29 protein-coding genes are annotated in these 44838 nt (G+C 56.4%); 18 read left to right on the top strand and 11 right to left on the bottom strand.

What is annotated here, in order from left to right; all coding sequences use genetic code 11:
- Nucleotides 1–11: 11 nt before the first annotated feature.
- The 7 genes from NB063_RS20245 to NB063_RS20215 all read right to left on the bottom strand — a co-directional run bounded on the left by NB063_RS20245 (nucleotide 12) and on the right by NB063_RS20215 (nucleotide 9164).
- Nucleotides 12–1019 (bottom strand): tetratricopeptide repeat protein, encoded by a 1008-nt coding sequence (locus NB063_RS20245; protein WP_250930587.1) that lies wholly within the window; start codon nucleotides 1017–1019, stop codon nucleotides 12–14.
- Nucleotides 1020–1098: 79 nt separating this feature from the next.
- Nucleotides 1099–1500, bottom strand: coding sequence for a cupin domain-containing protein (locus NB063_RS20240; protein WP_250930586.1), 402 nt, complete (start codon nucleotides 1498–1500; stop codon nucleotides 1099–1101).
- Nucleotides 1501–1660: 160 nt separating this feature from the next.
- Nucleotides 1661–3115 (bottom strand): glucose-6-phosphate dehydrogenase, encoded by a 1455-nt coding sequence (gene zwf, locus NB063_RS20235; RefSeq protein ID WP_250930585.1) that lies wholly within the window; start codon nucleotides 3113–3115, stop codon nucleotides 1661–1663.
- Between the two features lie 141 nt (nucleotides 3116–3256).
- Nucleotides 3257–3850 (bottom strand): flavin reductase family protein, encoded by a 594-nt coding sequence (locus tag NB063_RS20230; RefSeq protein WP_250930584.1) that lies wholly within the window; start codon nucleotides 3848–3850, stop codon nucleotides 3257–3259.
- 103 nt (nucleotides 3851–3953) lie between these two features.
- Entirely contained in the window at nucleotides 3954–5432 is a 1479-nt protein-coding gene (locus tag NB063_RS20225) for a DUF1552 domain-containing protein (protein WP_250930583.1), read from the bottom strand.
- Nucleotides 5429–8014, bottom strand: coding sequence for a DUF1592 domain-containing protein (locus NB063_RS20220; RefSeq protein WP_250930582.1), 2586 nt, complete (start codon nucleotides 8012–8014; stop codon nucleotides 5429–5431). The genes NB063_RS20225 and NB063_RS20220 overlap by 4 nt, the downstream gene beginning before the upstream one ends.
- Before the next feature lie 346 nt (nucleotides 8015–8360).
- Nucleotides 8361–9164 carry a methylamine utilization protein gene (locus NB063_RS20215; RefSeq protein WP_250930581.1) on the bottom strand — a complete coding sequence of 268 codons (804 nt, stop codon included), beginning with the start codon at nucleotides 9162–9164 and terminating at the stop codon, nucleotides 8361–8363.
- A gap of 380 nt (nucleotides 9165–9544) precedes the next feature.
- Here NB063_RS20215 and NB063_RS20210 point away from each other — a divergent pair, with 380 nt between their 5' ends.
- From NB063_RS20210 to NB063_RS20185, 6 genes are all read left to right on the top strand, one after another.
- A complete protein-coding gene (locus NB063_RS20210) occupies nucleotides 9545–9775 on the top strand; it encodes an FmdB family zinc ribbon protein (protein WP_250930580.1) in 231 nt (76 codons plus the stop codon).
- 168 nt (nucleotides 9776–9943) lie between these two features.
- Nucleotides 9944–11890 carry a BBP7 family outer membrane beta-barrel protein gene (locus NB063_RS20205; protein WP_250930579.1) on the top strand — a complete coding sequence of 649 codons (1947 nt, stop codon included), beginning with the start codon at nucleotides 9944–9946 and terminating at the stop codon, nucleotides 11888–11890.
- Between the two features lie 443 nt (nucleotides 11891–12333).
- On the top strand, nucleotides 12334–13362 hold the full coding sequence (locus NB063_RS20200; RefSeq protein ID WP_250930578.1) for an NAD-dependent epimerase/dehydratase family protein: 1029 nt from the start codon (nucleotides 12334–12336) through the stop codon (nucleotides 13360–13362).
- Between the two features lie 8 nt (nucleotides 13363–13370).
- Nucleotides 13371–14051, top strand: coding sequence for a class I SAM-dependent methyltransferase (locus NB063_RS20195; protein WP_250930577.1), 681 nt, complete (start codon nucleotides 13371–13373; stop codon nucleotides 14049–14051).
- A gap of 95 nt (nucleotides 14052–14146) precedes the next feature.
- On the top strand, nucleotides 14147–15646 hold the full coding sequence (locus NB063_RS20190) for a glycosyl hydrolase family 28 protein (RefSeq protein ID WP_250930576.1): 1500 nt from the start codon (nucleotides 14147–14149) through the stop codon (nucleotides 15644–15646).
- Between the two features lie 215 nt (nucleotides 15647–15861).
- Nucleotides 15862–17220, top strand: coding sequence for a sulfatase (locus NB063_RS20185; protein WP_250930575.1), 1359 nt, complete (start codon nucleotides 15862–15864; stop codon nucleotides 17218–17220).
- Between the two features lie 161 nt (nucleotides 17221–17381).
- On the opposite strand, the gene NB063_RS20180 is transcribed toward NB063_RS20185, so the two are convergent.
- Nucleotides 17382–18332 carry a CHAD domain-containing protein gene (locus tag NB063_RS20180; RefSeq protein WP_250930574.1) on the bottom strand — a complete coding sequence of 317 codons (951 nt, stop codon included), beginning with the start codon at nucleotides 18330–18332 and terminating at the stop codon, nucleotides 17382–17384.
- A 1137-nt stretch (nucleotides 18333–19469) separates the two neighbouring features.
- Here NB063_RS20180 and NB063_RS20175 point away from each other — a divergent pair.
- From NB063_RS20175 to NB063_RS20165, 3 genes are all read left to right on the top strand, one after another.
- Entirely contained in the window at nucleotides 19470–20282 is an 813-nt protein-coding gene (locus NB063_RS20175; RefSeq protein WP_250930573.1) for an HpcH/HpaI aldolase family protein, read from the top strand.
- Between the two features lie 159 nt (nucleotides 20283–20441).
- The gene (locus NB063_RS20170; RefSeq protein WP_250930572.1) at nucleotides 20442–21614 is read left to right on the top strand and encodes a sialidase family protein; all 1173 of its coding nucleotides are present in this window, start codon (nucleotides 20442–20444) and stop codon (nucleotides 21612–21614) included.
- Between the two features lie 189 nt (nucleotides 21615–21803).
- Complete coding sequence (locus NB063_RS20165) at nucleotides 21804–22289, top strand: hypothetical protein (protein WP_250930571.1); 486 nt, start codon at nucleotides 21804–21806, stop codon at nucleotides 22287–22289.
- A 15-nt stretch (nucleotides 22290–22304) separates the two neighbouring features.
- On the opposite strand, the gene NB063_RS20160 is transcribed toward NB063_RS20165, so the two are convergent.
- The gene (locus NB063_RS20160) at nucleotides 22305–23735 is read right to left on the bottom strand and encodes a hypothetical protein (RefSeq protein ID WP_250930570.1); all 1431 of its coding nucleotides are present in this window, start codon (nucleotides 23733–23735) and stop codon (nucleotides 22305–22307) included.
- A 282-nt stretch (nucleotides 23736–24017) separates the two neighbouring features.
- Here NB063_RS20160 and NB063_RS20155 point away from each other — a divergent pair, with 282 nt between their 5' ends.
- Nucleotides 24018–24605 (top strand): peroxiredoxin family protein, encoded by a 588-nt coding sequence (locus tag NB063_RS20155; RefSeq protein ID WP_250930569.1) that lies wholly within the window; start codon nucleotides 24018–24020, stop codon nucleotides 24603–24605.
- A 31-nt stretch (nucleotides 24606–24636) separates the two neighbouring features.
- On the opposite strand, the gene NB063_RS20150 is transcribed toward NB063_RS20155, so the two are convergent.
- Together NB063_RS20150 and NB063_RS20145 are read right to left on the bottom strand one after the other, a co-directional pair.
- A complete protein-coding gene (locus tag NB063_RS20150) occupies nucleotides 24637–28071 on the bottom strand; it encodes a caspase family protein (protein WP_250930568.1) in 3435 nt (1144 codons plus the stop codon).
- A complete protein-coding gene (locus NB063_RS20145) occupies nucleotides 28068–28658 on the bottom strand; it encodes a class I SAM-dependent methyltransferase (protein ID WP_250930567.1) in 591 nt (196 codons plus the stop codon). The genes NB063_RS20150 and NB063_RS20145 overlap by 4 nt, the downstream gene beginning before the upstream one ends.
- 381 nt (nucleotides 28659–29039) lie before the next feature.
- Between NB063_RS20145 and NB063_RS20140 the strand changes: the two genes are divergently transcribed.
- From NB063_RS20140 to NB063_RS20105, 8 genes are all read left to right on the top strand, one after another.
- A complete protein-coding gene (locus NB063_RS20140) occupies nucleotides 29040–30530 on the top strand; it encodes a TolC family protein (RefSeq protein WP_250930566.1) in 1491 nt (496 codons plus the stop codon).
- A gap of 130 nt (nucleotides 30531–30660) precedes the next feature.
- A complete protein-coding gene (locus tag NB063_RS20135) occupies nucleotides 30661–31974 on the top strand; it encodes an efflux RND transporter periplasmic adaptor subunit (RefSeq protein WP_250930565.1) in 1314 nt (437 codons plus the stop codon).
- The gene (locus tag NB063_RS20130; protein WP_250930564.1) at nucleotides 31971–35090 is read left to right on the top strand and encodes an efflux RND transporter permease subunit; all 3120 of its coding nucleotides are present in this window, start codon (nucleotides 31971–31973) and stop codon (nucleotides 35088–35090) included. The genes NB063_RS20135 and NB063_RS20130 overlap by 4 nt, the downstream gene beginning before the upstream one ends.
- A gap of 608 nt (nucleotides 35091–35698) precedes the next feature.
- Nucleotides 35699–36109 carry a hypothetical protein gene (locus NB063_RS20125; protein WP_250930563.1) on the top strand — a complete coding sequence of 137 codons (411 nt, stop codon included), beginning with the start codon at nucleotides 35699–35701 and terminating at the stop codon, nucleotides 36107–36109.
- A gap of 309 nt (nucleotides 36110–36418) precedes the next feature.
- Nucleotides 36419–36925, top strand: a complete 507-nt coding sequence (locus NB063_RS20120; RefSeq protein WP_250930562.1) for an AAA family ATPase — start codon at nucleotides 36419–36421, stop codon at nucleotides 36923–36925.
- Between the two features lie 590 nt (nucleotides 36926–37515).
- Complete coding sequence (locus NB063_RS20115) at nucleotides 37516–39075, top strand: glycerophosphodiester phosphodiesterase (protein WP_250930561.1); 1560 nt, start codon at nucleotides 37516–37518, stop codon at nucleotides 39073–39075.
- Between the two features lie 260 nt (nucleotides 39076–39335).
- Nucleotides 39336–42314: an exo-alpha-sialidase gene (locus tag NB063_RS20110; protein ID WP_250930560.1), complete on the top strand. Its 2979-nt coding sequence runs from the start codon at nucleotides 39336–39338 to the stop codon at nucleotides 42312–42314.
- Nucleotides 42315–43263: 949 nt separating this feature from the next.
- A complete protein-coding gene (locus NB063_RS20105; RefSeq protein ID WP_250930559.1) occupies nucleotides 43264–44568 on the top strand; it encodes a DUF1559 domain-containing protein in 1305 nt (434 codons plus the stop codon).
- Nucleotides 44569–44838: the final 270 nt, after the last annotated feature.

Below are 44838 nucleotides of genomic sequence, written 5' to 3'. Positions count from 1 at the left end.
ACGCTCAACGCTCAACGCTCGACGCTCGACGCTCGACGCTCGACGCTCGACGCTGGTACGGGGAGGCGGAAGGGGATTTTGTTTTCGTATTGGTGGATGCGGTTTTGGCGGTTTGGTTTCTCTTCCTCGGGTGCTAGGTCCAATGCCTGTTTGGCGTACTTGATTGCGGTTTCAAAGTTGCCTGCCTCTGCATAGCCTGTCGCCAAAACGCTGACGGCCCGCCAATCTTGCCAGCGTGATCGGACGCACATCTTCGTGGCGTTCTCAATGGCTTTGTCCGCGTCACGGAAAGCTGCGTCGGGGCATCCCGCTTGCAATAACGCGAGCGCCGTTCCGGCCTCGGTCACGGATGAGTTCAAGTCGTAGGCGAGCAAGTAATCGTCGATGGCCAGTTGCCATTGTCCGAGTTGCTCGTGAACGCGACCGCGGCAATACGCAGTGAAGTAGTGGTCGGTGAGATGACAGTGAACCTGGTTCAAATCTTGAAACGCTTTCTCGGGAGCAAGCTTCGCCATCAAGGCAAATCCGCGATAGGACAACGCGAGTTGATGACGTTTTGAAAGACGAAGCGCCGTCGTCAAATCGTTGATGGCAGCGTCGTACTCACTCAAGCAAAAATGCGACGCGCCGCGGTGAGCCCAGTAGTCTGCGCAGCCGTCGTCCAAATGAAGAATGCGGTCAAACGCGTCTCGTGCAGCGAGATGGTTCCCGGCAACGAAGAGCTGGACCGCATAACTGTTGAACGCCCACGCGGCGTGCTTTCGTCCGCATAACCAGGGAAGCAGGCGAAAGAGTGCACGAGAATCAAAGACAGGTGCGAGCCGATTTGCGGTGCGCAGTTGGACTCGGTGGAAGACGCGAACGAGTAAACGCCACGCGGCGAACGGCAGAACGACAAATACAAAGAGGGACAGGGCGATGCCGTGCAGGTCCAGTGCCATCAGTACCGCAGCGAAGGCGGTCAACACGACGACGGTCAGGATGTTGAAACGCCACGTCGTGTTCTGCGTGTGCGACATGGCTAGCTCGTCTACAAAAATCCGAGGTGAGTAGATGCTTCCAAAACGATCTTTTAGCTTCTAGCTTGACGCTCGTCGCTCAACCCTCCTCCGGGTCTGGTAGGTTGGTTTGGATCCAGCGGTCGGAGAGGTGGATGTCGGTGGTTTCGAGTTTGCCGGGGCCGAGGTTGTGGTATTTGTGCGGGATATTGGCTGGGCCCATTAACACGTCGCCCGTGTTGGCTTCGATCTTTTGGTCGCCGATCGTGAACAAGGCGCGGCCCGTGCGGACGATGAAGACTTCGTCGTACGGGTGAACGTGCCAGCGCGGGCCTTCGCCGATCTCTTGCGTCGCGTAGAAGAGTACCGTGACACCCGTACCGAGCGTTTTGCCTTCTAAGGCTCCAACCCAAAGATTGGTGTCTGAGCCCCATTGCGAACGAGGAACCCGCTTGGGTTGCCGGCCTTGAGGATCGAGTTCGTCGAAGTCGTAATGTTCCATTGGTCTAGCTGTTGGCTGTTAGCTGTTAGCTTCTAGCTTGGTTTTTGTGTGGAGCCCTCCCCGGCCGCTGGCGCGTCCGACCCTCCCGCACGCGGGAGGGTGAAGGCTTATAGCTAAAAGCTAATCGCTAGCAGCTAATAGCTATTAGCTTGCCGCTTTCTCATCGAATCACTGGGCAGACGTCGAACCATTCTCGTTTTTGCTTGAACATCCATTCGCTGGCTTCGGGTGGACCCCAGAGGCCGGTTTCGTACTGCAACAGCGGTGGAGCCGCGGGGCTGTTCCAGGCTTCGATGATCGGGTCGATGATGCCCCACGCCAGTTCGACTTCGTCGCCCCGGGCGAACAGGCTCGCGTCACCTTGGACGGCGTCGAGAAGCAAGCGTTGGTAGGCGTCGGGGAGTGCGTCGCCACCGATCGAATCTTGGAAATTGAAATCCAGGTGACTCGTTCTCGTCTTCATTCCCGCATCGGGGACTTTGGTTTCGAAGTGCAGTTGGATGCCTTCGGCCGGTTGAACTTGCATCACCAGGCGGTTGCCCATCGGGACCCGCGACTTGTCGCCAAACATCATGTGCGGGACGTTTTTGAACTGGATGACGATCTGCGTCGTGCGGCAGGACATGCCCTTGCCGCTGCGTAGATAAAACGGCACGCCGCGCCAACGCCAGTTATCACAGTACAGTTTGAGGGCGGCGTAGGTGGCCGTCTGGCTGCCCGGTGGCACGCCTTCTTCCTCGAGGTAGCCCTTGTATTGGCCACGGACGGTTTGGGACGCAAAATCGCCCCCGGTCATCTTACGCACCGCGTGTAGCACTTTGACTTTTTCGTCACGAACCATCGTGCCGTCGTACCGCGCCGGTGGTTCCATGGCGGTGATCATCATCAGTTGCAAGATGTGATTTTGGAACATGTCGCGCAGGATACCGCTGGTGTCGTAATACCCGGCTCGCCGGCCGATCACCACTTCTTCGGCAACCGTGATCTGGATGTGATCGACGTAGTTGCGGTTCCAGAGCGGTTCGAAGATCGAGTTGGCGAACCGCAGCGCGAAGATGTTTTGGACGGTCTCTTTGCCGAGGTAGTGGTCGATCCGGTAGATCTGATCTTCGTCGAAGACGTGATGGATTGATGCGTTGAGCTGTTTGGCGGTCTTGAGATCGGTGCCGAACGGTTTTTCGATGATCACGCGGCGGGTACCGTTGTCTTCGCACGCGAGACCGGCGGCACCGAGTTGATCGATCGCGGTGGCATACAGTTGCGGCATGGTCGAGAGGTAATACACCCGGCCGGTCTTTTTGCCGTCTTCGATTTCGGTCAGAAACTCAGCGAGGGTTTGAAACGAGGCGGAGTCTTTGATGTCGCCGCTCTGGTAGAAAACCTTGGGGGCGAACGTATTCCACGAGTCCGCCGTGAACGCTTTGCCGGCAAATTTCTCGGTCGTTTCTCGAAGGCTCGCTCGCCATTCATCGTGCGCAAACGGGCTGCGTGACACGCCGACGATGCGGGTGTTTTCGGGCAGTCGACCCTTGGCGTGAAGTTGGTAGAGCGCTGGGATGAGCTTGCGGCTGGTCAGATCGCCGCTGGCACCGAAGATCACGATCGTGTTGGACATGGAAACGAGCCGGGAAGGGTGTGCAAATGCGAATGGGACGAGGTGACTACTCTAAGACCGATCGCCGCTGAGGACGAGACCCCTGGTGGCGAGCTGGGAGTGTGGGAGCTGGGAGCTGGGAGTGTGGGGCTGGGTGGGGAGCTACTCGAAACGTTCGCGGGTTTTGGTGTAACGCGGGCCGCCCATCCGTCCGATCGTGTGAAGTTTTTCGGGATCGATCCGGTGTTCTTCGTCGAGTACCGATTCGGCAACGTAAATCGACACGATGCGTCCGACGACGAGGTTGGCGCCGCCGGGGCCGACGCCGAGCTGCATCGACGTGAGCAGTTCGCATTCCATCGCCGCGGCCGCGTCGCTGACCCGGGGTGGGGCGACGAGGGACGACGCCGATTTTTGCGTGCCCGCGAGAATGAATTCGTCTTCTCCGGCGGGGACATCGAGTGCGGAGTGTTTCATCTCCTCAAACGATTCTTCGGTGACCACGTTGACGACAAATTGCCCGTTGGCCCGAATGTTGGCGAGCGTGTCTTTGGCGGTGCCGTCAGGCCGGTTGGCGGGGCAGAACATCAGCGTCGGGGGATTGGCACCGACACCGTTGAAGAAACTGAACGGGGCGAGGTTGCAAACGCCGTCGCGGTCAATCGTGGACACCCACGCGATCGGTCGCGGGGTGATGATCGCGGTCATGGCTTCGTAGAGCCGCCGTACCGACAAGTCGCTCGGTTTGATGTCCATGTGAGCTTTCGATTTTTCCGGTGGTTGCCGGTGCTGGGTTGAAAATGGTTCGCAAAGCGGCCCGTGATCGGTTCCAAGCACCAGTTGGTGGACCGGATGCTCGCTAGCTCAGCAAACCGTCGAGCAGACCGGTGCTGTCGCCCATCGACTCGGCCGGCGTGCCCATGCACTCTAGCATCGATAGAAACAGATTGGCCATGGGTTGTTCGTGTTGATAACGCATCACCCGGCCGGTCTCAACCCGACCGCATCCGCCGCCGGCCAGGATCAGTGGCAGGTCGTGGTGGGTGTGTCGGTTTCCGTCGCCCAGTCCGCTGCCGTAGAGCACGAGGGATTGGTCGAGCAGCGTGCCGTGGGCGTCACTGACACTGTCGAGTTGTTCGAGGAAATACCCGAATTGTTCGACGAGGTAGTGGTCGATCTTCCGCAGTTTGGAAACGTTGGCTTCTTGGTTGCGGTGATGGCTGAGCCCGTGGTGGGCATCGTTGACGCCGATCTCTTTATAGGATCGTGTGCCACCGGCGGTGTCGAGCATCAGCGTGGCGACGCGGGTGGTGTCGGTTTGGAATCCGACGACCATGAGGTCGAACATCAACCTCGCGTGTTCGCGGAACGCTTCGACGCGGCCGACCGGGACCTGCAAGTCGGGCATTGCGGCTTCATCTTCGGCCTCGGTGCGTTCGATGCGTCGTTCGATTTCACGGATGCTGGTGAAATATTCGTCGAGTTTGCGTTTGTCGGTTTGGCCGACTTGCCGCATCAGTTTCTCGGCGTCGGCGCGGACGATGTCGAGAATGCTGCGTCGGATCTGACGTTGTTCGCGTTGAGCCGAGGCGTCGCCGCTGCCGAACATGCGTTCGAAAGCAAGCCGCGGGATCGTCTCTTTAGGCATCGGCTGGGTCTCGTTTTTCCACGAGATATTCGACGAGTACGCGCAGCTGTATCCGGAATCGCAACTGCCCGCATTGCGGCTGCCTTGGAGTCCGAGTTCGATCGAGGGCAACGTCGTCTTTCCCGCCAGCGCCGTCGCCGCGACTTGGTCGACCGAGATGCCCAAACGAATGTTGCTGCTCGTCTTGACCGGTCGGGCCGCCGTCAGGAACGTTGAACCGCCGCGGGCGTGGTCACCCGCCCCGTCGTGTTTGCCGCGGCCGTTGTCCAAGGCCAGATTTTCGAGCAAGTTGATTTTGGACTTGACCGATTCGAGCGGTGACAACGTGGCGCTGAGTTGCCAATCTTTGAATGACAACCGCGGTGCACTGCTGTCGGTGATGATGTCGCCGTGTCGGTCGCGTTCGTGGCCCGCAATGATCGGCCGCCAATCCGGCTGGATGACGCCATTGGGCACAAACACGCAGGCCATTCGCACGGGCGCGGCCGACCCATCGCGATCGGATTGTGTGGATGCGAAAACGCTCGATGCGGCGGGCGTCATCGATTCGAGCAGCGGCAAACCGAGCGACATGCCGGCGGCGCGGAGCAACGTTCGTCGAGGCAGCCGATGGACACCGCGGGGACAGGCCGGGGATCGCACGTCGGTGCTGCGGTTGCCTGTTGAGATCATGGCTTTTTTGGCTTTCATGACGACGGTACCTCGGCTTGATGGTTCAGGAACGGGGGACTGAGAATGACCTGCTCGAGCAGATCACGCACACGGAAATGTTCGTCTTGGGTCTTGTCCAAGATCGCTTCGACGAAACACCGATCGCTCGGCCGGAGTTCGCGTCCGATCGCAAAAGTCAGCATCCGGCGGACGGCGGTTTCGGCGAGCGCACGTTCTTCGGTCTCGGCGAGCAACGCCGCGAGTTCGCGCGCACCCTCGAACGAACGACCGCCGGGCAATTCACCCGTCGCGTCGCCGCGTGCGGGATCGTCTTTGGATCGCAGTCGACCGAAGTGGTCGTAGTCTTCCAAACCGAAACCGAGCGAGTCCATCACACGGTGACAGGACGCACATCCGGGGTCGGCACGGTGCAGTTCGAGTTGCTCGCGCAGTGTCGCGTCGGCCGACGCGGTTTGCGTTTCTTCGAGTCCCGGGACTCCCGGTGGGGCTTCCGGGGGCGGGGTGCCGAGAACGTTTTCGAGAATCCACTTTCCGCGTTGGACGGGTGAGTTCCGTGTCGGGTAGCTGGTCACCAGCAACACGCCGGCATGTCCCAGGATTCCTTTTCGGCCACGATCGCCCATGTTGACGGGGACAACGCCGGAGTCATCCGCATCGGATGGAAAATCGACGCCGTACCACTGAGCGAGCGGCCGGCTGATGAAGGTCATGTCACTGGTCAGCAGTTCCGAAATCGGGCGGTTCTCTCGTAAAAGGTACAGGAACAATTGCTCGGTTTCAGACGAAAGCATCGCCGGGGTGATCTCGGCGGACGAGTTTGTTGTGCCCACGCCGATCTCGGTGAACTCGCTCAAGTCCCGCGATTGGAGATTGCCCAGGCCAAACCATTGACGCGCGAACTGGCTGCCGAGCGAATCCGATTTCTTGTCGTTGAGCATCCGGCGGACGTGCCCCATCCGCTTGTCCGGATCCTGGAGTTCGCCGCGTTTGGCGACGTCGAGGAGTTGGTCGTCGGGAAGACTGCTCCACAGGAAAAACGACAACCGGCTGGCCAACTGATTCGATGACAACGGGATCGCATCGCCCGCTGCGGCAAGTTTGCGTTGATGTTCGTCTTCGGGGACTTCGATCCGGAAGAGGAAACGCGGTGAGACCAGGATCGCCGAAATCGCGACACGGATGGCTTCGTAGTAGGTGTCTCCTCGGTCGGTCATCTGTTTAACGACGTTGACGTAAGGAGTGATGTCCTCGTCGGTGACCTCGCCTCGGAACGCCCGACGCATGATCGGACGGAGGCATTTTCTCGCCGCGTCGGCGACGTCGACGTAACGATCGCGACGACGCTCGGGGATGCGGCCGAGGAGCTTCTTTTGTCCCGGCGGCAGGTCTTCGCGAGTCGATGCGTGTGGGCCTTTGACGACAACGCTGAGGAACCGTACCGGGAATCGTTCTTCGTCGATGTCGCGATCAACCTCCAGGACCGAGCCTTTGGGCAATCGTGTCTTTTCGATTTGTGCGTCGTCAATCTCGGTGATCGAGGTCAGCACCGATTGGTCGACTTGCCAATCTTCGTGCTCTTTGAGTTCATCGAGTTGGCTCGCCGGGGTGGTCGATGCGCGGAAGAACAGTCGGTGCGTGCCGGCGTCGAGCGTCATCCGAGTGGATGCGAAGTCTTCCCCGGATCGACCTTCGCGATGTTCGAGTTGAAATATCCCCTGCAGGATCCCGTCGGCGGTGTGCATGGTTGCGAGTACGGCGCCCCGCGATTTCACCCGGGAAGAACCTCGCACTTCGATCGTGTACTGGCCGCGGACGGGGACATCCACGTCGAACCAAGCGAGCCCGTCGGCTTCGACGTAGCGTTGTCCGAATGTGCCCGTGCGGGATTCGCCGAGCACGTACAGGGTGTCTCCGGAGAAGGTTTTTTCAATCCGGGGCAAAGTGTCGGGATCGACGATGATTTGCGAGGTCACCTGTTCGGCGGCCGTCAAGTATTTATCCATCAACATCGTCGACAGTGACAACACGTCAGCGTTGTTGTCGAACCCGCCGCCGACTTCATCGGATGGGAATTGGTCGGCTGGTCGGAGGTCGGTTCCAAAGAGGTCGCGGATCGCGTTGTTGTATTCGGCTCGGTTGAGTCGCCGAGCGGTCGTGCGGCCGGGACGGGGACGCAGATCGCAGGTGGCGTGATAAACCAGTGCATCGAGCCGGTCGGCGAGTTCGCGACGTTCGGCGATCTCCGGAATGGCAGCGTCTTCGGGTGGCATCGCCGCAAATCGGATCATGCTGATCACACGAACAGCCAGATCGCTGTGTCGCTGCACTCCCTCGAGCGTATTGAAGTCGCTCAGATCAACTTCGGCTTCCGCGTAGTCGGAACTGTGACAATCGAGACAGTACGTCTCCAACAGTGGCCAACCGGTGCTGACCCACTGCGATGCGGCGATCTCAGCAGGTGTCTGCGTGGATGCATCGGTCGCGTATGCGGAATCGCTCAGCAGAGCGACCAAGACGACGACGATCATCCGGTATCGCTGCAGTGAAAGAAGCGATCCCGATGCATGAACGTCACAACGTGAAAACGCTGAGGTTGTCATGGGCAGGGCATCCGGGCGGGAACCCGAATCGACGTGGGAGGCGGGGCAGGATCGTCGGGTGGGGAGGCGGGGCAGGATCGTCGGGTGGGGAGGCGGGGGCGGTTCGTTTTTTGGGGTTGGCGAGCGTGACGCTCGATCTTCTCTTCGCGTTACCCGATCCTCTGCACGGGAGGATCGAGCGATACGTTGAGTTTGAAATGGTTACCGCAGAACCACACGGCAACCATTTTGATGTTGTTGATCGATCTCATCTTCCACCGGATCAGGTCGGATTCCAGACGCTGGGTGTTGGCGACTGGGACGCAGGTCCGGGGAAGATTGATTCGATCGAAATTTCGTTTGCCAATCAGTCGGCTGAAACTGCGTCGGCGGGGACGAGGATTTCGCCCATGTCGTTGACGCCAGACTTCAGGTCGATTTCAAAGCGTTGACGTTTCCAATCGGTTGGCTTGCCACCGACTTTGACTTCGTCCAATTTTCCGCCTTCGAAACGTACGGCGAAGGTGATTTCTTTACCGGAAGGCAATCCTTCGATCACAATGTTGCCGTCCTCATCGCTGACGTCGGCAAACGGGTGTTCGAGAACGACCACGTAGGCACGCATCCAAGGGTGGATGTTGCAATCGACTGGAATCGGAGCAGGCTCTTCTTCTTTCAGCGCGATCTCTTTTTCTTGGCCCGAAGGGATCATCAGGTTTTGGGCGGTGTTTTTGATGAAGTTCAGGTTGGCGTTGTGACCGACGGGATCGGGGTTGGTGATCTTGAGCGTGTCACCGGCTTGGGCGATCACGACGTGCGGTTCGAACCGGCATTCGTCGTTGGCCAGCGTGTGCGTTTTGGCTGCCGGGGTGGTCTTTGGCAAATCGTCGCCGCTGGAGCGGGTGTACACGTGTACGATGACGTTCTTGATTCCCTTGTTGCTGGGATTGATCACCAATTTTTCATTGGGGATGTCGTGCTTTCCGCAGAACTCACGGTCTTTGTTCGGGTCGATGTTGCCAACCGCTGGTGGCGTGCCGTCGTAAACGAACCGCATTTTCAACGTCGCGTCCTGAGCGGAAGCCGCGTTGGTCCCGCCGATGATCGCGGACAAGCAACAGGCAGTTGCTAACAGGCGTGTGATTCGACGTGGGGATTGGGTGAGCGCCAAGGGAATTTCTCCAGTTGTAGAAGGGTCGGCCCAAAATCGACTGCTTTCCTGACGCCTGACGTCGATGGAAGAGGGGCCAATTTCGAGACAAAAACGGTTTCGAAGGGTCGGTCGGGAGGGAATTGCGGGGCACATTGGGAACGACGTCCCGCGAGCACTGCAATCGTTTACCAAAAAATGACCCGGTAAGGCCATGTTACAGGGGGGAGGAGCGGCGAGAAACGATTAAATCGCCGCGAACGCGGACGAATCGTCTTATTTGCCGTCCCAAATGGGGTGGGAGTCCGTGCGGCTTTTGACGCACGACGCTGGATATTGTAGACGTTTGCCATAGAATGTCCAATCCGAAGTCTCTTGCTCCCACATTCTGAGGTTGTTCGATGCCCCTGTATGAATACGAATGCGATCGTTGCCATGAAACCAAGGAAATTCTGGTCCGAACACCGGACGAGAAGGCGACCTGCCCGGACTGTGGCAGCGACAAAATCGAGCGATTGCTTAGCGTTCCGGCGGCCCCGTCGATGGGGCGATCGCTGCCGGTGAGCGGTGGTGGCGGGATGCCAGAAAGCTGCGGCCAGCCGCGATGTTGCGGTGGCGGATGCCAGATCTGAGCCCGCAGAGACGACTTAACCGGTAAACTTTACCAGATTCGCTTAACCGTCCTGACCCTTACGCCCGATACCCGTATTGGGCGTTTGCTTTGCGCGGACGCTTCCGACCCGCCCGATCGTGGCGAGTCGGCGTGCAATGGAATGGACCTTGGTTGAATGAACTCTGTGATGAACCAACTATCCGAACGAATGTTCGCGTGCTGTGTGTCTCGCCCGACCAGCGGATCGGCCATCGATTCTTGCGTCGCTCGGGGTGGCATGATGCTCGGATTCCTCCTCGCCGGTTTGGTTTTGGTCCCGGCCACCGCGACGGCGCAGGTTCGTACAAAACGACCTGATCGTGGGACATACAATCCCGTTGGGCCATCGACGCCGCCACCCACCGTTCGCACCCAACCGGTCTCGACGCAGTATGCAGCACCGGAGGCAGCGGAGGACGGTGCCGATGAGAATACCGCGCAAGGTCTGGTTGAGCCGATCTCGCTGAAACCGCTGCCTTCGATGGTGCGGCGCAACACGGCTCGCGTGCACGCGACGTCCGATTCGTCGGAAGCCCATCGCCGGTCAACCACGACGCCGCAACTGCGAGAAGTCAGAAATCCGAAAGCGATCCGGTTGAGCCGTCTCGACTCGAGTGACCGGGCCTTAACCGCGAACGGTTCGGTCGACAGCCCGATCGTCCAACCGGCTTCGTTCGAGGCACCGCACCGAATCGAGACCGCTCCTCGGGTCTTGCACGCTCCCCAAAACCGCCGCGTGATCGGTAGCCAGCTCAATCCATCAGGCATGCGACCCACCGCGAGCCGAGGGCACGGACGCACCACGCTGATTCAACACCAACGTGCCGGTGGCGAGTGGATCGAAGAAAATGTTGTTGGGTCGGGTGCGATGGGTTGGACCGGAGAACATTGGGAAGGCGAGTATGGCGTGAGCTGTGACTCTTGTGGCGGAGCGGGATGCGGCAGCTGCGACGGCCTCTACGGCGGTTGCGATGGCTACTGCGATGACGGATGTGACAGTTGCGGTCACTACGGTCATTACCTTCACCACGCAAACGCGTCGCTATCGTTTGATCCGTGCCGTTGGTTTGCCTCGTTTGAACTGCTGTTGTTGTTCCGCGAAGGTGATCTGATTCCGTCGCTGATCACGACCAGTCCCGAGGGCACACTCGGCGGTGTTGCGGGCGAGTTGCCCGGGGCGACGACGCTCTTTGGCGGCGAAAACTTTTTTAATGAGTTGACCGCAGGTGGCCGTTTGACGCTTGGCACCTGGCTCGACAATCAACAATGTCGCAGCCTCGTGTTTCGGGGATGGACGGCAACGGAATCGAGTGACTCGTTCGCTGCCCGCGAAGCCATCGATAGCGGAGGCATTCTGGCGGTTCCGACCACGACCAATGGCGCCGCCGATGCGATCTTGATCGCCTTTCCCGACTCGACCGAAAACTTCGGCCGCTTCGGTTCGGTGAGTGCCTCGGCGAGCAGCAATGTGTTTGGCGGTGATGTTTCGGTTCGTCAGTTTTGGACCGGCGGATTGGGGACCACGTTCGACGTGTTCTACGGCTATCAATACATGCGGTTGCAAGAAGACTTGCAGTTGTCGACGTCGAGCACCAAGACGCAAGATCCGTTTCCGGATGCGATCGGAACAAACCTGACCACATCGGATTCGTTTGACACGCTCAATGAATTTCATGGCGGACAGCTCGGGATCGCAGGTCGCTACCGCGAAGGTTGCTGGAGTTTCGATTGGCTCGGCAAGGTCGGCTTCGGCCAAGTCCGTCGGAAGGCGGAACTTCGCGGACAGTCGGTGATCACCACAGATATTCCGCCTGCTTCAGTCAGTGATTCGGGATTGCTGATCAGTGACGCCAACAGCGGTACGTATTCGGACAACACCTTCGGTTGGGCTCCTGAGTTCGACATGTCGATCGGATGGCACAAGTACCCACGGTATGACGTCACGTTCGGTTACAACATCATCGCGATGACGGACGCAATCCGGTTGTCGGGAGTGATGGATCCGGACAATACCGTGGACACGCCTCGCAGCACTCCCGTGGACGAGACGTTTGTGTTGCAAGGCATCCATTTCGGTATCCGCCACGTTTATTAATCGGCGATCCGCGGTGGGAGTGCCTGCCGCGATCGCAACCGAATCCCGCGTGACGGAAATGCGACCGCTCTGAAAGTGGGCGGTTTGTTGCGGACGTGCGTTTTTCTAGCGTCGGCGACGCCCGCCGGTAGCGTCTGGCCGGGTTGGAGGCCTCGGTTCCTGAGCGAGGAATCGCCTCGGAAGAGGGCTTTTGACGCTGTTTGGGCCAAAAAACCGTCCCGGAAAGCGGGTTGGTCTATTCTGCCTTCGCACCTTGCCTATTACAGTGTCCTCAGAGCAGGCAGGTGGGATAGATCGGGTGGACTCTCATTGGCCGTTTGGGCAATCGCCCCGGTTGCACGTTGGAACCGTGGCTAGCACCCAATTGGCTGTCGTGCTGACCGACCCCGGCCGACCTGCTGCAACGAATTCAAACCGCCGGTTCATAAGATTGGAAGACGAGAATGCCTCAAGGGAGAATATTGGTCACGGGTGCGACGGGGATGGTGGGCAGTTTGTTAATTGCCCGTGCGTTGCAGGACGGCTATTCGATCCGTGCCATGGTGCGGCCGACGAGCAACCGGGAAGCTTTTGAGGGGCTCGATGTTGAACTGTATGAGGCCGATCTGGCCGACCCAGAGACCTTGCCCGGGGCACTCGAAGGAGTTGATTACGTCGTCAACACGGCGGCCCATGTCGGCGACTGGGGGCCCGCCGAAAAATTCCGCGCGATCAACGTCGTCGCGCTCGAAGCGATGCTGATCGCCGCTCGCAAACAGGCACAACTCAAACGATGGGTGCAGATCAGTTCGCTCGGCGTCTATTCCGCAACTCATCATTACGGAACCGATGAGACGACGCCACCGGATCTCGCTGGCCTCGACGGTTATACGGCAACCAAAGCCGAAGCCGAGGTGTTGCTCAATCGGACGATCAAAGAAGACAACTTTCCCGCCACGATCATTCGCCCCGGTTTCATTTACGGACCCGGCGATCGTCACGTCGTGCCACGCATAATCGAACGTCTCGCCGCCGGCCAAATGAAGTTGATCGGTGACGGCAAGAAGATGCTCAATAATACCTATGCCGGAAACCTCGTCGACGCGATCATGCTTGCTCTCGAGAAGGAAGCGGCGATCGGCGAGACATTCAACATCCGCGACGGACGGCTGGTTTCGCGTGAAGAGTTTGTGGGTGCGATCGCTGATTACATGGGACTGCCGATGCCGAAGAAGGTACCGGAGTGGTTGGCCCGGAGTGCGGTCGGCTTCATCGAAGGGTTTGCAAAAATGCGAGGGGCTACCGAAGCCCCGTTGTTGACCAATGCCCGCATCAAATTCCTGGCGTTGAATCTGGATTTTTCGATCGCGAAGGCGCAAGAAAAACTCGGCTACGAACCGAAGACCGATTTCCGTGACGGCATCAAGATCGCGTTGGACTGGGCGGCAAGTCAAAACTTGATCTCGCCCGCAACCGAGCGAAAGGCTGGGTAGATCGCCAGATGTTACCAATCATTCAGAAAACACTTTTTTCGATTTATTACCCGTACTGCGGTATGGTCAGCCGCATGCTGCCGAGCATCACGCTCGACGGTCGCAAGCTGCGTGTCCTGCCGGGTGTTTATAAACCGCTCGATAGTGAACATCACTTGGTTGATTTCATCGCCGCTGGCAAAAAAGTGTTGGACGTTGGTTGTGGTTCAGGTGTGATCACTTTGTTCGCGGCGCTCAAAAGCGATCACGTCACGGCAGTCGATATCAGTCCGCAGGCGATCGAGAACACGCGGCAAAATTGCGAAACTCACAACGTCAAAAACGTGACGGTCAAACAAAGCGACATGTACGCCGCCGTCGAGGGAGAACTCTTCGATTACATCGTCAGTTATCCGCCATTGTTCGAAGGTTCGTTCGCATCGGATGACAAACAGTGGTGCACGTCGTTGCACTTCGTCGAAGACTTGTTCGGTGGGGCGGCGAAACATTTGCACCCCGATGGCAAATTGGTCGTCCTGCTGCCCCAACGTCTCCTCAACTCACCGATCGACTTGAGTGAAAAGTATGGGCTCCAGTTCGAGTCCGCCGTTCCGCATCACAATCGATCGTTAGCCAACCGCATCCACGCGCTACCGTATCTGCACTTCAACATGAACAACCACGTCGCGACGTTCAGCCGCGCGAAATAACGACCGAGGTCCCTCGTGGTTGAGGCAGCAATCCGGTGGGGCCGGTCAGGCATACCGACTTGCAAACCCGTCCAGCAACCAAACGGGGTTGATCGATGAACCGAGCGGATTCAACGCCGGCTGGAAACACGTTTTTCTTGCCCGCTCTGCCATTCCTGCTAGGGGGTGTTCTGCTCAGTGGTTGGACCGCCATATCGGTCGTTGCTGAAGAGCCGATCGGTCGAGTCGTCGTGTATCCCGCCCCACCCGGCGAAGAAACGAGTTCCGAGTATCAAGTCTCGGTTGACGGTCATGCGGTTCCCGTCTATCTCGCCAAAGTCGCCCCCGCGGACGCGGCCCGGCGTTGGCGGGCGATGGATGACAAAAAAAACTCAGCGAACTTCTACGATACCGCCGCGTTTGCCTCGTTCGATATGCAAGGTACTGTCACCGTGACGGTGACGGTGCCTGAAACCGTGACCTCGGCAAAAATACTGCCAACGTCGGCGGGCATTTCCGCGGAGTTCCATGGCCGATCGATATCGTTCACGCTTTCCTCGCCCGCGAATTTGACGCTGGAGATCAACGGCGAATGGGTTCGGTCGCTGCATCTGTTTGCGAATCCGATCGAAACGGATATTCCCGATCCCGACGATCCAAATGTCATCTTCTATGGCCCGGGCATCCACGAAATCAATCGTTTGGTCGTCCGTGATGGTGAGACATTGTACGTGGCCGGCGGTGCGATCCTGCGTGCGGGGATCGGACCGGAAGAGGAGTATCGCGTGAATCCCGAGACGGGACTCCGCAACTACACGCCTTCGATCGAACTGCGTGGCAAAAACATATCCCTGCGTGGACGTGGCATCATTGATGCCAGTGGGTGCCCCACGCACGCCCGAAATCTCGTCTACGTCAATGGTTCCGACATCACGGTCTCGGGAGTGATTCTGCGAGATTCGAGTACGTGGAACCTGCCGATTCGCCAATCCGATCGAGTTTGGGTGCACCATCTCAAGATAATCGGGTACCGAGCGAATTCTGATGGAGTCGACATCTGCAACAGCCGAGACGTGACGGTCGAAGACTGTTTTATTCGAACTCTCGATGATCTGATCGTGGTGAAGACCGACAAGGGACAGGGAGAAGCAAAACGAATCCTCGCCCAGCGATGTGTGCTGTGGAATCAGGTCGCCCACGCTTTAAGCATCGGGGCCGAAATCAGAGAGAACGTCACCGATGTGTTGTTTACCGATTGCGACGTGATTCACGATCAGGGGCGAGAATGGTCGATGCGGATCTTTCACAGCGACTCGGCCCGTGTCAGTGATGTCAGTTTTGAGGACATTCGAATTGAGGAAGCCCGCAATCTCATCTCGTTATGGATTGGCAAATCGAGATGGAGTCATGATGAGGGTTTCGGACGCATCGAAAATGTGTTTTTCAAGGACATCGAGGCCAAGGGCGATCCGCTGCGGGTGGAACTGGTCGGTGGTGACGCGGACCATCACATTGAAAACGTGTTGTTTCAGAACGTGATCCTCAACGGCAAACCGCTCACCGAAGATCAGTTGAATACGAACGGGTTCGTCGACAACCTGATCCTTCAGCCATAACGAATGTTAACGCACGCAAACAGAAAGCTTCGACTCGGATTTTCTCGTGGTCTGAGGTCCAGAAAACGAGAATCTTGCGACCATTCCACGATATCATTTGGAATGATCTGTTCGACGATGAACGTTCGGCAGCGACAGCGATGCTAGCGTGACGATCGTTTTGTCGGCGAGGATCCCGCCTCCGTTGCCCGCCTCACACCTATCTGGTTTGACGAATGAACCGACTTTTTATGCTCGCCGTTCTCTGTTGCTTGTCCACCTGCGCGACCGCTGCGGATCGACCCAACGTGTTGTTCATCGCGGTTGATGATTTGAATCATTGGCTGACACATTTAGATAGAAACCCGCAAGCGAGAACGCCGAACTTCGATCGGCTCGCCGAACGTGGAGTTACTTTTACCAATGCGCATTGTGCGGTTCCGGCATGCGAGCCGTCACGGTGCGCGCTGATGGGTGGTCGCCGTCCATGGACGACGGGATGTTACTACAACGGCCACGCGTGGAAACAGTATCAGCCGGCGGGCGATGGGTTGAGTGCGCAATTCCTCCGAGCCGGTTATCACGTCGCTGGCGCCGGAAAGATCTATCATTCGATGAAGTATCACCCCAGCGAATGGACGGAATACATGTCCACGAGCGGGTTGAGCAGCAACGGTCCCGGTGTTAAGAAGATGGATGGCTTCCATGACGACGTCACGCATCCGAAGCTCAAGGACGATGATCTGCTCGATTGGCATGCGGTAGATTACTGCATCGAACGAATCGAAAAAGAGAGCGATCAGCCTTTCTTCGTGGCTTGCGGTCTGTACAAGCCGCACCTGCCGTTTGTGGTTCCTCGCAAGTACTACGACGCATTTCCGCTTGAGACGATTGAGCTGCCACCGCATATCGAAAACGACCTCGATGATGTTCCTCCGTCAGGAGTGAAGATGGCGAAGCCCGATGGGGATCATGCCAAGTTGCTCAAAAGCGGTCGTTGGAAAGCGGCCATTCAGTCTTACTTGGCAACCTGTGCCTACACGGACATGAATCTCGGACGATTGCTCGATGCACTCGACGCGAGCCCCAACGCGGACAACACCATCATTTGCTTGTGGAGCGATCACGGTTGGTCATTCGGCGAAAAGGAACACTGGCGAAAGTTTGCTTTGTGGGAGGAAACCACTCGGACGCCGCTGATTTGGGTCGTTCCCGGCGTCACAACACCCGGGACGCGATGCAATCGCCCCGTCGATTTAATGTCTCTCTACCCGACGCTGTGTGAATTGACAGGAATCGCAACACCTAGTCATGTCAGCGGCCACGGCATCACGGAACTGTTGAAAGATCCGAAAGCGGAGTGGCGATTTCCAGCGATCACGACGCATGGCCGTGGCAATCACTCCGTTAAAACGGAAACGCATCGCTACATCCGATACGCTGACGGGGGTGAAGAACTGTACGACGTGCTCCAGGATCCGTACGAATGGAAGAACCTAGCGATGGACCCTTCATTCACTGCGATCAAGGAAGAACTCGCGGCATGGTTACCCGATCAAGAACACCCGATGGCAAAAAAACAAGTCTCGAAATGACTCGCTGAGTTCGTTGAATCGTTGCGAGTCTGGCATGGGGGCGGCGTCGTTTCCGACCCCGTGTGTTGGTCAGGGATTCGGGCGCGAAGGTCACGACTCTTGCGTAGTATCCTGTCAAACGTCGCCTTGTCGTCGTGTTCGAATTCGCCGCCGTGTTCCCGTTACTGGATCGGCTCGTCGGACGGTATGAGAAACGTCGCGAACTGTTGTCGCATTTCTGCGATCCGCTCTGGGGTCCACCACTTCATGAACTTGGTTCGTGAAGATTCCAGTGCGGCGACCTCCCACTGGATCATCTGATTGATCGTTTTCTTGCATCCTTTGGAGTCTTTGCCGGATAGCAGTTTGCGATAGAAGTCGATTGCCGAAGCATGGTCGTTGATGAGGCCGAGCTTATTTTGCAACTTCACAAAAACAGACGTTTGCTTTTGAAGCGTTTTGCCGAATGCCGGTGTCAACAAACCCATTGCATATCGAACCGTCTTGCCCTCGATCCGTAATTCGTGCAACGCTTCGATATCGCTCAGGTCCGATTCCCCGGCGGCGAAAAATCGAGCGACCATCGGTTCGAACCGGTCGTGTGCGAAACGGTCGAAGTTCGGTTCCTTGCCTTTGCCCCGCCACTTCACGCCCTTAACGAGCTTGCAAATCGTCTTGTCAAATTCATCCTGTTTCGCATGGACGTAAGCACGTTTGACAAGACGTTGCGCCTTGATTCGACGTGATTGAATGAATGCCAGCAGATCGTCAACCCCCGGTTCTCGCTGGTCCGCATCGCAGCGCAAGAGACGTTGTTGAAGAATGTCTAAATCGCGAGCGGGGCCGGCAGCTTTTCGAAGTGACCGCAGTTGTTTTTCGACCGAAATGGTCGTTTTGCGAGGCAGCAGCGGCGCGTACAGTTCCAAGGCGGCGTTGGCACGTCTCACGCCCACGCGTAGTTGATGCACGTGCTCAACGTTTTTGTCCGCTCGCTTGGCCGCCTTGGGGGCACATGCCCAGGCCGATTTCAAACGCTGTTGAATGCTTTCCTTGGCGACCAAGCTGACAGGTGAGTCTGCGGAGTCAGTAGGATTGGACGCGCTTGGTTTGAGCGGATTCTTGGACTTGCTCATCGAGTATCTGACTATCGGCGGTTGGCTTGGCTCGTAGTCCAGGGCATGACCGCTAACGCCGAACGCTTGAAATGGAAGGGGAATTCTTAAGCTTAGGTGCAGAACATGCCAAAGCAAGACGAATCGGGGCAATCCGGCAATTCTTAACAATTCAAAATGGTGTTTGGTTAAAAGCAAATTTGCCGGTTGCCTGAACTGGAGGGTTTGCGGGCTATTGCTAACAAAAGTATTAGCGGAACGGCGCGAGCCGTCCGGTTCCACGTCAAGTTCGCGTGCTTTGTCTCACCCTGATTTGCGTGGTGCTTGAACCGGAGGGCTTGCGCCCTACCGCTAGAAAAAGTATTAGCGGAACGGCGCGAGCCGTCCGGTGCCACGTCAAATTCGAGTGCTTTGTCTCACCCTGATTTGCGTGGTGCCTGAACCGGAGGGCTCGCGCCCTACCGCTAGAAAAAGTATTAGCGGAACGGCGCGAGCCGTCCGGTGCCACGTCAAGTTCGAGTGCTTTGTCTCTGCCAGATTTGCGTGGTGCCTGAACCGGAGGGCTCACGCCCTACCGCTAGAAAAAGTATTAGCGGAACGGCGCGAGCCGTCCGGTGCCACGTCAAGTTCGAGTGCTTTGTCTCTTCCAGATTTGCCGGTTGCCTGAACCGGAGGGCTCGCGCCCTATCGCTAGAAAAAGAATTAGCGGAACGGCGCGAGCCGTCCGGTGCCACGTCAAGTTCGAGTGCTTTGTCTCTGCCAAATTTGCGTGGTGCTTGAACCGGAGGGCTTGCGCCCTACCGCTAGAAAAAGTATTAGCGGAACGGCGCGAGCCGTCCGGTGGCACTCCAAATCCTTATGCCGTCACAACACTTGGCCTATCGATTCCGTTGCACAGGCGAATACGGCGTGGCCTCTGTAAAACCATCTTGCCGCATTACGAAATGGGAGACGACAGAGGCTGCCAAACAGCGGAGGTATGTGGTGAGATTGGCAATGTTTTTACGCAAAGTGTCAATTCAGACGAACGGCCGACACGGCTAAGGTATTGGCAGTGGGGCATGCTGCACGTCGCAACTTTCACAACGCGATCGGAGAAATGCTGCGTGACGATGGCGATCATCCATTTGCTATCTCGGAACATGGGACCTGTCGAGTATGAATTCTGAGTCGTTGATCCAACGGTTGCGACATGGCGATCCGGTGATCGGAACGCTGCTCGTGTCAACGTCTCCGCGATGGCCGGATGCGTTGCGCCACAGTGGGTTGGATTTTGTGTTCATCGATACCGAACACATCGCGATCGATCGAACGGAATTGAGTTGGATGTGTCAGACGTATTCCGCGATGGGGCTCGCGCCGCTGGTCCGTATTCCGTCACCAGATCCGTATGCCGCCACGATGGTGCTCGACGGTGGTGCCGCCGGTGTGGTCGCGCCGTACGTTGAATCGGCGAATCAAGTCAAATCGCTGCGTGGAGCGGTCAAGCTGCGTCCGATCCGAGGCGCGAAGTTGGAGCAAATGCTCAACGGCGAACCTGTTGAACCTGGACTGGCCGGCTACGTCCAAGCGGGTGCGAAGACACGATGTTTGGTGATCAACATTGAAAGCGTCGCGGGGATTGACGCCCTCGACGAAATCCTCGCCGTTCCCGAGCTCGACGCCTTGTTGATCGGACCCCATGATTTGTCGTGCAGCCTTGGTGTTCCCGAGCAGTACGACCATCCTCAGTTTTTGTCCGCTTGTGATACGATCTTCACCAAAGCTCGCGCCGCAGGCGTGGGCGCAGGAATTCATTTTTGGGGCGACGTGGATCAACAGGTCGGCTTTCTCAAACGCGGGGCGAACATGCTCATCCATAGCGGAGACATTTCGCTGTTTCAGAAGTATTTGTGTCACGAGGTAGCGGCGATCAAAAAGGCTACGGGGATGTTGGTCCAAGATTCCTCTCAGGAAACGATCCAGGTCTAGAGCTTTATCATCCTTAAAATGAGGGTGAGACCGGACCGCTCACGCCGTTCCTCGACGCTTTTGGGCGGTAGGACACGAGCCCTCCAGTTAACGCAATCCCTTCACTCCAAGTTTGTCAAAACACTGGCTGTTTCGTTTCTCTTTCTTATTGTGTTTTCAATGCACTTGTTTCTATTGATCGCTGGCTCGTTGTTGTTTTCCATTTGCCATTCGTACGCACAGGAGTTGGAGATTCAAAGGAGCGTGATCGCGGAGGGTACCGCCGAATTTGATTGGACACAGGCACGAACCGTTTTCGTGCCGGGCGAGGACGGGTTGTTCCTCACCACGATGTCACAAACGTCCAAAATCGGCTCACATGGTTATCACGATGTCTACATGACGGTCAGTCGAGATGGCGGAAGAACGTGGACGACCCCCGAGGTGGTCCCCGCACTCAAACGTGTTCGCCGAGCGGACGACTATGAGGTCGTCGCGGGCGATATCTGGCCGCATTGGCATGCGGAATCGGGCAAGGTTCTGCTCACCGGAAAAACGTTCCATTTTGCTGGGGGCACCCGAGAAAACTATCTTCGCGAGGAAGTCTTCTACGCCGTCATGGATCCTGAGACGTTGGAGTGCGGCCCACTTCGCACGCTCTCATTGCCTGATGTCGATCATGGTGGATCGCCCTTCGTTGCCCCTAACGCCGGATGTCATCAGGTTGTTCTCTTGCCAAACGGTGATGTCTTGCTGCCGATCCGGTATCAAAAGAACGCACAGCAACGCATTTACACGACGATGGTCGCCCGGTGTGGTTTCGACGGCGAAACATTGACCTACCGCGAACACGGATCCGAGCACACTCTCAACAAGGGACGCGGTCTTTATGAACCGAGCGTCACGTTGTTTCGTGATCAGGCGTTCTTGACCATGCGGGCGGACCACGGAGCATTTGTTTCCCGCAGCGACAACGGGATTCGGTTCACAGCCGAGATCCCGTGGATGTTTGATGACGGCACGCCACTGGGCAGTTACAACACACAACAGCACTGGATGACGGTCGGCGACAAGCTGTATCTCGTTTATACCCGGCCCGGTGCGCAGAACGATCACATCATGCGCCATCGCGCACCATTGTTTGTCGCGGAAGTGGACCCAGAACGATTAGTGGCGATTCGCAGCACCGAACAGGTTTTGGTTCCCGAGAACGCAGCAACGCTTGGCAATTCCGGGGTTTGTCAAATCCACGCAAATGAATCCTGGGTCACGGTCGCCGAAGGGTTGATCCGTCTCGGTGCTCGGAAGGGCGAGAACAATAAGGTTTTCTTGGTCAAGGTGGCGCGGCCGTAGCTGGGTTCCCTTTCCGACACGCCGGTTACGAGGACGGCAGCGAAGATTGAGCTCGTCTGCAGATAGTCCGATCGGATGCGGTTGGCAGGGGTACGGACCGCCACTGCCGAAAACGCTGGTTGAATGCGTTGATGTAATATGTACTCTTTGCCAGTTGGTACATGTTTCTCGCGATAGATCGGCTAACCCATGGATCGGATCAGTTCCACTTCAATTTTCCCTTCGCAAGCATTTCAAAAGGGTGTCCGCGGATTTCTCGCGACGACGAACAAGTGGTTGATCGTGGCCGTGTCGGGGGTGGTGCTCGTTCCGTTGGTCCTTACCGGACTGATCTGTTTCGCCTTGCCAATGATGGGGTTTCTCGCCCTGCTGTACAACGCTTATGAGATTCGCTTCCAAAATCCGGTCAGCGACGTTTGGATCGACGGTGACTATCTGATAATGGAGCGTCGAGATGAGACCGATCGAATCCATTTGGCGAATGTTCGATCGTTGAAACTGTCGACTTACAACAATCCCCCGTACTGCGTGATGGTGTTGGACGTTCCGAGTCGCTGGGGTGAGACGGTGACATGGTTTCCCAGTCGGCTGTCGTCGTTCGGCGAAATCACGACCCTGATTGCTGAATTACACAAGCGAATCGATCAGGCACGTCAGGTACCGCCCAAATCGTAGCCACACCGCCCATCGTCAGTCGGATTGTGAATCGTCGAGTGAGCGGAGCAGCACAGCGATTTCGTGTTGGTCGGATTCATTAGCCACCACGATCAGTCGAGTTCCGATTGCCGTGAGGTTGACGCGGGGCGGATCATGGACTTCGCCGGTGCTTGCTTGCGAAATTGTGTCCTTAATCGCTTCGATAATGTCGTCGGTGGTGCCGAGATTGGAGGCCTTGAGCAGTCTCGCGATGTCGTAGACACGCCGCAACATGCGATTGCGGGCTTCGTCGATTGTCGTGATTCGGATTCGATCGTTCTCGACATAGAAGCCCAGCCCCTGCGGCGTGAGAATCTCATTAAGAGTCGAGCGAATCGTCAGATCGTCTGCGGAAAAGTCGATCAACAAATCAAGATCGATACCCTTCTTCTCGATCGATTGCCTGTCAATCACCATGCTGATGTCGAAGTCAAACTCGATGTATGACAACCCTTCTTGCAACGGGACTTCGATAAAGTCGTAAGAACTGAGGTGATTCAACTGAACGAGGAGGTCTCGCGTCGTCGTGTGCTGGCGTTGTGTGACGATCGGCCAAGGGTCGGTGGGACGATTTTCGAGTCCGGTTTGATACGCGGCTTCTCTGCTTACCCTTCGTACGACACGTACGGCTTGCTCGGCCATCGATTGGCTCTCCGGCTGTTTTGCCACGCGAGTTAACGACAACAACAGTGGATTGGAATTGTCGAGGCGTCCACTTGAGGCGAGCACAAGGTCCCGCGATAGATCTGGTTCGCTTTCGAGCAGATCCAGGATCGCTTGTCGGGAATCGGTTGTGGACGGTTTTCGTATCTGGTTAGCGAGCCAATGATTGAGTAATTGCCGATTTTCGGCCGTTCGATCTTCGAAATCAAATCCTCGGCGCTGGTCGGCCCGTAGCTGATGGAGTTCTTCCTCGAGTGCGGCGCGGGAATCGGCGAGTTCGGCAAAGTGTTCTCGCTGCGAGTCGAGTACGGCTTCATGGTATGCGTTGCGAGTCGCCATCTCGTTCTCAATCTTTTCGAGCTCAGCCAGAAGCTTTTCTGCGTGATGAATCATTCGTGAAATCGTTTGGCCGTTCGGCCGTTGGATTGCGTCCTGTGCACTTTGTTTGAAGTCGGAACGTCGCGAAATTTGTTTCTCCTCCAGCGTTTTCATCGCATCCGAGGTTGTGGCATCTGGACTGCCATCGGTTGCGTCGTTGTTAACAGGTGAGGACGGTTCGGCGGCAGGCGATGCAAACGGGTCCGCGGATGCTGCAGAGGAACTCGGGATACCAAACGGATCGTCGTCAGCGTAAAGGGGGACAGCGATTCCTATGTTCACTAGGGTGAGGCTGCCCACGCACCCAAAGACTGCGACCCAAGCGAAGGATACAGCGCGTTCGAAAATCGTGTTTCGATTCGAGACCATTGGTGTGCGAATCATGGCATGACCCATTAATTGGTGTGGGGGAAATTGCGTGTCTAAAGCGGCTTACCGAATTTTAATAGAACCTTTCGCAGGCTGCATTCGCTGCTTCTGATTGGCCCGATTCGGTTGGTTTGAATCGGCTCAGGAATAGCCGGGGAATCTGCGGACGTGAGTTGACGCAGCATTTGTGTCTGTTTGGCGGATGTTTCGGAGCGATAGCGATTAACAGTGGCACAGCGGAATGAAGGCCGAATGCCGTTCCGTTTTTACTACCCACTGAAATGAAGACCGAACCTGATGATGAAAATTCGACGAATTGTGTGCTGTTGCATGGCTCTCTCTTTGGCACCAGTGTCGCTGGCGCAGGCGGACTCGCCGAGTCCGATGCAAGCGGCGTCAAGCAAGCTTGCCAATGGTACCCAAGCGAAAGACTTCCAATTACACGCCGTTGCCGGTGAGCTTTCAGGTGACGTGCGGTTGAGCGATGTGACCGGTGACGGTCCGGTGGTAGTCGTCGTGTTGCGGGGTTATCCGACCAAGCAATGCCCGGCATGCACCGCTCAAGTCGGCGACCTGATTAAGCACGCGGACCAATTCGCGGCAAAGAACGCTCGGCTCTTGTTGATCTATCCCGGTGATGCGTCGCAGCTGGGCATGCACGCGGAAGATTTCTTACATGGAACGAAACTCCCCGCTCCACTAACCATGTTGCTCGACCCCGGTTATCAGTTCACGACCGCCTACGGGCTGCGTTGGAATGCGCCGCGAGAAACAGCGTATCCCTCGACCTTCATCGTTGACAAGGCAGGCAAGATCACGTTCGCCAACGTCAGCAGCACGCATGGCGGTCGCGTCAAGTCAGCCGAAATCTTGGCCGCGTTGTAGACCGTGTGCCTGGTCGGCGGCGTCTCGTGTTTTACTGAGACGCCGCCGAGCCGGTGAATCGAATGTTGCTCACGCTCGACGGCATCTCGACCGTCGGGTTTTGTGCCTTCCCGGTGATCTTTCGCACATGCGTCTGCACAAACAGCACCATTTCATTAAACGTCAGTTCGCCGTCGCGGTTATAGTCCGCTTGTGGTGAACTCAGGAATTCGAGGATCGCTTTGGTGAACGCTCCGTGGTTCCAACTTGGCGATTCAAAACTGCTTTCTTCCGCCAAACAAGACGCGAACACCACGTGCCCTCGGCCGCGCCAGATATCCGTGCCGCTTTGCGGATGCGAACGAACCCGCGAGTCACTGACGAATCCGCCGGCGTGACAGGTATCGGTGAACAAGATCGTGTTGGTCGGAATTTTGCTTAGGAACGAATCCAATTCCGCGTCGGAGATGGCCGTTGAAATGAGCCGATCGATGTCGAGTTCGTGACCGGCGAAATACCATTCGTCGTAGTCATCGAATAATCCGTGGCCAGCCAAGTACACAATCACGGTGTCATTGGGCGCGATGGACTGGGATAGCAGCCACGCAAAGCCGTCTTGCCGGATCGTTTGGCTTGTCGCGGTCTCGTCCGTCAACACCTTCTTGATCGTTTGCGAATACGCGGATGACTTCAAGTTTTCCCAAGCGGAGGCAAACGCCTCGGCGTCCGATCGGGCGTAGCCCAAGCGAAACTCGTCATTTTGATAGTTCGAGATTCCAATCGCTAACAGGAACAGTCGGCCTTGTTCGGCGTTTGTTGATATGCCACCACGTATCGTGCAGTTGACGGTCTGGCTGCCGCGTGTTTGGTTGGAACTGTTTAACGACAATTGAATTTCGTGTTCGCCAGCAGGCAGATCAATGGATTGCTCGTACCAGACCTCGACGCCATCGGAGGTCACACGTCGCGACGTTTGCCGCGGCCGACCGGGAACGGAGTGCCCGTCGACTCGATAGCGCACTTGGCTGAATACCGAATCGGCGGTGCCCCGGACGCGCGAGACCACGGTCAGTTTGGGATCGTCGCTGACAAAGTTCGGAACCGGAGAAAGGATATCGATCTTCGGCGGCAACCGTTTCGTCAATTCGTTGCGTGTCACGTCTGCGAGGGCGGGAGCGACTTCGAACCCGACCACTTCTTCGGCGACCTGGTTGAGTGCCGTCGCCGTGTCGCTGTTACGAATCGCATAACGTACCGCTTTGGGCTGATAATATTGTTTTTGAAACTGCCCGAGGGGATAGAAGCGTGCCGTTTGGTGCCGGGCGTTGTTGATGTGCCAACCGACGAATTGACCACCTTGGCTCGAAGATTCGTAATAACCCTCTGGCGTCCAAATCACTCGTTCGTTGTCGCGGGTCAACAACGCGCTGGCCAATGGTAAGACCATGTCCGGTGCGTCCGCCAAACGAACATTGACGGTAAAGCGTGAACGCTGCGATGGCACCCGATCGGCCCCCCTGAGCAACTCGATGCGGACTGATTGGCCGGGCCGATACTGTCCCGATTGAATTTTTCGGATGCGTTCGTAGAACGATCCATCATCGAAACGCAGCAAAGTATCTTCGGCGCGGATCCCTGCTGCATACCCACGGCTCGCAGGGGGAACATCGCTGACGCCGGTGCCGTCGGTGGCAAAGTCAATGTCGCCGAGTGTCCGTGCCGCGCGGATAGGCCAAATCCTTAACGTGCCATCGAGCGAACTGCTGACGAGTTTTTGCCGATCAGGCGAAATGTCGAGGCTGGTGATCTTGGCCGTGTGCCCCATGAATTCTTTGGTGATCCGAAGTGCCACGCGGCCGTTGGGCAGGATTTCAATGTTCGCTTCGATCAATTTTCCGGCGTCGGTTCCGATCAGACAGGTGTTGCCTCGTCCGTTGTCGCTCGGGTCGATGAATTGCATGCACGTTGGATTACCAAATTTCAATTTGGGGATGCGTATGCGGAGATTGCGAAACTGCGTCGAGACCGCCGGATCCACCCAAGGGTCGAGCACGTATCGTCGCGAAGTATCGTTGGTCTCTCGCGCGTAGAGTATCCATTCATTGGGCGTCTTTGTTGAATTCTCGTCGGATGTCTTGAGTATCATCAGCTCGATCTCGCCGAGCCTGTCGTGCGTCGCCGTTGGCCGAATCGGCCGGTCTTCGATCGCACTCGCTTCGCGTGACGTGAGCTTGCTGACTTGAAAATTGGTCAAGTCCATTTGTTGGTCGACGCCGCCATATCGATTGAAATTCCATCGACCTTCGGGATAGTTCGTGTCGCTGAACTGTAGTTTTTGACCATCGCCGGACCAACGCACATTCCACAGTGACTGCGTGACCGGACGCACGATGGGATGCAACAGTTTGCCGGTTTGGGGATCCCAGACGTGAATCTCGCCGAGTGAATCGGCGCTGGCAACCTTGTTACATTTCTCGTTCCAGGTGACCGCCGTTGTTTCATAGCGGTGTTCGTGAATCGCGATGTCATCGCCATCGGCGTCAAACGATGCGGCAAAGAATTTCTTCTTGACTCCGGTTCCGATCAGGACGAGATGAGGTTCCAAACGCGCTTTCGACGAGTCCACGGTGATCAAGTCTTTGTGAGACCGCCATTTGCCAAACGGACCGCGGCAATTGTTGTGCTTGTTGTGTAACGCTCGGACCGACGCGGGAATCTGGTTGAGCGTCGGCAGCACACGTCGCTCGTTAATCGAAACGACGTCCACCGATCTGCCGACGAAATTAAAACCCAGGTAACGTTCGTCGGGTGTGAAAGTAAAGAAGTCTTCCGGAACACTCAGGTCACTTGGTCGCAACGTCCTGCCCCAGCCGACCTTAAACTCGATCTGCCAATCACCCACACCTCCCCGCCTACGGTAGAACACGATATTGCCGTCACATCCCCATGTGGCCAACCATCGGCCTGAGTTTGAAAACGTGACCCCTCGCGTGCATCCGGTATGGCCGGCGATCAGTTGCTTGATCGTGTCGGGTTGTTTCAAGTCGTAAACCCGGGTCGATCCGAATTGGCTGTTGTCGGACACGCCGACGATCAAGTGTTGATTGTCCGGGGCGAAGGTGAGCGAATCGATGTACCCGATGTGAAATCCATCGGGCTCTTGATATCCACGCAGTGCGGCATGCATTTGGCCGGTCTGCAGGTTCCAAATTCGCACCGTTTTATCGGCAACGCCCGCGAGCCATTTGCCGTTGTCGCTCAGTGCCACGCGTCCGATCCGACCCGAGAATCCTTTGGCGTCTAAAACCAGGTGAGGCCGTTGATTGGGAGGCGATGAAAAGTTGGCGTCGATGAAATCTTCCGCGTCGCAGAGGCAAACGACGAGCGACGCAGTGACCATGGCTGTCCAAAGGAGAACGCATCGAACTTGATCCGTGATAATCGGCGTCTTTGCCAAAACAGCAGAAGCGGACGTGTTTGACTTCATGACAACTCCGATTTTTGGCACTGCACGGCGAAATGGTGCGGACAATTGTGAAGAGTGATTACGACGGGTTGGCTGAGAGCGAATTGCCGGCTCCATCGCTGATAGTCCCCGAGCGTCGGGCGGATTCCGAGGTCGGGACCGCGGGGCGTCTCGCGATCGGGACGCCAGTGCAAGAACGCCAGCACGCCTCCAGGAACGATCCGAGGCAAAATTCGACGAATCAGTTCCTCAGGTTCTTCCAAGTGCATGATGTGAAACAACACGACGGCGTCATAATCTCGACATCGATCCGGTAAGTCATCCGCAACGAAATTCCCCTGAAAGACAGATGCATTTTTTAGATCCCGAGCGGACAATCTTTTCCTCGTTCGAGCAACCATTTCCGGGTCGATGTCGACGGTGTCCACCTCGCCTGCAAACCGCTGCGCTAATTCGACGGTGAACGTTCCGTATCCGCAGCCGAGTTCAAGCAGCCGGGACGTTTTTGTGGAGTCTCGGAGAAAAGGAAAACCATCGAGAGCACCAGCAGGATCAAAGAGAGACTCCCAGTAAGCCTCATCGGGCATGCCACTGTCTCGAACTCGCATGGATGGTTGCTCTCCCTGACGAAGTCGCTCGGTTTCTGAATGCCCCAACAGCCAGCCGTTTTCCGCGTCCGCGTTGAGTCAGGCGGAAGAGAAACGACGCTGCCCCTCGACCGTGAAAGGAATGGGTGGTTTTGCTCTACTCCTGCGATTGTAGCGGAGCCGAACATGTGACGCATCATCGCAAAGGAGGCCACCGTGCGATTCCACTTTCAGCCCGATGTATGAGACGACTGCAAAGCGAAACTACGCAGGGCGCGGAGTCAACTGACAGCGCATCCGAGGAAGATGCGCCCGCCGGTCGTTCCGGTTATTTGGATCGATTCGGCAAGTACTGTGCTATTAACTGTATCGTACGAATTGGTCGATTGGGCTGGTAGGGACATGACCATTGTAGGCGCAGTCGTCGAGGCTGAGGTCTTGCCGACCGCCACGCCAACACGCAAAGGAAGTCAGGGGCCAAGGATGGCGCTACTAAGACAATCGACGACGAATGCATTGTTGACTGTATCGGTTGTGATGATCGTAGTGGTCGGGTGCCAATCGCCACAGCCTTGTTGCGACCCACAATTCGTGTCCAGCGAGCTGGGTTGGAGAACGCATGCGCAACCCGAGCGAGTTTGTCCGGGGCGTGAAGTGATCCCAGCGGGAGTTGTTTTGGAGGACGGCCTCAGCGAAGACGAAGCGGTGCAGATATCGCTCGTGAACAACTCCGCGTTTCAGGCCACGATCGCTCAGCTCGGTATGGCACATGGCGATGCGGTGCAGGCGAGTTTGCTGGCGAACCCTCAATTCCTGACTTACTTTCCGACCTCTTCCAAAGAAGGTCAGTACACACTGTTTGCACCGATCGAGTCGTACCTATTGCGGCCGACTCGAGTGAAAGTCGCCAATCGCGAGTACCGCCGCGTCGGTGAGCAATTGGTGCAAAATGGTCTCGACTTGGCTCGCAACGTGCGAGTTGCCTATGCCGACTTGGCCGTCGCGAGCCAGCAGGCGGCACTCGCCAATGAAGCCCTGCAAATTCGCGAGAGCATTGCGGAACTCACGCAGAAACGTCTTGAAGATGGTGACATCAGCGAACTGGAGACGATTGCCGCCAAAGTGGATCGACTCAATGCCAAGGCAGCAACCGGTTTGCAAGCCAATGCCGTCGCGATTGCGGAAGCACGGCTCGCCTCGCTGATCGGGTTGACGAACTTGGACGCGCCTTTGATTCCATTGCCCATCGAAACTCCAGTAGTGCCTACGCTCGACGAAACGTTGCTGATCTCGCAAGCACTGGCGTGTCGGCCCGATTACGCGGCGGCAAAATGGGCCGTCGCGGCGGCGTCTCAGCGTTCGCGGTTGTCTCGTTGGCTGTTTCTGCGGATGGATGGCGTGTTGGACGTGCGCAGCAACCCGGGGCGGACGGGGGGCGGGATGCGTTTGGATATCCCAATCTTCAATCGCAATCAGGGAGGCGTGATTCGCGCCGATTGGGAAGTTAATGCCGCCATGCACGCTCGCGATGCGATCCACGACCAGATCGTCGCCGACGTCCGGACGGCGGTTCGTCAATTGCAACAAGCCAGCGAGAATCTCCAAATCCTCGAACAAGATGTCGCGCCGACGCTCGTCGAAGCGTTAGAGATCTCGCGTAAGGGGTTCGCTGACGGAGGAACGGAGTATCTGCTCGTCTTACAGACCACGACTCAGTATTTGGACGCCAGAGCACGCATTTTGGATCAAAAGGCAGCTTGCGCGCGGGCCTTAGCCGAGTTGGAACGGGCCGTGGGATGCCACCTCGAAACCGGTGGCGTGGACGTCGAGCAAATCTTGGCTGTGACTGATTCTGAACTTGCGTCGATTGAGGTAGAGAAACTCGACCCATAAGAACGCGACGTTGGCTGGGCGAGGATTGGGAGCATTGATAACGGTGCTCTGCATTTTCACTTTTGGCTCGATGGGAAAACCGACGTCGGGATTCTGGGGCGGGTTTTTGAACTAAGGTGTTAGTACTATCATGCGGCCCCTGACCGCACTTTTTCAAGGCGAACCGTTGTTAACCCCATTGAGACTGGCCACCGCATCGATCCTGCTCTTAACGGTGCTGGTCGGCTGCGACCGAAAATCCGAGAAGTCCAAGCCGGAATCTGTCAAACCGGCCAAGGTCGAACGGCTGCCCGTCGAAACCGAGTTGGCCAAAATTACGTTGACCGAAGATGCCAACCGGCGACTGGGCATCACGACCGTCGCGGTTGCAGAACGGGAGGTGATTCAACGCCGAACGTTGGGCGGACAGGCGGTGATTCCATCGGGAAGGACGATCCTCGTCTCGGCTCCATTGGCGGGAATCGTGACGCGTGCGGATGATCGTTCGTTGCCAGCCCCAGGAACGAAGGTCGCCGCGAACCAGCCTTTGTTTTCGCTCCGACCGCTATTGTCGGCTGAACGCGACGTACCGACACCGGCCGAACAGGTGCAACTGGTCGGTGCACGCGCTAATCTGATGGCGGCGCAAACTGTCGCGGCGGGGGATGTGGATCGTGGTAAGGCGGAAGTTGAGGGGGCCAAGATCGCATTCGATCGGGCGACGCAGCTGCTCGCCGATCGTGCCGGTGCTCGCCGCGCCGTCGATGATGCCGAGGCGACGCTAAACATTGCAAAATCAAATTTGGCTGCGGCCCAAGAGCGTGAGAAGCAACTGGCCGGACTGGTGAAAATGCTGGAGGTGAAATCTCCCGACGGCGAAGCCACGGCGCTTCCCATGTCGACGCCAATTAGTGGTTTGATCAATCGTATCGAAATCAGCGAAGGCCAGACTGTCGCCGCCGGCGCCGTGATGTTCGAAGTCATCAATACGGACACGATTTGGATTCGCGTTCCGGTTTTTGTCGATCTGCTTCCGATCATCCAAGTCGATCAATCGGCGAAGCTCGTGTCGTTGTCCGGTAACGCGTTTGGTCAATCCGTGACGGCCAAACCGATTGCGGCTCCACCGACCGCCGACGCGTTGTCGTCATCGGCCGATCTGTACTACGAAGTCGACAATCGCGAGCTTGGTCTGCGTCCCGGACAACGGATTGGTGTCGAACTCCCGACTTCAAAAGCAGGCGCGTCGTTGGTGGTTCCGAACGGCTCGATTGTGATCGATATCTACGGAAACACCTGGGTGTATATGGTAACAGGCGAGCGGGAATACACTCGCAGTCGCGTCAGCGTTCGGTTTGTCGACGGTGATGAGGCAATTCTTGCGGCGGGGCCAGAGGTGGGAACACAGGTTGTTGTCGATGGCGCCGCCGAACTGTTCGGTACCGAGTTCGGAGCCGGTAAGTGAACTGGCTGATCAAAACCTCGTTGCAATTCCGATTGCTCGTATTCGTGTTGGCCATCGCGTTAATCATCGTGGGTGTTCGTACGTCCGATTCGGTGCCGTTGGATGTGTTCCCCGAGTTTGCTCCGCCGCTGGTCGAGATTCAAACCGAAGCCCCTGGCATTTCGACAGAGGACGTTGAGAGTCTGATCACGGTTCCGATCGAGAACGCGGTAAACGGAATCCCGTTTGTGCAAACGGTGCGATCGAAGTCCGTGCTCGGACTGTCGAGTGTGCGATTAATCTTTGAGCCGGATACCGATCTACTCATCGCCCGGCAATTGGTGCAAGAAAGATTGGCACTCGCTGCGCGAACATTACCGATGGTCGCTCGACCGCCCGTGATTCTGCCACCGCTATCGTCACTGAGTCGTTGTTTGAAGATCGGGTTGTGGTCCGACACCCAGTCGCAAATGGACATGACCGTATTGACGAAATGGACGATTCGTCCGCGGCTCATGTCCATTGCCGGTGTCGCTAACGTCGCCGTCTGGGGCGAAAAAGAGCCGCAATTGCAAGTCGTCGTTGACCCCGACCGATTGCGAGCGAACAGTCTCTCGCTCGATGCGATCCTGCAAACCGTACGCGACGCGACCGCGGTGGGAGCGGGTGGGTTTGTCGATACGGCTAATCAGCGATTGGCACTCCGCCATGTTCCCGCCGTTTACACACCCGAGCAACTCGGCGAGATTGTTGTCGGTTTCCGGGCTCCCGCGTCGGCGGTGACTGGGCAAGCGGTCGTTTCAACACCGATGCGATTAAAGGACGTTGCGGAGGTTACCTACGATTACGCGCCACCGATCGGCGATGCGATCATCAACAGTCGGCTGGGGTTGCTGTTGATTGTCGAAAAGCAGCCCTGGGCCAACACGCTCGATGTGACGCGAAACGTCGAAAAGGCGATGGCGGAGCTGAAACCTGCGCTGGGCGCTGTCGAGTATGACACCACCGTGTTCCGCCCGGCGACGTTTATCGAGCGGGCCTTGACCAACCTCAGTCACTCGATGCTTTTCGGTTGCGTTCTGGTTGTGATCGTGTTGCTGTTGTTCCTATTTGATTGGCGGTGTGCCATCATCAGCGCAACCGCAATCCCTCTTTCGTTGCTCGCCGCCGTCATGGTGTTGTACTACCGCGGCGGCACCGTCAACACGATGGTACTGGCCGGGTTGGTGATCGCGTTAGGTGAAGTGGTCGACGATGCAATCATCGACGTTGAAAACATCATGCGTCGATTGCGACTTAATGCGAAGTTGGAAAAACCACGCAGCAACTTTGCCGTCGTGCTCTCAGCGTCAATGGAGGTCCGCAGCGCCGTGGTCTACGCGACCGTGATTGTCGTCCTCGCGTTCCTGCCCGTGTTCTTTCTGACCGGTCTCGCCGGTGCATTCTTTCGTCCGTTGGCGGCCGCGTACATTCTGGCCATCCTTGCGTCCTTGTTCGTTGCGTTGACCGTAACACCAGCAATGTCGCTGATCCTGCTGCCCAAGTCTGCCGGGCGTCGCAGCACCGATGGTCCGTTGGTCCGGTTGTTCAAGCGAATCTACCGTGCCGCGTTGGGCTTTGCGCTGCGGATCAAATGGGGAACGATCGCTGTCACGTTGGTTTTGTTCGGATGTTTGGTGTCGACGATTCCGATGCTCGGCGAGCAGCTAATGCCCAAGTTCCGCGAGACTGACTTTTTGATGCACTGGGTTGAGAAGCCCGGCATCGGTATCGACGCGATGAACCGGATTACCATTCGAGCCAGTGATGAATTGATGGCGGTCGATGGTGTCCGCAATTTCGGATCGCACATCGGACGGGCCACAGTTGCCGACGAAGTCGTCGGCCCGAACTTCACAGAGCTTTGGATCAGCATCGACGATGACAAAGATTACGACGCCACGGTTGCCGAAGTCCAAGAGATCGTCGATGGCTACCCCGGTCTCTATCGGGACTTGTTGACGTATCTGACGGAGCGAATCAAAGAGGTCCTGACCGGGACGAGTGCCTCGATCGTCGTGCGTGTCTACGGCCCCGATTTGGAGCAGTTGCGTTCAACTGCCAAGGATATCGAATCGGTCATCAAGACGATCGAAGGTGTGACGACGTTGAAAGTGGAACCGCAGGTGTTGGTGCCGCAAATTGCGATCGACATGAAAGTGGAGTCTGCGTCTCAATTTGGCCTCACTCCCGGTATGTTGATGCAAAACGTAACGACTCTGGTCAATGGAATGCAAGTTGGCGAGATGTATCGCGACCAAGCGATCTTTCCCGTCGTCGTTCGCGGTGATGCCAAGCTAAGAACGGATTTGGCGACGCTCAGCGATCTGATGATCGACACACCCTCGGGAGCTCAGGTGCCGTTATCAAGTGTCGCCAGTTTGACGATCGTACCCGCACCAAACGTGATCCAGCGTGAAGGTGCCTCACGGCGACTCGACGTGACATGCAACGTGGACGGTCGCGACCTCGCATCGGTCGCCAATGACATCGAGGCCGCCGTACTCGCCAACGTGAACTTCACGACCGGATATCACCCAGAATTTTTGGGTGAATACGCCGAAGCGAAAGCCTCCCGTCAGCGGTTGTTGCTGTTGTCGCTCGGATCGATCCTCGCAATCACCATTATCCTTTACATCGACTTTGAAAGTTGGCGTTTGGTGTTGTTGATCTTGCTCGCTTTGCCACTGGCACTGGCCAGCGGACTTTTGGGCGTCTTCGCCGGTGGCGGCATCATCTCGCTCGGTTCGCTTGTCGGCTTCGTCACCGTCTTGGGAATCGCCGCACGCAACGCGATCATGCTGATCAGTCACTACCGTCATCTCGCCGAAGAGGAGCCTCACATTACCCCGCGAGAATTGATCGTCCGAGGAGCTGAGGAGCGTTTAGCACCGATTTTGATGACAGCACTGACCACCGGCCTCGCGCTAGTACCGCTGATCTACACCGGCGAACTCCCCGGCCAAGAGATCGAGTATCCGATGGCGTTGGTGATCTTGACAGGCCTCGCCGGTGCGACGATCGTGAACCTATTGGTGCTTCCCGTGCTATACAGTTCGCTGGCCCCCAAAGCCGCGACAACACCGCAGCCACGCTGAAAGTTCATGCATTAATCAACGATGTCAGTGGCTTGTTCTTGGCAGTCGGACGGTTGGCTCACCAAGTGTTTGATGACAAACGCGTTTTCACTTTGCCCGTGTTAGGTCATGCAGCAATCCAATCCAATCCATACCAAGCTTCAGACACGGACGCGATTTCGGTTGAGGAATCATTGCCAAGTTCTCGCGTGCGTTGGGCGCTAATCGGTTTCTTATTGGGGGCCGGGATGCCGGTTGGGTTTGGAATTTACTCCTTGCATCAGGAGAGTCTCTACGCGGCGTCGCTTGGACCCGACGAGGCCGCGTGTGGCATGGCGGCCCTCGGCTCAATTGTCATGATCTTCATTGGCGGACCGTTTTGCGGGGTGATTGGCGGTTGCACGGGATGGCTTGCGGCCGTTGTGCGAAATTCAACTCGGGCAGCGTCTGCTTTGCGTCAAACGAATGCGTAAAGAAGGTGGCAGTCCGCTTGCGAACCATCTCCGTTTGTCAAACGGCTGTAAGGTAAGATGGGCAGCTTCCGCTGTTGAACGCGACTAGGAACACTTAGCGAACCCGTGTCCCGTTCGCTTTTGTTATTGCGTCTCTGAAAGGATTCCCTCGCTCCGATGACGTCTGTCCGCTATCGCCATCCGTTAATTCGGCCAATCTTTCTCGCCTTTCTGGTGCTAGGTCCCTACGCCGTATTGGCTTACATGGTATTGATGCCGGCCTTGTTGATGCTGCGTTCGGCATGGCAGAAGCAGCCCAAACTTCGATGGCGGGCTGGCGTGGTCGCGTCCGTGATCTTGGCAGTCATGGTCGCCTTCCCTTCCTCACCCATTTTCATTGGTTACGATCGTCCTATCGACGCGTCTCGGTTTGGCAATGCAACCGGTTATTGGGGGATCGTTGCGTGGCAACTCCCGTTTCTAAACATCTCGCTCATTACAGCCACCGCCTTGTTTCCACTGACCGCCTTCGCGGCATACGACACGAAAACTCAGAGGAAATACTCGGGACGGAAACTGACGGGGTGAGGCTGCATGTTTTCCGTGGATCGATGTATGTAATGCACTTCGTTCGAGGCGATTGAACAACAAGACAAGCGAACGCGGAGGGACGTCGATTGGTTGACTGCGGGATTTCAAATGTAGCGAAACGCCTAAAACAACAGCCCGCAAGCCGTCCGGTAACGCGAGACCGGTCGGCTTGCGCCATTTCGCTATGAATAGCACTCAAACAATCAATGACCCGGAGCGTTTGTGTTTGGACTGAAAATTGCCTTCGTGCGTGAAACGAACAGACGTTATTTTTATTCCAGCGTTCCATTTTTGGTCTGAAAACCCATGACGACTCACGATCTCCACATCGTTACCGGTGCCGCGGGTGTCGGGAAAAGTACGTTTGGCAAACATCTCGCTATCGAGCACGCGGCGGCACTGCTCGACAGTGACACGGTCACCGAGCCGGTCGTGCGGGCGGGGCTCGCGGCTGCGAGAATGCCACCCACGGATCGTGACAGCGCCGAGTACAAACGGATCTTCCGCGATCCCGTCTACGAATGTTTGTTCAACACCGCCGCTGATAACTTGTCTCACGTCAGCGTTGTGATCGTCGGTCCGTTCACGCGAGAACTTGAAGATGCGGCGTGGCCCGATCGTCTTCGTTCCCGATTTGGGATTCAGCCGACCATCTGGTATCTCACGTGCGACGATGAGGAACGCCGGCGGAGAATTGAGACACGCGGCAACCCGAGAGACCGGGCAAAGCTGATTGATTGGAGCGGGCACGTCGCGAACGCACCCCCAACGGAACCCGCATTCGAAGTCAAATACGTCGACACAACTTCTTAGAGAACCATGCGTTCACCAGCGTCGATCGTGATCGATCATGTTGCCGTGGTTTGCCCGTCAACTCGCGCCGAGTTTCTTCACGATCTCTTCATCGAATTTGAGGCATGGGTCCGGTTTCCTGACCGAAAGGGAGGCCCTACGCTAAGCACCGTACGAATGAGTTTACATTGGACGTTCCGGTGGTGGCATCGGTTTCGCGGACAGCCCTGGCCAATGGGCTGTTGATGTTATGGAGATCCAAGATGAGACGATCAGCACCGAAGCGTGATCGAGGAATCACGTGCGATCCCACGCTCCACTGCGGATAATGGGAATAGACGCCCGCCGAAGCCATAATGGTTGATTGATTAGTCGCACCTTGTATGAGATCGGGAGTCGTTCCTTGACGTTTTCTGAAAAGGGGGCTTTGTCACTCCCAGGGAAAGGTGCCAAGCAATTGACTTTCGTTCGTGTTCGCTCTGCCTGCTTTCGCTTGTGCATGCGAATAGGGTACACGCCAGCCTCACTCGTTCGAATCTGAAACACTTTACCCCTCACACGTCGCTGCGATGCGGCGACTCATCCAACGCTATCACTGAAGAACCTCTCTTATGCTTCGTACACTCGCCGTTTTGGTCGTGCTGGCCTCGCTAGTGCCAATGAACACGTGTTTGGCGCAAATGATTGTGGCTCACCGTGGCGCGTCCCACGATGCACCTGAAAATACGCTCGCTGCGTTTGAATTGGCTTGGGAACGTGGGGCCGACGCGATTGAAGGGGATTTTTACCTGACCAAAGACGGAGAAATCGTATGCATTCACGATTCAACGACGAAACGTGTTGCGCCGGGGCAAGCGGAATTGGTGGTGAAAGACGCGACCCTGCAGCAATTGAGCCAATTGGACGTGGGGAGTTGGAAGGACGCGAGTTACGCCGGCCAGCGGATTCCGACGCTGTCTCAAGTCTTGGATATTGTTCCTCCCGGAAAGCGGATCTTCGTCGAAATCAAATGCGGTCCCGAGATCGTTCCGACGCTGAATAAGCAACTGACCGTTTCCGGTCTAGCTCCGAATCAAATCGTCATCATCGCATTTAATGAAGCCGTGGTAAAAGCTTGTCGTCAATCGATGCCGCAGTATCAATGCAATTGGTTGACTGGTTTCAAGCGGAAGGAAGCGTCGGAAGCTTGGAAGCCGCTGCCTAACGCTGTCATCGCCAGTCTTTCGAAATCAAACGCCAACGGATTAGGGGCCCACGACAACGTAGACGTTGTCGATCAGAGCTTTGTCGATCGTGTTCACGAAGCCGGTTTTGGATTTCATGTTTGGACGATCAATGATTTGGAATTGGCACGGCGTTTCGTAGGGATGGGAGTGGATTCCATTACCACGGACCGGCCCGCGCTGATTCGTCAGGCTCTTCCATCACCGGAGCTTTCGATGACGGATGATTCGCCCTTTCACAGTGTTGTTTGCCAGGGCAACTACTCGCATCATCTCCAAGGGTTCGATGTTGGTGACGAGAGTATCTATTGGAGTTTTACGACGACGCTCGTGAAGACCGATCGCAGAGGCAAGGTTCTGAAGAAGGTGCCGGTCGCTAATCATCATGGCGATCTCTGTTGTCACGACGGCAGGCTCTACGTCGCCGTGAACTTGGGCAGCTTTAACGATCCTAAGGGAAACGCGGATTCCTGGGTCTACGTGTACGACGCTGAATCACTCGAGGAAATCGCCAGACATGAAGTCCAGGAAGTAAAGTTCGGTGCCGGAGGGATCGGTTTTCGGGACGGTCATTTCTTTGTCGTGGGAGGACTGCCAGATGGCGTTCAAGAGAATTATGTGTACGAGTATGACAGCGCCTTCCAATATCTCGGTGTACATGTACTCCAAAGCGGTCACACACATCTGGGGATTCAAACGGCGACGTTCGCACATGACCGTTGGTGGTTCGGGTGTTACGGATCACCTTCGGAACTGTTGGTCACCGATTCCGGGTTTCAAATGCTGGGTCGATACGAATTCAATTGTGCCCTTGGCATTGCTGCCGGTTCGAAGGGCCGGTTGATGGTGGCTAACGGAAACTGTGTGAAGGATCGAGGTTGTATGGGCAGCGTGCGGCTGGCAGTCCCTGATCCGCAGCGCGGTTTGATCTTGTCGCAGCTTCAATGATTTTTGCGAGAGAGAGTGCGCCTTGGGCGATCGCGGTTGGGGGCGATAACCCGATCGTGAACAGTGCTTCTGAACATTTGTTGGCATGTTCGCTTGGGTTTGGTTAAGAAGCAAGTGAAACCATCGTTCCGCAGGCTTCTTTCTTCAAAACATCGTATCTGGACCGCGTTGTTTTTCGGTACGCGCCTTCGTTGCGTGTTAAGATCGACGCACATTCAGCTTGCGTGAATGCCCCGCCAAGTCCCACCGAAAGAGAAGCAATGATGCTGCCCAAGTTTTCCGCATGCCTATGCGCCGTGATTTTTTGTTCGTTCGTCGTTGCTGAAGAACCGCAGTGGAAACTGCAACCGCTGGCGTACAACAATCCCGGTTTGCAGGTCGATTTGGGAGTCGGGTTGTGGGCGTTTCCGTTGCCGATCGATTACGACAACGACGGTGACTTGGATCTGTTGGTAGGTTGTCCAGACAAACCGTCCAACGGCACATACTTCTTTGAAAATCCGACGCAGGATTCGAGTGTGAAGATGCCGGTATTCAAACCTGGCGTCCGCATCGGTCGCGGCGATCATTTCATGCAGCTCAGTGTGGTGGATGGCGAACCGGTCGTCATGCTTCCAGCGAAAGAGTTTCGCCGTGATGCGAAAACAGGGAGGTTTGATTTTTCAAAACCGACCAAGATCAACACGCACCCCAACCCGAATCATCATACCAAGGGCAACACCCGGGCGAATATGTGGCGGTACGTCGATTACGACGGCGACGGAGACAACGACATCATCGTGGGCAGCGGCGACTGGACCGATTACGGTTGGGACCACGCCTACGACAATCACGGCAATTGGCGTAACGGCCCGCTGCACGGTTACGTGTATCTGATCGAAAACCAAGGCAGTGCTACGGGGCCGAAGTACTCATCGCAGCCCGTGCGGTTGCGGGCCGGTGGCGGCGAGATCGATGTCTACGGCTGGCCGAGCCCAAACTTTGCCGACTTCGACAACGACGGAGACTTGGATCTGCTGTGCGGTGAATTTTTGGATGGGTTTACTTATTTCCAAAACATTGGGACGCGAACCCAACCGCTCTACGCCGCCGGGCAGAAGCTAAACAACGCAGACGGTGAACCGTTGGTGATGCACTTGCAAATGATCACTCCGACCGCGATCGACTGGGACGCCGACGGTGATCTCGATTTGATCGTTGGAGATGAAGACGGGCGGGTCGCATTGGTTGAGAACACGGGAGAACTCCGTGATCACCAGCCCGTGTTCCGCTCGCCCCGGTATTTTAAGCAAGAAGCCGACACACTCAAGTTCGGTGCCCTCGCGACCCCTGTTGCGTATGACTGGGACAACGACGGCGACGAAGACATTCTGTGTGGAAACACGGCAGGTTCGATCGGCTTATTTGAAAATCTCGGCACCGCTGAAAACGGCCTTCCCAAGTGGGCTGGCCCGAAACTGCTGGAGGTGCAGCAAGGCAACGGGACGCGGAAACCGTTTCGTGTGATGGCGGGCGAGAGCGGATCGATCCAAGGCCCCGCCGAGGCCAAGTGGGGTTATACCACCTTGTCAGTTGCCGATTGGGACGGCGATGGTGATGGAGACATCCTCTACAATTCGATCCTTTCCAAATTGGGGATGTTGGCCAACGAATCGGGAGTCCTCGTCGAGAAGAACTTTGATTTCGGGCAACTTGAATCGCCGCCGAAATGGTATTGGTGGCAAACGTCGTCCAGTTCGACGCTGACGCAGTGGCGGACGACGCCGGTTGCAATCGATTTCGATGCAGACGAAAAACTCGACTTGGTGATGCTCGACCAAGAAGGTTACCTGACGCTTCGCTCCGGTGGCGGCAAGGCTGAGCGTGTTTTCGTCGACGAGAACGGACAGTCGCTGCAACTCAACTCGGGGACGTGCGGACGTTCCGGGCGCGTCAAGTTGGCGGTCATCGATTGGGACGGCGATGCAAGACTAGACGTGTTAGTTAATTCCAAAAACGCGACTTGGTATCGCAACTGCGGCGATGTCGATGGCAAAGTGATGCTGAAAAAAGTTGGCAATCTTGCCGATCGAAACGTTGCCGGACACACCTCCAGTCCCGCGGTTTGTGACTTCAATCAGGATGGCAAACCCGATCTCTTGGTCGGCAGCGAGAACGGTCGGATCTATCATGTCTCGCACGACGATTGCAGGACGTTTACACCGGAGGAACTCATGCCGAGCAAACCACAATCTGCGGTGAAATCGGCGTTTCCGGCGTTGCTCTCGAGTGAGTTTCTTTTTAAAGAGGCCCCGTTCAAGGAGTGTCACGCGTCGACAATTTGCCAAACGACTCGCGGGTTGGTGGCATCTTGGTTCGGAGGCACCAAAGAAGCGAACAAGGACGTTGTGATTTGGACCAGCTTTCACGACGGATCGAATTGGTCGCGTCCGCTGAACGTTGCCGATGGTGTTCAGCACGAGGGACTGCGGCATCCGTGCTGGAATCCAGTGCTATATCAACCGCCAGGTGATGCACCGCTATTACTGTTCTTTAAAGTGGGGGCCAGTCCGCAAAGTTGGTGGGGTGAGATGATGGTCAGCTACGACCGCGGCCGCACCTTCACCGACCGTCAACGATTGCCCGAGGGGATCGATGGGCCGGTACGCTGTAAACCGATCTTACTTGCCGATGGTAAAACGCTACTTTGTGGATCGTCGACCGAGAACAATGGGTGGCGAGTTCATTTTGAAAAAATCACGCTGGTTGATGGAGAACCCAGCGGCACGTGGAAACGCATCGGGCCGATCAATGACGGCAAAAAATTCAGTGCGATCCAGCCGACGATCCTGACGTATCCCGATGGCCGTCTGCAAGCGCTTTGCCGCACTCAACAAAGTGTGATCGCCTCAACCGAATCGACCGATGGCGGCGAGACGTGGTCAAAACTATTGGCAATCGACATACCGAATCCGAATTCCGGAATCGATGTCGTGACGCTGAGCGATGGCCGCCAATTGATGATCTACAACCATCTCGGTTCAACTGAAAATGGCTGGGGGAAGCGGAGTGTTTTGAACTTGGCGATTTCAGACGATGGACTGAAATGGAAAGAAGTTGGTGTGCTGGAAAAAGAAAAAACAGGTGAATTCAGCTATCCCGCCATCGTTCAAACCGATGATGGGCGAGTGCACGCGACGTACACCTGGAACCGTAAACTGATCAAGCACGTGGTGATTGATCCGGCGAAGTTGGAATAGCCCCGATTAATAGGCGGCAGTGCGCAGGTGGTTTCACGGATGCGAAGAGACTCGGTTTGCAATCTGCCGGAGCGTCCTGGCGGTCTCTCCGCAAGTTTAGATTTCGGGCCTTATTCTGAACTTACGCGCTCGAACCAGATTGCGTCTGTGGAGTGAGACTTCCATCGTCGGCGATCGTCGTGAATGCAAGTCGGTTTGGTAGTACGTTTTGCGGGAACGTTTGTGCTAGGTCGGCACACATCTCCAGTCATTCGCCGCGCGCCACTGCAAACGCCGTTTTTCAGTTCGGAGGGTCGATCGCAGATGAGGTAGTCGCGCCTTCGATCTCAGCCGATGGCACGGCGATCGGTGGGGGATCCAGCCGAAACAGCTGCGACGCACTTCGTGTGCATCGGCCTCGCCCGCTTCGCTCAACAGTTTCAATGCTCAAGCCAGTGGGGGGGCGCACTCCACAGATGTGGTGGGCTTCTGGTCCGCCGACAAGAAAGGCAATTTCGCGTTTTTCTGTCCGGTTAGTTTTGTCACCGCCTTTCTCTCTTCACTCCGTGTTCAGCGGGGGGCGGCAACGAGGCTTGCCCCACTTACGTTTGAATCGAGTATTCGCTGCCTTGTTCATGGGCAAAATCTCATGCGGCTGCGCAAGATGCAAACAATCCAAGCAGCTCGCGTCCGCGACTCGTTCATGGATAAACAAATAGATGCGATCAAATTTCTGGCTCGTTTGTGAAACTCAGCACCCCTGGCGATGCAAAGTTGAGCTGCATGTCGCCTTAGTTTGGTTCGTCATTTGTGTCTCGCCGGTGCGGTACGCACCTTGCGACGGGCATTACTCCGAGGGGTCACTCATCTGATCTGAAGTCGTCCACAAGCTTATCGCGTGCGTGATATGCGATTTGAGACAAAATCAGGTGGCGATTCACGTTTATCAACTAACTCACGGAGACATACTTTGGATACGAGAAGAACAAATTCGCATGCTCACGCAGCCTTTACCCTGGTCGAGTTGCTGGTGGTCATCGCGATTATCGGTGTTCTTGTGGGACTCTTGCTGCCGGCGGTTCAAGCGGCGCGCGAGGCAGCTCGTCGCATGAGCTGTAGCAACAATTTCAAGCAGATCGGTCTATCGATTCACAACTACCATTCGGCCTACAACCAACTGCCCGTTCACGGCGGCGGCACGACCGATCCAAGCATGGGCATTTTGGGGTACGGAAATGGTGCAGGAAGCACCACGAATGGAGGCGGTCACAACGCCCTGCGGCTTAGCTTTTTAGTGGGGATTACGCCATTTCTGGAGCAGCAGGCTCTGTGGGAGCAGATCTCAAACCCCTACAACGAGAGCGTGTTTACGATCAATGACGACGCTAGCACGATGGGGCCTTGGAATGCGATGGGACCTAATCCCGGCTACCAAACTGCCTACGTCCCTTGGGCCACTGAAATTGCGGGTTTTCGATGTCCTAGCGATCCGGGGACGGGGCTGCCGGCGGCTGGCAGGACCAACTACGCAGCTTGTTATGGCGACGGGTACTTTGGAGTGGAACGAAGCAGCCCGGCGTTCAATGGTGCCGACGTCCAAGTGGCGGCCCTTAGGCAGCGTGGGTCAATGAGAGGTGTGTTCATGCCGCGAGTCAAAATGGGCTTTCGCGATATTACGGATGGTCTCGCAAACACGATCGCGGCGGGTGAAATCATTACTGACCTTGGAGACTACGACAATCGATCCGATTTGCTTATCCTTGGCATCGGATCGACGGGAGGTCCGTCATCGTCGGGACCGGCTTTCAATCAAACCCTTTGCACGCAACATGCCGCCATCGATGCAGGGCGACCACGGTTTTGGGACCCTGCGACACCTCGAGACAACAACAGCAGCGGGGGATTAGCCACGAACACCCTGAATCGACGAGGTTTCGTTTGGGCAGATTGCGGGACAATGTTCACAGCCTTCTTCACCGTGACTCCACCTAATTCCCCTTCGTGCAATTCCAACATCCACTCCTCCTACGCGGGACCAATTGCCGCCAGTAGCCGGCATCAAGGCGGTGTGCACGTCTTGATGGCTGATGGAGCCGTGAAATTTGTGACCGACTCCATCGAATCTGGAGACCAGACAGGTACGATCCCGTATTATGCGGTGCATGCTAATAACGGTTCCTATGTTGGCGAAAATGCTGTGGGCGATCAAAGCCCGTTTGGACTATGGGGAGCTTTAGGAACGAGAGCGTCGCGAGAAGTGATCGAGGGATTCTAGATCTCTTTGCACGCTACTGCCTAATTGCCCTGTTTGCTCAATGAATCCTGAAGGTCGGACCGGCCTTCAGGAGTTTTTACGGGTAGGAGGCATCCATTCTTAGCTCCCTTTGCTAGCGAGACATCCAATCTAAGCACGTCGGCTGGCGACTTGTGGTATGTCTGTCATTTGATGCTAACCGTGGTTTCTGCGTCCAACTAAAGCTATCACTGGACTGCCAAAAAATTGTTATGGACAAGACGTGTCACGGTCGAATGGCACGGGCATAGG

Origin of the sequence: Aporhodopirellula aestuarii (assembly GCF_023701485.1) — a bacterium.
In the GTDB taxonomy this organism is placed as follows: domain Bacteria; phylum Planctomycetota; class Planctomycetia; order Pirellulales; family Pirellulaceae; genus Rhodopirellula; species Rhodopirellula aestuarii.
The sequence above is the reverse complement of the archived record's forward strand: the minus strand, read 5'-3'. Positions and strand labels throughout refer to the sequence as shown.

Bases quoted from the DNA above. Each gene is read 5' to 3' on its own strand.
- NB063_RS20190 (WP_250930576.1), top strand. From the start codon at position 14,147: ATGAACCGAGCGGATTCAACGCCGGCTGGAAACACGTTTTTCTTGCCC.
- NB063_RS20140 (WP_250930566.1), top strand. From the start codon at position 29,040: ATGACCATTGTAGGCGCAGTCGTCGAGGCTGAGGTCTTGCCGACCGCC.
- NB063_RS20245 (WP_250930587.1), bottom strand. From the start codon at position 1,019: ATGTCGCACACGCAGAACACGACGTGGCGTTTCAACATCCTGACCGTC.
- NB063_RS20240 (WP_250930586.1), bottom strand. From the start codon at position 1,500: ATGGAACATTACGACTTCGACGAACTCGATCCTCAAGGCCGGCAACCC.
- NB063_RS20225 (WP_250930583.1), bottom strand. From the start codon at position 5,432: ATGAAAGCCAAAAAAGCCATGATCTCAACAGGCAACCGCAGCACCGAC.
- NB063_RS20115 (WP_250930561.1), top strand. From the start codon at position 37,516: ATGCTTCGTACACTCGCCGTTTTGGTCGTGCTGGCCTCGCTAGTGCCA.
- zwf (WP_250930585.1), bottom strand. From the start codon at position 3,115: ATGTCCAACACGATCGTGATCTTCGGTGCCAGCGGCGATCTGACCAGC.
- NB063_RS20110 (WP_250930560.1), top strand. From the start codon at position 39,336: ATGATGCTGCCCAAGTTTTCCGCATGCCTATGCGCCGTGATTTTTTGT.
- NB063_RS20205 (WP_250930579.1), top strand. From the start codon at position 9,944: ATGAACCAACTATCCGAACGAATGTTCGCGTGCTGTGTGTCTCGCCCG.
- NB063_RS20180 (WP_250930574.1), bottom strand. From the start codon at position 18,332: ATGAGCAAGTCCAAGAATCCGCTCAAACCAAGCGCGTCCAATCCTACT.
- NB063_RS20185 (WP_250930575.1), top strand. From the start codon at position 15,862: ATGAACCGACTTTTTATGCTCGCCGTTCTCTGTTGCTTGTCCACCTGC.
- NB063_RS20125 (WP_250930563.1), top strand. From the start codon at position 35,699: ATGACGTCTGTCCGCTATCGCCATCCGTTAATTCGGCCAATCTTTCTC.
- NB063_RS20210 (WP_250930580.1), top strand. From the start codon at position 9,545: ATGCCCCTGTATGAATACGAATGCGATCGTTGCCATGAAACCAAGGAA.
- NB063_RS20220 (WP_250930582.1), bottom strand. From the start codon at position 8,014: ATGACAACCTCAGCGTTTTCACGTTGTGACGTTCATGCATCGGGATCG.
- NB063_RS20170 (WP_250930572.1), top strand. From the start codon at position 20,442: ATGCACTTGTTTCTATTGATCGCTGGCTCGTTGTTGTTTTCCATTTGC.
- NB063_RS20155 (WP_250930569.1), top strand. From the start codon at position 24,018: ATGATGAAAATTCGACGAATTGTGTGCTGTTGCATGGCTCTCTCTTTG.
- NB063_RS20135 (WP_250930565.1), top strand. From the start codon at position 30,661: ATGCGGCCCCTGACCGCACTTTTTCAAGGCGAACCGTTGTTAACCCCA.
- NB063_RS20160 (WP_250930570.1), bottom strand. From the start codon at position 23,735: ATGATTCGCACACCAATGGTCTCGAATCGAAACACGATTTTCGAACGC.
- NB063_RS20145 (WP_250930567.1), bottom strand. From the start codon at position 28,658: ATGCGAGTTCGAGACAGTGGCATGCCCGATGAGGCTTACTGGGAGTCT.
- NB063_RS20150 (WP_250930568.1), bottom strand. From the start codon at position 28,071: ATGAAGTCAAACACGTCCGCTTCTGCTGTTTTGGCAAAGACGCCGATT.
- NB063_RS20165 (WP_250930571.1), top strand. From the start codon at position 21,804: ATGGATCGGATCAGTTCCACTTCAATTTTCCCTTCGCAAGCATTTCAA.
- NB063_RS20195 (WP_250930577.1), top strand. From the start codon at position 13,371: ATGTTACCAATCATTCAGAAAACACTTTTTTCGATTTATTACCCGTAC.
- NB063_RS20200 (WP_250930578.1), top strand. From the start codon at position 12,334: ATGCCTCAAGGGAGAATATTGGTCACGGGTGCGACGGGGATGGTGGGC.
- NB063_RS20120 (WP_250930562.1), top strand. From the start codon at position 36,419: ATGACGACTCACGATCTCCACATCGTTACCGGTGCCGCGGGTGTCGGG.
- NB063_RS20175 (WP_250930573.1), top strand. From the start codon at position 19,470: ATGAATTCTGAGTCGTTGATCCAACGGTTGCGACATGGCGATCCGGTG.
- NB063_RS20230 (WP_250930584.1), bottom strand. From the start codon at position 3,850: ATGGACATCAAACCGAGCGACTTGTCGGTACGGCGGCTCTACGAAGCC.